44 protein-coding genes and 4 pseudogenes (1 of these 48 running past the window's edge) are annotated in these 57671 nt (G+C 71.7%); 23 read left to right on the top strand and 25 right to left on the bottom strand.

Going from position 1 to position 57671, the window contains the following annotated elements; all coding sequences use genetic code 11:
- The 3 genes from ACSIH6_RS03115 to ACSIH6_RS03105 all read right to left on the bottom strand — a co-directional run.
- Positions 1-131, bottom strand: the 5' end (the start) of a protein-coding gene (locus ACSIH6_RS03115) for an amino acid ABC transporter permease (protein ID WP_150250183.1). 544 nt of this gene lie to the left of the window's left edge; the window shows 131 of its 675 coding nt (coding positions 1-131); it begins with the start codon at positions 129-131; its stop codon lies beyond the left edge, outside the window.
- A 78-nt stretch (positions 132-209) separates the two neighbouring features.
- Positions 210-1061, bottom strand: coding sequence for a glutamate ABC transporter substrate-binding protein (locus tag ACSIH6_RS03110; RefSeq protein ID WP_435106355.1), 852 nt, complete (start codon positions 1059-1061; stop codon positions 210-212).
- Between the two features lie 44 nt (positions 1062-1105).
- A complete protein-coding gene (locus ACSIH6_RS03105) occupies positions 1106-1849 on the bottom strand; it encodes an amino acid ABC transporter ATP-binding protein (RefSeq protein ID WP_435106353.1) in 744 nt (247 codons plus the stop codon).
- A gap of 313 nt (positions 1850-2162) precedes the next feature.
- On the opposite strand from ACSIH6_RS03105, the gene miaB reads away from it, so the two are divergent.
- Positions 2163-3629 carry a tRNA (N6-isopentenyl adenosine(37)-C2)-methylthiotransferase MiaB gene (miaB, locus tag ACSIH6_RS03100; protein WP_435106539.1) on the top strand — a complete coding sequence of 489 codons (1467 nt, stop codon included), beginning with the start codon at positions 2163-2165 and terminating at the stop codon, positions 3627-3629.
- Between the two features lie 197 nt (positions 3630-3826).
- Here miaB and ACSIH6_RS03095 read toward each other — a convergent pair whose 3' ends face one another.
- The 3 genes from ACSIH6_RS03095 to miaA form a co-directional block, all read right to left on the bottom strand.
- A complete protein-coding gene (locus ACSIH6_RS03095) occupies positions 3827-5092 on the bottom strand; it encodes a cytochrome P450 family protein (protein ID WP_435106351.1) in 1266 nt (421 codons plus the stop codon).
- A 17-nt stretch (positions 5093-5109) separates the two neighbouring features.
- Positions 5110-5895: a TetR/AcrR family transcriptional regulator gene (locus ACSIH6_RS03090; RefSeq protein WP_435106349.1), complete on the bottom strand. Its 786-nt coding sequence runs from the start codon at positions 5893-5895 to the stop codon at positions 5110-5112.
- 274 nt (positions 5896-6169) lie between these two features.
- Positions 6170-7162 carry a tRNA (adenosine(37)-N6)-dimethylallyltransferase MiaA gene (miaA, locus tag ACSIH6_RS03085; protein WP_435106347.1) on the bottom strand — a complete coding sequence of 331 codons (993 nt, stop codon included), beginning with the start codon at positions 7160-7162 and terminating at the stop codon, positions 6170-6172.
- A gap of 120 nt (positions 7163-7282) precedes the next feature.
- Here miaA and ACSIH6_RS03080 point away from each other — a divergent pair.
- Positions 7283-8515 (top strand): annotated as a pseudogene (locus tag ACSIH6_RS03080) (RNA-guided endonuclease InsQ/TnpB family protein).
- A gap of 118 nt (positions 8516-8633) precedes the next feature.
- Positions 8634-9458 (top strand): diaminopimelate epimerase, encoded by an 825-nt coding sequence (dapF, locus tag ACSIH6_RS03075; protein WP_435106345.1) that lies wholly within the window; start codon positions 8634-8636, stop codon positions 9456-9458.
- Between the two features lie 116 nt (positions 9459-9574).
- On the opposite strand, the gene ACSIH6_RS03070 is transcribed toward dapF, so the two are convergent.
- The 4 genes from ACSIH6_RS03070 to aceB form a co-directional block, all read right to left on the bottom strand.
- Positions 9575-10897: a (Fe-S)-binding protein gene (locus tag ACSIH6_RS03070; RefSeq protein WP_435106343.1), complete on the bottom strand. Its 1323-nt coding sequence runs from the start codon at positions 10895-10897 to the stop codon at positions 9575-9577.
- A gap of 27 nt (positions 10898-10924) precedes the next feature.
- Complete coding sequence (locus ACSIH6_RS03065) at positions 10925-12124, bottom strand: FAD-binding oxidoreductase (protein ID WP_435106341.1); 1200 nt, start codon at positions 12122-12124, stop codon at positions 10925-10927.
- Between the two features lie 34 nt (positions 12125-12158).
- Positions 12159-13640: an FAD-linked oxidase C-terminal domain-containing protein gene (locus ACSIH6_RS03060; RefSeq protein WP_435106339.1), complete on the bottom strand. Its 1482-nt coding sequence runs from the start codon at positions 13638-13640 to the stop codon at positions 12159-12161.
- Between the two features lie 147 nt (positions 13641-13787).
- Entirely contained in the window at positions 13788-15392 is a 1605-nt protein-coding gene (gene aceB / locus ACSIH6_RS03055; RefSeq protein ID WP_435106337.1) for a malate synthase A, read from the bottom strand.
- Positions 15393-15585: 193 nt separating this feature from the next.
- Between aceB and ACSIH6_RS03050 the strand changes: the two genes are divergently transcribed.
- From ACSIH6_RS03050 to ACSIH6_RS03040, 3 genes are all read left to right on the top strand, one after another.
- Positions 15586-16857 carry an RNA-guided endonuclease InsQ/TnpB family protein gene (locus ACSIH6_RS03050; RefSeq protein ID WP_435106335.1) on the top strand — a complete coding sequence of 424 codons (1272 nt, stop codon included), beginning with the start codon at positions 15586-15588 and terminating at the stop codon, positions 16855-16857.
- Between the two features lie 281 nt (positions 16858-17138).
- Positions 17139-18677 (top strand): GTPase HflX, encoded by a 1539-nt coding sequence (gene hflX / locus ACSIH6_RS03045; RefSeq protein WP_435106333.1) that lies wholly within the window; start codon positions 17139-17141, stop codon positions 18675-18677.
- A gap of 450 nt (positions 18678-19127) precedes the next feature.
- Positions 19128-20336: an amidohydrolase family protein gene (locus tag ACSIH6_RS03040; protein WP_435106331.1), complete on the top strand. Its 1209-nt coding sequence runs from the start codon at positions 19128-19130 to the stop codon at positions 20334-20336.
- 78 nt (positions 20337-20414) lie between these two features.
- On the opposite strand, the gene holA is transcribed toward ACSIH6_RS03040, so the two are convergent.
- From holA to ACSIH6_RS03015, 5 genes are all read right to left on the bottom strand, one after another.
- Positions 20415-21377 (bottom strand): DNA polymerase III subunit delta, encoded by a 963-nt coding sequence (gene holA / locus ACSIH6_RS03035; RefSeq protein WP_435106329.1) that lies wholly within the window; start codon positions 21375-21377, stop codon positions 20415-20417.
- Between the two features lie 216 nt (positions 21378-21593).
- Positions 21594-23939, bottom strand: a complete 2346-nt coding sequence (locus ACSIH6_RS03030; protein ID WP_435106327.1) for a ComEC/Rec2 family competence protein — start codon at positions 23937-23939, stop codon at positions 21594-21596.
- 6 nt (positions 23940-23945) lie between these two features.
- Complete coding sequence (locus tag ACSIH6_RS03025) at positions 23946-25478, bottom strand: ComEA family DNA-binding protein (RefSeq protein ID WP_435106325.1); 1533 nt, start codon at positions 25476-25478, stop codon at positions 23946-23948.
- 169 nt (positions 25479-25647) lie between these two features.
- Positions 25648-25917: a 30S ribosomal protein S20 gene (gene rpsT / locus ACSIH6_RS03020; protein WP_017565523.1), complete on the bottom strand. Its 270-nt coding sequence runs from the start codon at positions 25915-25917 to the stop codon at positions 25648-25650.
- Positions 25918-26136: 219 nt separating this feature from the next.
- The gene (locus ACSIH6_RS03015; protein WP_435106323.1) at positions 26137-27111 is read right to left on the bottom strand and encodes a hypothetical protein; all 975 of its coding nucleotides are present in this window, start codon (positions 27109-27111) and stop codon (positions 26137-26139) included.
- A gap of 236 nt (positions 27112-27347) precedes the next feature.
- Here ACSIH6_RS03015 and ACSIH6_RS03010 point away from each other — a divergent pair, with 236 nt between their 5' ends.
- Together ACSIH6_RS03010 and lepA are read left to right on the top strand one after the other, a co-directional pair.
- Positions 27348-28622 carry an RNA-guided endonuclease InsQ/TnpB family protein gene (locus tag ACSIH6_RS03010; RefSeq protein ID WP_435106321.1) on the top strand — a complete coding sequence of 425 codons (1275 nt, stop codon included), beginning with the start codon at positions 27348-27350 and terminating at the stop codon, positions 28620-28622.
- Positions 28623-28851: 229 nt separating this feature from the next.
- On the top strand, positions 28852-30693 hold the full coding sequence (lepA, locus tag ACSIH6_RS03005; RefSeq protein ID WP_435106318.1) for a translation elongation factor 4: 1842 nt from the start codon (positions 28852-28854) through the stop codon (positions 30691-30693).
- Positions 30694-30796: 103 nt separating this feature from the next.
- Here the strand turns inward: lepA and ACSIH6_RS03000 are convergent, their stop codons facing one another.
- From ACSIH6_RS03000 to ACSIH6_RS02985, 4 genes are all read right to left on the bottom strand, one after another.
- On the bottom strand, positions 30797-31702 hold the full coding sequence (locus ACSIH6_RS03000; RefSeq protein ID WP_435106316.1) for a sugar ABC transporter permease: 906 nt from the start codon (positions 31700-31702) through the stop codon (positions 30797-30799).
- Positions 31702-33309: an ABC transporter permease subunit gene (locus tag ACSIH6_RS02995; RefSeq protein WP_435106314.1), complete on the bottom strand. Its 1608-nt coding sequence runs from the start codon at positions 33307-33309 to the stop codon at positions 31702-31704. The genes ACSIH6_RS03000 and ACSIH6_RS02995 overlap by 1 nt, the downstream gene beginning before the upstream one ends.
- A 2-nt stretch (positions 33310-33311) precedes the next feature.
- Complete coding sequence (locus ACSIH6_RS02990) at positions 33312-34556, bottom strand: sugar ABC transporter substrate-binding protein (RefSeq protein ID WP_435106312.1); 1245 nt, start codon at positions 34554-34556, stop codon at positions 33312-33314.
- 885 nt (positions 34557-35441) lie between these two features.
- Entirely contained in the window at positions 35442-37049 is a 1608-nt protein-coding gene (locus tag ACSIH6_RS02985; RefSeq protein WP_435106310.1) for a glycoside hydrolase family 13 protein, read from the bottom strand.
- A 96-nt stretch (positions 37050-37145) separates the two neighbouring features.
- Here ACSIH6_RS02985 and ACSIH6_RS02980 point away from each other — a divergent pair, with 96 nt between their 5' ends.
- Complete coding sequence (locus tag ACSIH6_RS02980) at positions 37146-38219, top strand: LacI family DNA-binding transcriptional regulator (protein WP_435106308.1); 1074 nt, start codon at positions 37146-37148, stop codon at positions 38217-38219.
- Between the two features lie 196 nt (positions 38220-38415).
- Positions 38416-39648, top strand: coding sequence for a radical SAM family heme chaperone HemW (hemW, locus tag ACSIH6_RS02975; protein ID WP_435106306.1), 1233 nt, complete (start codon positions 38416-38418; stop codon positions 39646-39648).
- 78 nt (positions 39649-39726) lie between these two features.
- Here hemW and ACSIH6_RS02970 read toward each other — a convergent pair whose 3' ends face one another.
- The 3 genes from ACSIH6_RS02970 to ACSIH6_RS02960 form a co-directional block, all read right to left on the bottom strand.
- Positions 39727-40362 carry a DUF4870 domain-containing protein gene (locus tag ACSIH6_RS02970; RefSeq protein ID WP_435106304.1) on the bottom strand — a complete coding sequence of 212 codons (636 nt, stop codon included), beginning with the start codon at positions 40360-40362 and terminating at the stop codon, positions 39727-39729.
- A 47-nt stretch (positions 40363-40409) separates the two neighbouring features.
- A complete protein-coding gene (locus tag ACSIH6_RS02965) occupies positions 40410-41798 on the bottom strand; it encodes a magnetosome magnetite crystal formation protein family (protein WP_435106302.1) in 1389 nt (462 codons plus the stop codon).
- A 163-nt stretch (positions 41799-41961) separates the two neighbouring features.
- On the bottom strand, positions 41962-42801 hold the full coding sequence (locus ACSIH6_RS02960; protein ID WP_435106300.1) for a DUF3097 domain-containing protein: 840 nt from the start codon (positions 42799-42801) through the stop codon (positions 41962-41964).
- 181 nt (positions 42802-42982) lie between these two features.
- Here ACSIH6_RS02960 and hrcA point away from each other — a divergent pair, with 181 nt between their 5' ends.
- From hrcA to ACSIH6_RS02945, 3 genes are read left to right on the top strand one after another with little or no spacing between them, the layout of a single operon-like run.
- The gene (hrcA, locus tag ACSIH6_RS02955; protein WP_435106298.1) at positions 42983-43996 is read left to right on the top strand and encodes a heat-inducible transcriptional repressor HrcA; all 1014 of its coding nucleotides are present in this window, start codon (positions 42983-42985) and stop codon (positions 43994-43996) included.
- 4 nt (positions 43997-44000) lie between these two features.
- Positions 44001-45143 (top strand): molecular chaperone DnaJ, encoded by a 1143-nt coding sequence (gene dnaJ / locus ACSIH6_RS02950; RefSeq protein WP_061078307.1) that lies wholly within the window; start codon positions 44001-44003, stop codon positions 45141-45143.
- Positions 45140-45877, top strand: coding sequence for a 16S rRNA (uracil(1498)-N(3))-methyltransferase (locus ACSIH6_RS02945; RefSeq protein WP_435106296.1), 738 nt, complete (start codon positions 45140-45142; stop codon positions 45875-45877). Before dnaJ ends, ACSIH6_RS02945 begins: the two co-directional genes overlap by 4 nt.
- 69 nt (positions 45878-45946) lie before the next feature.
- Here the strand turns inward: ACSIH6_RS02945 and ACSIH6_RS02940 are convergent, their stop codons facing one another.
- Both ACSIH6_RS02940 and ACSIH6_RS02935 read right to left on the bottom strand, forming a co-directional pair.
- A complete protein-coding gene (locus tag ACSIH6_RS02940; protein WP_435106294.1) occupies positions 45947-46708 on the bottom strand; it encodes a hypothetical protein in 762 nt (253 codons plus the stop codon).
- Positions 46705-47235 (bottom strand): SigE family RNA polymerase sigma factor, encoded by a 531-nt coding sequence (locus tag ACSIH6_RS02935; RefSeq protein WP_013151757.1) that lies wholly within the window; start codon positions 47233-47235, stop codon positions 46705-46707. Before ACSIH6_RS02935 ends, ACSIH6_RS02940 begins: the two co-directional genes overlap by 4 nt.
- 324 nt (positions 47236-47559) lie before the next feature.
- On the opposite strand from ACSIH6_RS02935, the gene ACSIH6_RS02930 reads away from it, so the two are divergent.
- From ACSIH6_RS02930 to era, 8 genes and pseudogenes are all read left to right on the top strand, one after another.
- Positions 47560-47910 (top strand): histidine triad nucleotide-binding protein, encoded by a 351-nt coding sequence (locus tag ACSIH6_RS02930; protein ID WP_435106292.1) that lies wholly within the window; start codon positions 47560-47562, stop codon positions 47908-47910.
- Between the two features lie 313 nt (positions 47911-48223).
- A pseudogene (locus ACSIH6_RS02925) lies at positions 48224-48922 on the top strand (PhoH family protein); the annotation flags it as partial.
- A pseudogene (locus ACSIH6_RS02920) lies at positions 48911-49735 on the top strand (LAGLIDADG family homing endonuclease); the annotation flags it as partial. The pseudogenes ACSIH6_RS02925 and ACSIH6_RS02920, both read left to right, overlap by 12 nt.
- 267 nt (positions 49736-50002) lie before the next feature.
- A pseudogene (locus ACSIH6_RS02915) lies at positions 50003-50422 on the top strand (PhoH family protein); the annotation flags it as partial.
- Between the two features lie 196 nt (positions 50423-50618).
- A complete protein-coding gene (gene ybeY, locus ACSIH6_RS02910) occupies positions 50619-51107 on the top strand; it encodes an rRNA maturation RNase YbeY (protein WP_017565541.1) in 489 nt (162 codons plus the stop codon).
- Positions 51104-52501 carry a hemolysin family protein gene (locus tag ACSIH6_RS02905; RefSeq protein ID WP_435106289.1) on the top strand — a complete coding sequence of 466 codons (1398 nt, stop codon included), beginning with the start codon at positions 51104-51106 and terminating at the stop codon, positions 52499-52501. The genes ybeY and ACSIH6_RS02905 overlap by 4 nt, the downstream gene beginning before the upstream one ends.
- Complete coding sequence (locus tag ACSIH6_RS02900) at positions 52498-52842, top strand: cytidine deaminase-like protein (protein ID WP_017565543.1); 345 nt, start codon at positions 52498-52500, stop codon at positions 52840-52842. The genes ACSIH6_RS02905 and ACSIH6_RS02900 overlap by 4 nt, the downstream gene beginning before the upstream one ends.
- A 9-nt stretch (positions 52843-52851) precedes the next feature.
- On the top strand, positions 52852-53820 hold the full coding sequence (gene era, locus ACSIH6_RS02895; RefSeq protein ID WP_435106286.1) for a GTPase Era: 969 nt from the start codon (positions 52852-52854) through the stop codon (positions 53818-53820).
- A 149-nt stretch (positions 53821-53969) separates the two neighbouring features.
- On the opposite strand, the gene ACSIH6_RS02890 is transcribed toward era, so the two are convergent.
- Positions 53970-54704 (bottom strand): IclR family transcriptional regulator, encoded by a 735-nt coding sequence (locus ACSIH6_RS02890; protein WP_061078315.1) that lies wholly within the window; start codon positions 54702-54704, stop codon positions 53970-53972.
- 285 nt (positions 54705-54989) lie between these two features.
- On the opposite strand from ACSIH6_RS02890, the gene ACSIH6_RS02885 reads away from it, so the two are divergent.
- Together ACSIH6_RS02885 and allB are read left to right on the top strand one after the other, a co-directional pair.
- Positions 54990-56294 carry a DUF6986 family protein gene (locus tag ACSIH6_RS02885; protein WP_435106284.1) on the top strand — a complete coding sequence of 435 codons (1305 nt, stop codon included), beginning with the start codon at positions 54990-54992 and terminating at the stop codon, positions 56292-56294.
- Between the two features lie 5 nt (positions 56295-56299).
- Positions 56300-57649: an allantoinase AllB gene (gene allB, locus ACSIH6_RS02880; protein ID WP_435106282.1), complete on the top strand. Its 1350-nt coding sequence runs from the start codon at positions 56300-56302 to the stop codon at positions 57647-57649.
- The last annotated feature ends 22 nt before the right edge of the window (positions 57650-57671 follow it).

Genomic DNA, 57671 nt, shown 5'->3' with positions numbered 1-57671 from the left:
ACGGGGGAGACCCGCATGGCCGTGAGCAGGATGCCCAGGACGAAGGAGAAGAGGGCGCTGAGGAGGGTGAGCCGGACGGTCCATGAGAAACCGTCGACAACCCTGTCGATATTGCTGAGAAAGGCTTCCATGGGTCCCAGCTGGTCAAGGGCCTCGCGGCGGTGCCGGGGCCGGCTCCGCCGCGAGGCGCACGGTCAAGGGAGGGGGACCTACTGGCAGGCGTCGACCTCGGGAGCGGCCTCCTCGTAGGCGAAGTCGGTCTCGCCGAAGGCGCTCTCCAGGGCCTCGGTCGTGTAGCCCTCATCCCACATCTTCTGGATGGCGGCGTTGACCTCCTCGCACCGCTCCGTGGAGCCGGCGGGCAGGCCCACGCCGTAGCGCTCCTCACCGAAGGGGTTGTTGACCACGCGGTAGGTGCCGGGGTCCTGCGCGGCGAAGCCCGCGAGGATGGTGTTGTCGGTGGTCACCGCGTCGACGGCGCCGTTGCCCAGCAGCGACAGGCACTCGGAGTAGTTGCCCGCCTCGCGCAGTTCGGCGTCGATGCCCATGTCGTCGACGATGTTGTTGGCCGAACGGGAGCCGGAGGCCGAGCACAGGACCTTGCCCGCGAGGTCCTCGGGGCCCTGGATGTCCTCGTTGTCGGCCTGGACCAGGATGTCCTGCTGGGCGACGTAGTACGGACCGGCGAAGTCGACGACCTCGCGGCGCTCGTCGGTGATCGAGTAGGTGGCGATCACCATGTCGACGGTGCCCTGCTGGAGGAAGGACTCGCGGTTGGCGGAGGCGGCCTCGGTCCACTCGATCTGCTCGGGCTCGTAGCCGAGCTCACCGGCGATGTAGGTGGCCACGTCCACGTCGAAGCCGACGGGGGCGTCGCCGTCCAGCAGGCCCAGGCCCGGCTGGTCGTACTTGACGCCGATGGTGATGGTCTCGCCGCCACCCTCGCCGCCGCCCTCCCCGCCACCGCCGCCGTCACCGACGTCGGCGGTGCCGCAGGCGCTGAGGGCGAAGGCCAGGGCCGCGGTGCCGCCCAGGATGGTGCTGATGCGACGAACTCGCATGTGGGGTACCTCTTCCTTGCTTCGTGCGAAGAACGCGGGGAAACCTAGTGGGTCAGGATCTTGGACAGGAAGTCCTGGGCGCGCTCGGACCGGGGGTTGGTGAAGAACTCGTCGGGGGTGTTCTCCTCCACGATCTGTCCGTCGGCCATGAAGACGACCCGGTTGGCCGCGCGGCGCGCGAAGCCCATCTCGTGGGTGACCACGACCATCGTCATGCCCTCGGCGGCGAGGTCGGTCATGACGTCGAGGACCTCCTGGACCATCTCCGGGTCCAGGGCCGAGGTGGGCTCGTCGAAGAGGATCACCTTGGGGTTCATCGCCAGGGCGCGGGCGATCGCCACGCGCTGCTGCTGACCCCCGGAGAGCTGCGCCGGGTACTTGTTGGCCTGGTTGCCGATCTGGACGCGCTCCAGCAGCTCCATGCCGCGGGCGTCGGCCTCGGCCTTGTTCATGCGCAGGACCCTGGTGGGGCCCAGGGTCACGTTCTGGAGCACGGTCTTGTGGGCGAACAGGTTGAACGACTGGAAGACCATGCCCACGTCGCTGCGGAGCCGGGCCAGGCCACGGCCCTCGTCGGGCAGCGGCTGTCCGTCCAGCGTGATGGTGCCGGCGTCGATCGTCTCCAGGCGGTTGATCGTGCGGCACAGCGTCGACTTGCCGGAACCGGACGGCCCGATGACGACTACCACCTCGCCGGAGTTAACCGTCAGATCGATGTCGCGGAGCACGTGCAGGTCGCCGAAGTGCTTGTTGACGTTCTCCAGCACGACGAGAGGAGTTGAGGTCATGTTCGGAACCTAATGGGTCCATGTTGCCGTGTCATCACGAAATCGCCGCCCGTCTGCGGAGTAGCAGACTTGTTACGGCGTGATCGGCGAAACTGTTATGGGTTTGGACGGTTAAGTGGCCGTTTGTCGCTCCCTGTCGCGATTCCGTTCTTCAGCGTCTCACATCGGCCGCTCCCGGCCACGCTCAGCCTTCCCGTCCGCGACGGAGTCCCGGGGAAAGCCCCAGGTGGGGTCGTCGGGCCCGTTCGACGGTCTCCGCGCGGTGCGCGGCACCGGATAGCCTGGTTCCGTGAGCCAGAGTCGTACCTACCAAGTGCGGACCTACGGCTGCCAGATGAACGTCCACGACTCCGAGCGCCTCTCCGGTCTGCTGGAGGACGCTGGGTACGCGCGCGCAGCCGAGGACACCACCGCAGACATCGTCGTCTTCAACACCTGTGCGGTCCGGGAGAACGCCGACAACCGCCTGTACGGCAACCTCGGGCACCTGCGCCCGGTCAAGGACGCCAATCCGGGGATGCAGATCGCCGTCGGGGGCTGCCTGGCGCAGAAGGACCGCGGCGAGATCGTGCGCCGCGCGCCCTGGGTCGACGTCGTGTTCGGCACCCACAACATCGGCTCCCTGCCCGCCCTGTTGGAGCGCTCCCGCGTCCAGCGGGAGGCGCAGGTGGAGATCGCCGAGTCCCTGGAGCACTTCCCCTCCACGCTGCCCAGCCGCCGCGAGTCCGCGTACGCGGCGTGGGTGTCGGTCTCCGTCGGCTGCAACAACACCTGCACCTTCTGCATCGTGCCCGCACTGCGCGGCAAGGAACAGGACCGCCGCCCCGGTGACGTGCTCGCCGAGGTGCGCGCCCTGGTCGACGAGGGCGTCAGCGAGATCACCCTGCTCGGCCAGAACGTCAACGCCTACGGCAGCGGCTTCGGCGACCGGCAGGCCTTCTCCAAGCTGCTGCGCGCCTGCGGCGAGATCGAGGGGCTGGAGCGGGTGCGCTTCACCTCCCCGCACCCGCGCGACTTCACCGACGACGTCATCGAGGCCATGGCCGAGACCCCCAACGTCATGCCGCAGCTGCACATGCCGCTCCAGTCGGGGTCGAGCCGGGTCCTCAAGGCCATGCGCCGCTCCTACCGCCAGGAACGCTTCCTCGGCATCGTGGAGAAGGTGCGCGCCGCGATGCCGCACGCCGCGATCACCACCGACATCATCGTGGGCTTCCCCGGCGAGACCGAGGAGGACTTCCAGGAGACGCTGCACGTGGTCCGCGAGGCGCGGTTCTCGATGGCGTTCACCTTCCAGTACTCCAAGCGCCCCGGGACCCCGGCCGCCACCATGGAGGACCAGGTCCCGCCGGAGGTGGTCAAGGACCGGTACCAGCGCCTGGTCGACCTCCAGGACCAGATCTCCTGGGAGGAGAACCAGAAGCTGGTCGGCCGTGAGGTCGAGCTGCTGGTCGCCGAGGGCGAGGGCAGGAAGGACGGCGAGCACCGCCGCCTGTCCGGACGCGCCCCCGACAACCGCCTGGTGCACTTCGCGGTCGGTGACAGCGACGACCCGCGCCCCGGCGACACGGTGACCGTGGAGGTCACCTACGCCGCCCCGCACCACCTGGTGGCCGACTCCGGTGTGCGCGCCCTGCGGCGCACCCGCGCGGGCGACGCCTGGGCGGCCCGCAACGGCCAGCCGGTCCAGGAGAGCAAGCCGGAGGTGCTCCTGGGCATGCCCCGGATCGGCGTTCCGGCCGAGGAGCCCGCCCCGGTGGGCGGCTGCTGCGAGATCTGACCCCGCACCGACAGCGGTCGCGGCCCCCGGCGCCTTCGTGCCGGGGGCCGCTGTCGTTCCGCGGCGCGGCCCTCGGCCGTCCCGCCTTCCGGGGGTCGGCCTCCGCGCGCCGCCGGGTCCGGTGAGGCCGCTGTGCCGCCGTCCGGGGCCCGACGGGGGTCGCGGAGACCGGGTGGACGGCCGCGCGGGTCGGGGCCTCAGAGCCGGACGGGCAGGCTGTCCATCCGCATCGCGCCCGGAACCTTCCCGGGCAGGGGCTCGCGCCCGGAGACCAGGGACAGGCCGGGGTAGGCGGTCAGCAGGGACCCGACCGCCACCTCACCCTCCTGGCGGGCCAGGGCCGCGCCCAGGCAGTAGTGGATGCCGTGGCCGAACCCCACGTGCGCCTCGCCGGGTCTGCCCTGGTGACGGGTGATGTCGAACCGGTGCGGGTCGGGGTGGACCCTCGGGTCGCGGTTGGCGCCAGCCAGGACCGCGATCGCCCGCTCGCCCGCGGCCAGGCTGCCGCACCTGAGCTCGACGTCCTCGGCCGCGTACCGCGCCTTGGCGATCACGGCGGTGCCCCCGTAGCGGAGCATCTCGTGCACGGCGGAGGGCAGCAGTCCGGGGTCCTGCCGGAGGATCTCCCACTGGACCGGGTGGTCGAGCAGGGCCCGCACCCCGTTGCCCAGCACGTGCGCGGTGGTCTCGTGCCCAGCGATGACGAGGGTGAACACCAGGGTGATCAGCTCGCTCTCGCTCAGGCGTCCGCCGTCCTCGTCGCGCGCCCTGACCAGGGCGCCGAGCAGGTCCTCGCTCGGCCGGGACCGGCGTTCGGCGAGCATCCCCTCGATGTGGCCGATCATCTCGCCGAGCGCGTCGTTCATCAGCTCGGGCCGGGTGGGGTCGAACCTGGACAGCTGGTCGCTCCACGCCCGCCAGGTCTCGCGGTCCTCCTCCGGAACGCCGACCAGGTCGCAGATGACCGCGATCGGCAGCGGGTAGGAGAAGTGCGGCATGAGGTCCACGACCCCGTCCCGGTCGGCGAGGTCGGGCAGCCGTGCCAGCAGGTCGTCGGTGACGCGCTGGACCGCGGGCCGCAGCTCGTTGACCCGGCGCACGGTGAAGGTGCGCGAGACCAGCTTGCGCAGCCGCGTGTGGTCGCCGCCGTCCTTGTCCAGGAGGGACTCGGTCAGGTAGGTGATCAGGTCGGGGCGGATGCCCAGCCCCCTCAGCGCGTCGGAGCGGGTGCTGGAGGTCCGGCCGCCCGACACGTTCGCGGGGTCCAGCACGAAGCGCCGGTCACTGAGGATGGTCCGCACGTCCTCGTCGTCGACGAAGAGGACGGCCTCCATCGTGTCCACGAAGAGGGCCGGTGCCGAGCCGCCCGCGGCCCGGACCCGGTCGATCACGGAGTGGGGGTCGGCGGTGAACTCGGGGGAGCGCAGGTCAATCAGGTCGTCGGACGGGGCTGCGGCTGTCATGGGCCCTCCTCTGGGGCTCAGGTGGAGCGTGTCGTCTGTTTCTGCCGGGTGATCTCCGCGTGCAGGCGCTCGTCCAGCGCGGAGAAGAGCGCCAGGGCCCTGTCCCGGGCCCGGCGGGTGTCCTCCGGGGAGGCGTCCCCCTCCAGGAGCAGTCGGATGCTCCTGGCCATGAGCTCGGCGCGCGTGCCGTGGTCGGGCACGTGCATGCCCTGTTCCTCCAGCACCGGGGGCGTGACCAGGTGGCCTATGACCAGGGAGTTGTAGGCGTACAGCTGCTCGTCGGGGGAGCGGTCGCCGTTGAGCAGGCCGTGTTCGCGCAGGATGTCCCAGTAGGTCTGTAGGGCCCTCTGCCGGTCCCGTACGGTGTCGCCGACCAGGGCTGCCGCGTCGCGGGAGAGGTTGCCCAGGGACTCGGTGCCGTTGGCGAACAGCGCGCGGATGGTCGGCGAGTCGAGGTGGAACAGGTAGAGCGCGCGGGCGACCTCGCTGGGCCGGACGTTCTCGGGCGAGGCGCGCATGGAGTCCAGGATCTGGCGCAGCATGCCGAGCTGCGCCCGCATGACCACCGTGAGGAGCAGAGCCTCCTTGGTGGAGAAGTGCAGGTAGACGGTCCCCTTGCCGATCCTGGCCCGCCGGGCGACGTCCTCGATGGTGATCTTGCGGTGTCCCCAGGCGACCATCAGTTCCTCCGCCGCGTCCAGGATGCGGTCGGCGCGCAGTTCGCGCTCGCTGGCGGTCGGGGGTGTGGATGGGGCCACGGTGTACTCCTGCGAGTCGAGGGCGTGCGAGGTACTGCTGACCACGCGTGTTGACGCCGATGACCATATCCACACCTCCCTTCCCTGACTGCGTGACCAGATTTCAAAACTGGTCACACAGTCAAAGTAGGTCACCCGGGAGGCCGGGGCAAGGGTTTTCGGGCGGGAAAGCGGGCCGGAGGCGCGGGAGAGCGGGAAGGAGCCGTGGACCTGGGGAAAGGAAGACGGGATGAGGTGTGGAGGACGGACGGCCGGGCCCTTCGCGGGCCCGGCCGTCACGTGGAGGCGGGTGTTCGGCGGACGCGGACCCGCCGCGGGGTCACCGCGCGGAGTGGGGCACCCAGGTCGACACGTCCACCAGTGCCTCGCCCGGCTCGTCCGAGGTTCCCGACAGGGCCCGCTCCACCTGGGTCAGGGCGCGTTCCACCAGGTCGGGGGAGTCGTGGGGGAGCCAGCGCACCCGCGGGTCGCGCCGGAACCACGACTCCTGGCGGCGGGCGAACCGACGTGTGGCCTGGGCGGTGTCCGCCTTGGCCTCCTCCTCGGACAGCGTGCCGTCCAGCTGGGCGAGCGCCTGCGCGTAACCGAGCGCACGCGAGGCGGTCCGGCCCTCGCGCAGCCCGAGTTTGTCCAGCTCGCGGACCTCCTCCAGCAGGCCCTGCTCCCACATGCGGTCCACGCGGGTGTCGATGCGCTCGTCCAGCTCGACACGGGGAGCGGTCAGGCCGATCTGCGTGCACGGGTAGAAGGAGGTGTGGTCCGGCAGGTTCGCCGTGAACGGCTCCCCGGTCAGCTCGATGACCTCCAGGGCGCGCACGATCCGCCGCCCGTTGCCCGGCAGGATGGCGCGGGCCGCCGCGGGGTCGGACTCGGCCAGGCGGGCGTGCAGGACGCCCGGGCCGACGTCGCCGAGCTCCGCCTCCAGGCGCGCGCGGACCGCGGGGTCGGTGCCCGGGAAGTTCAGGTGGTCCAGGACCGAGCGCACGTACAGGCCCGAACCGCCGACCAGGACGGGGAGAACATCGCGGTCGGCACACTGCTCGACGCGGTCGCGCGCCATGTCCTGGTAGCTGGCGACGTCCGCGGGTTCGCTGACCTCCCACACGTCGAGCAGGTGGTGGGGCACCCCGCGTCTCTCGGCGTCGGTGAGCTTGGCGGTGCCGATGTCCATGCCGCGGTAGAGCTGCATGGAGTCGGCGTTGATCACCTCGCCCCGGCGCCCCGTGCGCTCCTCCAGCCGCAGGGCCACCTCGACGGCCAGGTCCGACTTGCCCACAGCGGTCGGGCCGACGACCGCGATCACCTTGATCATCTGTTTGTTGGGCGTGGATACCCCGTCCTTCAGGGCGGGGAGGAAACGCCCTCTCCCTTCTCGTGGCTTTGTGTTGGATTCGGCTCACGCGATCGCGCAGCGGTCGCTACGGTGTGTGCCATGACCGGCACGAGCGTGAAGCGGGCGTTTCGGTACCGCTTCTACCCCACCGATGCGCAGGCGGCTGAGCTGTCGCGCACGTTCGGGTGCGTGCGCCTGGTCTACAACCGGCCCCTGGCTGAACACACCGCCGTCTGACAGCAGCGCCGGGAACGGGTGGGTTACTCCCAGACCTCGGCGATGCTCACCGCATGGAAGAGGACCGAGGAGCTGTCCTTCCTTGCCGAGGTCTCCTGCGTCCCGCTCCAGCAGACGCTGCGCCACCTGCACACGGCCTTCCGCAACTTTTTCGACAAGCGTGCGCGCTATCCGCGGTTCAAGTCGAAGAAGAAGTCGCGTGCCTCGGCGGAGTACACCCGGTCCGCGTTCCGCTACCGCGACGGGCAGCTCACTCTGGCCAAGATGGCCGATCCGCTCGACGTGGTGTGGTCGCGGCCCCTGCTCGAAGGAGCGCGGCCGTCCACGGTGACGGTGTCGTGTGACGCGGCCGGGCGCTGGTTCGTGTCGCTGCTGTGCGAGGACACCGTCGAGTCGGCTCCGGCCGCCCACGACGCGGTGGGTGTGGACATGGGTGTGACGTCGCTGGTGGCGTTGTCCACGGGGGAGAAGGTGGCCAACCCCCGCCACGAGCGACGCGACCGCGCCAGGCTGGCCAAGGCACAGCGGGCGCTGTCGCGTAAGGCCAAGGGCAGCGCGAACCGGGACAGGGCGCGGCGCAGGGTGGCGCGGGTGCACGCCCGCATCACCGACCGCAGGCGCGACTTTTTGCACAAGCTCACCTCTCGACTCGTCCGCGAGAACCAAGTGGTCGTGATCGAGGATTTGGCCGTGGGCAACCTGGTCAGGAACCGCAGACTCGCCCGGGCGATCTCGGATGCGGCCTGGCGTGAACTCCGGTCCATGTTGGAGTACAAGTGTGCCTGGTATGGGCGGGATCTGGTCGTGGTGGACCGGTTCCTCTCTTCCTCCAAGGCGTGCTCGACGCCCGGGTGCGGATACGTGCACGCGTCGCTGCCGCTGCACGTGCGGGAGTGGACGTGCCCCCAGTGCGGGACCACTCATGACCGTGATGTGAATGCGGCGAACAACCTCAGGGCCGCCGGGCTGGCGGCATCTGCCTGCGGAGCTGGTGTGAGACCTCAACGGGAGTCCTCCCGGACGGGGCGGCCGGCGACGAAACAGGAAGGCCACGGGGCGACCCGTGACGAGGCCCTGGCCTCGAACCACCGGTAGGTGGTTCCGGATTCTCCTGCCTTCAGGCAGGAGAGGAAGTCAATCCTCCAGCGTAGTCAGCCCCGGGCCCGGCCCGACCGCCGAGCGGGGACGGGGGCGGTGGCCGTCCGCGCCTAGGATGGTCGGCATGCGATTCGCCAAGGGCCACGGAACAGAGAACGACTTCGTGATCCTCCCCGACCCCGACGGGGAGCTCGACCTCACGGAGGAGGCCGTCCGCCTGCTGTGCGACCGTCGGGCCGGGATCGGCGGTGACGGCGTCCTTCGGGTGGTGCGCACGCGCGCCCTCGGTGAGGCCCTCGCCCCGGCCGCCCGCACGGCCGAGCGCTCCGAGTGGTTCATGGACTACCGCAACGCCGACGGGAGCGTCGCCGAGATGTGCGGCAACGGTGTGCGGGTGTTCGCCCGCTACCTGCTGCACGCGGGGCTCGTCGAGGGGGACCGCTTCGAGGTGGGCACCCGCGACGGAGCCAAGGAGGTCCAGGTGGGGGCCGACGGCGGCATCACCATAGACATGGGCCGCGTGGAGATGCAGGGAACCTCCTCCGCCAAGCTCGCCCGGCAGGTGGTGCACGGTGAGCAGATCTCCGTGGGCAACCCGCACCTGGCCTGCGAGGTGGCCGTGCCGGTCGTCGAGGTGGACCTGAGCGAGCTGCCGGTGCTGGACGTGGAGGCCTTCCCCGCCGGGGCGAACGTCGAGGTGTACCGCGAGGTGTCTCCGGGCGTGCTGGAGATGCGCGTGTACGAGCGGGGCTCCGGGGAGACCCGCTCCTGCGGGACCGGGATCGTCGCCGCCGCTGCCGCCGCCACCCCCCGTGGGGAGAGCGCGACCTGGAGGGTGCGGGTCCTCGGGGGCGAGTGCACCGTTTTCCTGGACGCGGACGGCGCGAGGCTGAGCGGCCCGGCCGTCATCGTGGCCGAGGGCGAGACGAGCCTGATCTGACCCCCGGGCGAGGTCGCGAGCTTCAGCCGGAGGGGTTGGGGCTGAGGTACGCGGGACCGTGCATCTTCAACCCCCGGGGCTGCCGTCAGCGCGACCACACCCTCAACCCCGAACGCTCAACGACGCCCCAGCAGCTGCCCGACGGTCAACCCTCGCAGTGAGGCGTCCAGCACCCGGGCGGTGTGGGTCACCGCGACCGGGGAACCCGCGCGTTCCATGGCGGACGCTATCTGGAGCGAGCACCCGGGGTTTCCCGACACCAGGACGTCGGCGCCGGTGGAGGCCACGTCCCGCCCCTTGCGGTCGCCGAGTTCCTGGGCGGCCTCGGGCTTGAGCAGGTTGTACACCCCCGCCGAGCCGCAGCAGATCTCGCTGTTGGGCAGGTCGGACACGCGCAGTTCCGGGATGCCCGCGAGCAGGGCGCGGGGCGGCCTGGTGACGCCCTGGCCGTGGGAGAGGTGGCACGCGTCGTGGTAGGCCACGTGCAGGGGGAGGGGGTGGCGCTCCGCGCGCGGCCCCAGCTCCACCAGGAACTCGGTGAGGTCCGCGACCCGCTCGGACAGGGCCCGCCCCCGGCGCACCCAGGCCCGGTCCGCGCCCGCCTCGGCCAGGGTGCGGTCGAAGTGCTTCATGCTGGACCCGCACCCGGCCGAGTTGACCACGATCCGGTCCACCCGCTCGCGTTCGAACACCTCGACCAGGCTCCGGGCGAGGTCGGCCGACTCCTCCATCCGCCCGGCGTGCCCGGACAGGGCCCCGCAGCAGCCCTGGGCGCGGGGGATCACCACGTCGCAGCCCTCCAGGGCCAGCACCCGCGCGGTCGCGGTGTTGACCTCGGGGAAGAACGCCCCCTGCACGCAGCCCACCAGCATGCCCACCCGGGTCCGCGCCCGTCCCACGGCGGGCACCAGCTCCGGCAGCGCGGGAGGCGGAGACGACAGCGGCGGCGAGATCCGCTCCATGGTGGCCAGAGTGGGGGACATCCGCTCCAGCAGCCCCGTGCGCCGCACCAGCGAGGAGACGCCGCTGGCCTGGTAGGCGCGCAGCGGTCCGCGCAGCAGCCCCAGCCTGCGCCGGTACGGGAACAGCGCGAAGATCGCCCCGCGCAGCGCCCGCTCGCCCGCGGGCCGCTCGTACTCCTTCTCCACCCGGTGCCGGGTGGTGTCGATGAGGGCGTCGTAGGCCACCCCCGACGGGCAGGCGGACACGCACGCCAGGCAGCCCAGGCAGTTGTCGAAGTGCCCGACCGCGGTCTCGGTCAGCACGTCCTCGGTGTGCGTCTGCGCCATCAGGTGGATCCGTCCGCGCGGCGAGTCCATCTCCTGGCCCCACAGCACGTTCGTGGGACAGGTGGGCAGGCAGAAACCGCAGTGGACGCAGTCGTTGAGCAGGTCGGAGAACAGCCGGTCACGCTCGTCCGCGGTCGGTAGGTCGGTCACGGGCCCTCCCAGGGTGTTCGCACGTGTTCAGATACCGCCCGCGAAGCGCCCGGGGGCCAGGCGGTGTCCGGGGTCGAGGGAGTCCTTGACCGCCCGCATCAGGGGCAGCCCGGGGACCTCCCCCCACAGGTCCACACCGGCGGCGTGGACGTGCGGTTCCGCGCGCAGCAGGGTCATCGTCCAGCCGGGCACCGAACGCACGTCGTCGAGCACGGCCGCCACCTCGGCGGCACCGGTGCCCGGCGGGAAGGACGCGTACAGCGCCCCCGCCCGGGCCGAGCCGCTGACGCCCGCGCCGGACAGCTCGTTCACCCGCACCGCGGCCCGGACACTCTCGGCGGGCGGCACGGACACCAGGGCGAGCGTGCCCTCGGCGGGCAGCACTCCCCAGCCCTCGGGCAGGGCGTCGGCCACCTCGGGTTCCGCGCCAGTGGCCGTGGCGATCTCGTCCATCCGCGCCCCGACGCCGCCCGGGGTTCCCTCCAGCACCACCCGCAGACTGCCCGAAGGCCAGTCCAGTTCGACCGCCGCGGGCGTCGCCGTGCACCGGCGCAGCGCCGTCAGCAGGTGTTCGGCGTGCGCCGCGGAGGCCGCCGGAAGGGTCAGCACGCGCAGGGCCCGGGGGAGCGGGTGCAGGCGGAAGGCCACCGAGGCGATCACGCCCAGGGTGCCCAGGCCGCCGGTGTGCAGCTTGGCCAGGTCGTATCCGGCCACGTTCTTGACCACCCGGCCGCCGCTGCGCGCCACCACGCCGTCGGCGCGCGCCACCGTCATCCCGATGACCAGGTCGCGCAGCGCACCGGTGAGCAGGCGGCGCGGACCGCTCACGCCCGTGGCCACCATCCCGCCCACGGTGCCGCCCGTGCGCACGGGGTCCGCCGACAGCCGCTGCCCGGCGGCGGCCAGCACGTCGTACAGCTCGGCCACGGGGGTTCCCGCGCCCACCTCCACCACCAGGTCGCCCGCGATGTGCTCGATCCACGACAGGTCGGCGGTGTCCACGAGCAGGTCCAGGCCACGCGGGAGGCCGCCCCAGTCCAGGGCCGTGCCCCCGCCGCGCGCGACGACGGCCAGCCCCTCCCGGGCGGCGGACGCCATGACCCGGCCCAGACCCTGGGTGTCGGCGGGACGCGCCACGCGCGCGGGGACGAGGCCGCCCACCGCGTCGGCGCCGGTCCCCTCGCGCAGTGCGCCGCCCCGGGCGTCCGGTCCCTCGACGAGTGTCACGTGTTCTCCCCCGTGCTCGCGGTCCGCCCGCGCCTCAGAACTGTTCGGCCTTTCCCGCCTCCACCAGCGGGTGCACCCCCGTGCGCACCCCGGGCCGCTCGCCGCACAGGCGCGGGGTGGGCAGCAGCTTGTCCGGGTTGGCGAGCCCGTCGGGATCCAGGGCCCGGCGGAACAGGTCGAAGGTGGCCAGGTCGTCGGGGCCGTACATGCGCGGCATCTTGCACGCCTTGTCCACGCCCACCCCGTGCTCGCCGGTGATGGAGCCGCCGTGCTCGATGCACAGGTCGAGGATGGCGCCGGAGACCTTCTCCGCCCGCTCCGCCGCGCCCGGCTCCGCGTCGTCGAAGAGCACGAGCGGGTGCAGGTTGCCGTCCCCGGCGTGGAAGACGTTGGCGACGCGGATGCCCGAGGCCGCCGACAGCTCGGTGATGCGCCGCAGCACCTCGGGCAGGGCCGTGCGCGGGACGACGCCGTCCTGGACGATGTAGGCGGGGCTGATCCGGCCGACGGCGGCGAAGGCCGACTTGCGGCCCTTCCAGATCCGGGCGCGCTCGTCGGCGTCGCTGGCGGCGCGGGTCTCGAAGGCGCCCGCCTCCGCGCACAGCCGGGTGACCTCGGCGAGCTGGGCCTCGACCTCCGCTGCGGGCCCGTCCAGCTCCACGATCAGCACGGCCGCGGCGCCTTCGGGGTAGTCGCAGGCCACAGCCCTCTCCGCGGCCTCGATGGCCAGCGCGTCCATCATCTCCACGGCCGAGGGCAGCACCCCGGCGGAGACGATGGAGCTGACCGCCCGGCCGCCCGCGTCCATCGAGGTGAACGCCGACAGCAGGGTGACGGTGCGTTCCGGGGACCGGGTGAGGCCCACGGTGATCCGGGTGGCCACGCCCAGGGTGCCCTCGGAACCGATGAAGGCCCCGACGAGGTCGTAGCCGTGCGCGCCGGGGTTCTTGCCGCCCAGGCTCACCTGCTCGCCGGAGGGGGTGACGATGTCCAGGCCGCGCACGTGGTTGACGGTGAAGCCGTACTTGAGGCAGTGGGCGCCGCCGGAGTTCTCGGCGACGTTGCCGCCCACGGAGCACACCTGTTGGCTGGAGGGGTCGGGCGCGTAGTAGTAGCCGTGGGGCGCGGCGGCGCGTGTGACGTCCAGGTTGGCCACACCGGGTTCGACGACCGCGCACTCGTTCTCGACGTCGATCTCCAGGATGCGGCGCATGCGCGAGGTGACCAGCAGGACGCCCTCGGCGTGGGGGAGCGCTCCCCCGGACAGGCCGGTGCCCGCGCCGCGCGGGACGAAGGGCACGCCGTTCTCGGCGCACAGGCGCACGACGGCGGCGACCTGGTCGGCGCTGGTGGGCAGCACCACGACGCCGGGGAGGGCGCGGTGGTGGGGCAGCCCGTCGCTCTCGTAGGTGCGGCGCTGGGCGGCGTCGGTGAGCACGCCGTCCTCTCCGCAGATCCGGCGCAGCCGCGGGACGAGCCCGGCCACGGCCGCCTGCGCCGCCTCGGTCTCGGACATGGGCGCCTCCCGGTTCCACCTGCGCGGACACGGACGGTCCCGCCCGCTTCCGGACGCGACCTCGCAAGGTGAACGTACGACTGCACCCCTCGCGCATGCAAGGGGTGCAGTGGAAGTTGTCTTCCGTCTTATGAAATTAGCGTCGGGCTACGGCATCCGCTCGTAGGCGGGCAGGGTCAGGAAGTCGACGTACTCGTCGGCCAGGGCCACCTCGGTGAACAGCTCGCCTGCCTGCTGGTACAGGTTCTCGTCGAAGTCAGCGCCCAACTGTTCGCGGATGGCGGCGAGCTCCTCGTCGATGACCCCCCTGACCAGCTCGGCGGTGACCTTGGGGCCGTTGTCGAGCGTGATGTCGTTGTGCAGCCACTGCCAGACCTGGGAGCGGGAGATCTCGGCGGTCGCGGCGTCCTCCATGAGGTTGTGGATGGCCACCGCGCCGTTGCCGCCCATCCACGTCGCCAGGTACTGCAGGGCGACGTTGACGTTGCCGCGCAGGCCCGCGAGGGTGACGCCGCCCGGGGTCCTGTCCACGGCCAGCAGGTCCTCGGCCGAGACCTCGACCTCGGGGCGCTGCTTGTCGATCTGGTTCGGGCGCTCGCCCAGGACGCCGTCGAAGACCTCCATGGCCACCGGGACCAGGCCCGGGTGGGCGACCCAGGAGCCGTCGAAGCCGTCGCCGGACTCGCGGGACTTGTCGTCGCGCACCTTGGCGAAGGCGGTCCTGTTGACCTCCTCGTCCCTGCGGGAGGGGATGAAGGCCGCCATGCCGCCGATGGCGTGGGCGCCGCGCCTGTGGCAGGTCTTGACCAGCAGCTCGGTGTAGGCGCGCATCATGGGGGCGGTCATCGTGACGGCGTTGCGCTCGGGCAGCAGGAACTTGCGGCCGCGGGTGCGGTGCGTCTTGATGATGCTGAACAGGTAGTCCCAGCGGCCCGCGTTGAGGCCCGCGGAGTGCTCGCGCAGCTCGTAGAGGATCTCCTCCATCTCGAACGCGGCCGGGATGGTCTCGATGAGGCAGGTCGCGCGGATGGTGCCGCGCGCGATGCCCAGGCGCTCCTGGGCCAGGACGAAGACGTCGTTCCACAGGCGCGCCTCGAGGTGGCTCTGCATCTTGGGCAGGTAGAAGTAGGGGCCCCTGCCCTTGTCGATCTGGCGCTGGGCGCAGTGGAAGAAGTAGAGCGCGAAGTCCAGCAGGCCGCCGCTGACGCGCTGGCCGTCCACGAGGACGTGCTTCTCGTCCAGGTGCCAGCCGCGCGGCCGCACGACGACGGTGGCGAGCTCGCCGTCCTCCTTCAGGGCGTAGGCCTTGCCCTGGGGGGAGGTGAAGTCGATGGTGCGGTCGAGGGCGTCGCGCAGGTTGAGCTGGCCCCCGATCATGTTCTCCCACAACGGGGTGTTGGCGTCCTCGAAGTCGGCGAGCCACACCTTGGCGCCGGAGTTGAGCGCGTTGATGGTCATCTTGCGGTCGGTGGGGCCGGTGATCTCCACGCGGCGGTCCGTGATGCCCGGGGCGGGAGGGGCGACCCGCCAGCTGTCGTCCTCGCGGATGTGCTTGGTCTCGGGGAGGAAGTCGAGGTCGGCCCCGGCCGAGATCTGCTCCTGCCTGGTCACGCGCGCGTCGAGGAGCTCCTGGCGGCGCTCCTCGAAGGTGCGGTGCAGTTCGGCGACGAGGGCGAGGGCGTCCTCTGTGAGGATCTCGTCGAACCGTTCGTGGAGGGGGCCGGTGATCTCGACCCCGTGCGTGGCGCCCATGGAAAACCTTCCGCAATACGAAATAAGCTTCTGGTATGTGGAAAACGAAGCTACCGTCCGGTTCGCGGACGGTCAACGTCGCGCGTGTCTCACCATGCCTCCCGGATTCCTCCCCGTCCTTCAGGACGGGCAGGCAGCTCGCACCTTCTTTTTTTGCCTTACTCATGCTCTCCCTTGGTGTAAGTTTTGCTGTATGCGGACGGCGTACAAGTGCCGGGCCTACCCGGACCCCGAACAAGCGGCCCAGCTGGGCCGCACGTTCGGCTGCGTGCGCCTGGTGTGGAACAAGACCCTCGCCGACCGCCACACCGCCTACCACCAGCACGGCGAGAACACCTCCTACAAGCAGACCGACCAGGCGCTGACCGGGTGGAAACGCACCCAGGAAACGGCGTTTCTGTCCGAGGTGTCCTCGGTGCCGTTGCAGCAGACCCTGCGCCACCAGCACAGCGCGTTCGCGAACTTCTTCACGGGCCGCGCCCGCTATCCCCGGTTCAAGAACCGGACAGGTCGGCAGTCGGCGCACTACACCCGCAGCGCGTTTCGCATCAAGGATGGACAGCTGTTCCTGGCCAAGCACCAGAGGCCGCTGAAGGTGGCCTGGTCCTGGCCCGAGACGAACCTGGCCGCCCTGGACCCGACCACGGTGGTCGTCTCCCGTGAGGCGGACGGCCGCTGGTATGTGACTTTCGCCGTGGACGGCCCGGACCCCGACCCCGTACCACAGACGGGGGCCGAGGTTGGCGTGGACCTTGGTGTGAAGGACTTCGCGATCCTGTCCACGGGCGAGAAGATCGCCAACCCCCGCCATCTGGAGCGCAAGGCCCGCAACCTCAAGCGTTACCAGCGGCGCATGGCCCGCACCCAGCGCGGGTCGAACAACCGCCGTAAGGCCAAGCGCAAAGTCGCGGCCGCGCACCGCAAGGTCCGCCACGCCCGCGCTGACTTCCTGCACAAGACCACGACCCGCCTGGTGCGCGAGCACGACCTGATCGCCATCGAGGACCTGAACGTGCGGGGCATGACCGCCTCCGCGAAAGGCACCGTCGAGCGACCCGGTCAGCGGGTCCGTCAAAAGGCCGGGCTGAACCGGTCGGTCCTGGACGCCGGCCTTGGTGAGTTCCGCCGTCAGCTGGAGTACAAGGCCGCGCGTGCGGGTCGAACCCTGGTGGTGGTCGACCGGTGGTATCCCTCCTCCAAGACCTGTTCTGCGTGCGGGTACCTGCTGGATCGGCTTTCCCTGGGCACCCGGGTATGGACGTGCCCTTCCTGTCGCACCCGGCATGATCGGGATCTCAACGCGGCCAAGAACACTCTTGCGGCTGGTCGAGTCGCAGCCAGGGAGAACCCTGGTGATGCCTGTGGAGCTGGTGTGAGTCGGCAAGGGTCCTCCCTTCCGCTGTCGGCGTCGAAGCAGGAAACCGGGCCCGTGAGGGTCGCCGCGCGAGCGGCACCAGGCTGTTAGGTTCGGTCGGGATCCCCCTCCTTCGAGGAGAGGGAAGAAGACAATGACCGGGGAGTTTCCCTGGATGGGAAGGTCGCAAAAACTTCTCCCGCGACTTCCGTGCCCGTCGTCGGGGCAGGTGCGGGGCGCGGCCCGGGTCCCGTGGAGTGTCGTGCCCGCCGTGCCCTGCGATAATTCAGATGCCCTCGCGGAGGCGAGATGCCACCATCGACAGGGCACCCGCCACCGCCCGGTCGCGGGAAGAATCGCGGCGGCGGCCACGTTGACCCACCTGGAGGGATATGAATACAGCTGACACCCGCGGAAGCGTCCACGACGGCCACGAGGCCGAGGACGCGTTCCGCGAGGCGATCACCGTCGGGGACGGGGTCGACGCATACGACGCGTCCCGCGAGGCTGGAGCCACCGGCGGAGACCGCTACGACGACCCGGACAACGTCCCCGACCAGGGTGAGATGGAACTCGCCGAGCGCCACGCGCTGCGCCGCGTTCCGGGACTGTCCACCGAACTCACCGACGTCACCGAGGTCGAGTACCGCTCCCTGAGACTGGAGCGCGTCATCCTCATCGGCGTGTGGACCAGCGGCTCCCAGACCGACGCGGACAACTCGCTCACCGAGCTCGCCGCCCTGTCCGAGACCGCGGGCGCGCTCGTGCTGGAGGGGGTCACCCAGCGCCGGTCCAAGCCCGACCCCGCCACCTACGTCGGCAAGGGCAAGGCCGCCGAACTGCGCGACATCGTGGAGGCCACCGGCGCCGACACCGTGATCTGCGACGGGGAGCTCACGCCCGGCCAGCTGCGCCAGCTGGAGGACGTGGTCAAGGTCAAGGTGATCGACCGCACGGCCCTGATCCTGGACATCTTCGCCCAGCACGCGCGCAGCAGCGAGGGCAAGGCCCAGGTCGAACTCGCCCAGCTCAGCTACCTGTTGCCGCGACTGCGCGGCTGGGGTGACGCCCTGTCCCGTCAGGCGGGCGGCTCCGGCGGCGGTGGCGCGGGCGGCGGCGTGGGCCTGCGCGGCCCGGGTGAGACCAAGATCGAGACCGACCGCCGGCGCATCAACGACAAGATGGCCAAGCTGCGCCGCCAGCTCGCCCACATGCGTACCGCACGCGACGTCAAGCGCGACGTCCGGCGTACCCGCGCGGTGCCGTCCGTGGCCATCGCCGGGTACACCAACGCGGGAAAGTCGAGCCTGCTCAACCGGCTGACCGGCGCCGGAGTCCTGGTCGAGAACGCCCTGTTCGCCACCCTGGACCCGACCGTGCGCCAGGCCCGCACACCCGACGGCCGCGGGTTCACGCTCAGCGACACCGTCGGCTTCGTCCGGCACCTGCCGCACCAGCTGGTGGAGGCCTTCCGCTCCACCCTGGAGGAGGTCGCCGACTCCGATCTGGTCCTGCACGTGGTCGACGGATCCCACCCCGACCCCGAGAGCCAGATCAACGCGGTCCGGCACGTCTTCGCCGACATCGACGCCGGTGACGTGCCCGAGCTCATCGTGGTCAACAAGGTGGACGCCGCCGACCCCGACGTGCTCAAGGTGATGCGCACCCGCTACCCGGACATGGTCGAGGTGTCGGCGCGCACCGGTGAGGGCGTCTCCGCCCTGGTGGAGGCGGTCGCCGCGGCGCTGCCCGAGCTGGCGCACGAGGTGCGGGCGCTCGTCCCGTACTCGCGGGGCGACCTCATCGCCCGGATCCACGAGGAGGGGCGCATCCTCAGCGAGGAGCACACCGCCGAGGGCACGGCGATCCACGCCTTCGTCCCGGCCCTGCTCGCGGGCAGACTCGACGAGTACACGCCCAGCACGGCCTGAGGCACGCGCGGTCCGCCGCGCACGGCCGGGGCGCCCCGACGGGGGCGCCCCGGCCTCGCCGTGTCCGGGGGCGCGGGCGCCGACGTAGCGCACGGGCGCGTTCCCGCTCGGACGACGCACGCGAACATCCAGCTCACCGCTGCCGTCCGTGGTACTGATCACTCTCCGTGCCCGCGGTTTTTGTTGGGAGACCGTCCTATTCGTCCTCCCGGGGAGGTGTACACGGAGTCCGCGGATGGACTACGGTTTTGGAGCACTGGCCGCCAGTGGCCGCTGTCCCGCGACAGCCGACCCCTGTGCCACTGTCACGGCACCGCGGCGGCCGCAGGCCGCCCCCCACCGGCTCTGTCGGACCGCTCCAGATACGAGGTCGCCATGTCCGCCCGTGTATCCCACGACCGTGTCCCGCAGTCGCACCGGCGGATCTGACCGGCGAGGGCGGACGACCCCATGACGGCGGTACTCCTCAGCAACATCGGCCGGCTGTGGACCGGGAGCGAACTGCTCACCAAGGCCGCGCTCCTGATGGACGACGACCGGGTGGCCTGGGTCGGGCCCGCCGCCGAGCTCCCCCAGTGCATCCCCGGCGTGGTGGACGACCTCACCGACGTCGACGACGTCGTCAACATCGGCGGCGGCATGATCACCCCCGGGCTGATCGACGCCCACTGCCATCCGGTGTACGCGGGGGACCGCTACGCCGAGGTCAACATGTGGGCCAAGGGCGCTTCCAAGGGGGACATCTTCGCGGCTGGGGGCGGTGTCTCCACCACCGTCACCATCACCCGGGGCACCGATCCCTGGACCCTGTGCAACGCGGTCCGCGAACGGCTCCGGCACTGGGTGCTGACCGGCAGCACCACCGTGGAGGCCAAGACCGGCTACCACCTGACCAGGGACGGCGAACTGGCCGACGTGCGCCTGCTGCGCTCCCTGGAGGAGGAGCCGGGCATGCCGCGCCTGCACGTCACCTTCTTCCCGGCGCACGGGGTGCCGCCCGAGTTCTTCGGCAGACCCAGGGAGTACGCGGCCACCGCCGCCTCCTGGCTCAACGACGCCGCGCTCGCCGGTGCCGACGGGGTGGACGTGTACTGCGACAACCAGCAGTTCACCACCGAGGACGCCCGCATGCTGCTGGGGGTGGGCCAGTCCGCGGGGCTGCGCACCACCCTGCACGCCTGCTCGCGCCCCCGGCACGGCGCCGTGCGCATGGCCGCCGAGATGGGCTGCTCCTCGGTGGACCTGCTGCACGAGACCGACGAGCAGGACGTCCTGGCGCTGGCCGCCACCCGCACGCCGGTGGTGGCCTGCCCGACGACCTCGCTGCACGAGCGCCGCACCCCGCCGGTGCGGGCGCTGCTCGACCACGGCGTGCCCATCGGACTGGGCACCGACCACAACCCCGGCCAGTCGGGCACGATGTCGATGCCGCTGGTGATCTCGCTGGCCATCTCCATGTTCGAGATGACCGTGCACGAGGCCCTGCACGCCGCCACGGTGGGCAGCGCACGCGCCCTGGGCCTGACCGACCGGGGCGTGCTCGCGCCCGGCAGCCTGGCCGACCTCGTCCAGTGGGACGCCGACCACGAGGGCGCCTTCGCCTGGTCGATGGGCCTCAACACCCTGCGGGTGTGGCAGGGCGGCAGGACCATCCGCTGAGGCGGTGCTCCTGCCGGGGACGGCGCCCGGCCCGCCCCGGCAGTCGGCCCGCGGGCGCGGTCCGTTCCGTCGCGCCGCTCAGCGTGTGCCGCGGGCCCGGGCGATCTCGATGACGGCCCGCTCCAGTGCGTACTCGGGATCGCGTCCGGCGCCCTTGATGAGCGCGTCGGTCTCGGCGACCACCGCCATGGCCCGGGTGACCCCCGCCGGGCTCCACCCCCGCGCCTGCTGACGCAGGGTCCGCAGCTTCCACGGCGGGACCTTGGCCCGCTTGGCCAGGTCCGCCTCGGACATGCCGCGCGGCGGCTGGGCGGCCACGGCGATGCCGCGCACCGCACCGGCCAGCGCGCTGTTGATGAGCACCGGGGCGGTACCCACCGCCAGCGACCAGCGCAACTGCTCCAGCGCCTCGGGCAGGCGCCCCTCCACGGCGCGGTCGGCCACGGTGAACCCCGAGGCCTCCGCCCTGCCGGAGTGGTACCGGGCCACCGCCGCGGCGTCCACCCGGCCCTCGGTGTCGGCGATCAGCTGGGTGCAGGCCGCCGCGATCTCGCGCAGCTCGCTGCCGACCGCGTCCACCAGCGCCTGCGCGGCGTCAGCGGTGATCTGGCGCCCCGCCTGGGAGAACTCGCCCTTGACGAAGGCCACCCGTTCGGCGGGCTTGCCCGGCCCCTTGCAGTCCACGCGGTGGGCGCCCGCCTTGACCGCGGCCTGGAGCAGGGCCTTGCCCTTGTTGCCGCCCGCGTGGGTGAGCACGAGGTTGACATCGTTGGCCGGGTCCCCGAGGTAGTCGGTGACGGTCGCCGCCAGGTCCTTGGTCAGGTCCTGGGACGAGCGCAGCACCACCACCCGCCGGTCGCCGAACAGCGAGGGCGAGGTCACCTCGACGAGTGTGGACATCCCCACCTGGGCGGGCACCAGGTCATGGACGTCCACGCCGGGGTCGGCCTCGCGGACCGCCGCGACGACGGCGGCGACGGCCCGGTCGACGAGGAGTTCCTCGTCCCCGACGATGATCGTGAGCAGGGCGGGTGCAGGCATACACAGAGGATGCCACGCCCCACCGACCAGCCGGGCGTCCCACCGGTCAGCCGGGCGTCCCACCGGTCAGCCGGGCGCCTACCGCGCGGTCCGCGGGCACGCTTTCGCCCGTCGCCCGCACCGCACGCGACCGGTGAGCCCCGTGCGCGGTGCCTCCTACGGCACCACCCCCTATCGCGCTGCCTTCCACCGCGCTCCCTTCTGCGGCGCCGCCTCCTACCGTGCGGGGTCGGGCCCGCGCACCACGGCCTGTCCGGGCCCGGAACCGCCGCCGTCCAACACGGCCACGTCCCCGTCCCGGTCGGTGCGCAGGTTCACCCGTGCCACCCGCTCCAGGATGTTCCACGTGAACGGCGCCGGATGCCCGTAGGTGTTGTCCGCGCCCACCGAGGTCACCGACACCACCGGGTCGGTGGCCTCCAGGAAGGCCGGTTCCTGGCCCCCCGCCCCGTGGTGGGGCACGGCCAGCACGGTCACCCGCAACAGGTCGGCGTCCGGTCCCTCCAGCAGCCTTCTCTGCGCCTCCTCCTCGATGTCACCGGTCAGCAGCACCGTCAGTGCCGCCCCGTCCGCCCGGAGCACCACCGAGGCGTCGTTCACCGAGCCGGTGAAGCCGGGCTCCGGCCACAGCACGCGCAGCAGCCACGGTCCCACCCGCAGCTGCTGGCCCCGTCCGGCCTCCAACAGCCGTACCCCGGCCCCGGCCAGCAGCCGCCCCGTGGGGCTCTCCCCGAACCCCGGCGGCGCCAACGCGGCCCCCACCCTCCGGTGCCGCAGCACCCCGGACGTCCCGTCCACGTGGTCGGCGTGGTCGTGACTCAGGACCAGCAGCGGGACCTCGCGCACCCCCAGCCGCCCCAGACAGTCGTCCACCCTGTCCGGGTCCTCGCCGGTGTCGGCGACCACCGCCGAGCCCGGGCCCGCCGACAGCACGAACGCGGTGCCCTGTCCCACGTCGCACGCCACCAGCGCCCAGCCCGTGGGCGGCCATCCGCCCGGCACGCACCGCGCGGCCAGGGCCAGCAGCAGCACGGCCGCCAGCACGGCGGCCACGACCCGGCGCAACCGCCCGTGCGTGAACACCAGCACCGCCAGCACGGCGGCCAGGACCAGCCCTCCCACCAGGTCCGACCGCCACGCCAGCGCGCCGTGCGGGACCCGCGCGCCCGCCCCCGCCACCGCCGCGATCCACGACACCCCCAGCCCGGGCAGGTGTGCGGCCACCGCCGCCGCACCCGGCCACACCACCGCCAGGGCCGCCACCGCCGACCCGGTCACCGTCACCGCCGCGACCACCGGGGCGGCCAGTACGTTCGCCGGAACCGCGGTCCACGACAGCTCACCCGAGAGCAGGACCAGCACGGGCGAGACCGCCACCTGCGCGGCCAAAGCCACCGCCAGCGCCTCCGCCACCGGACGCGGCAGGCGTTCCGACCACGCCCGGGTCCACGGCGGCACCAGCAGCAGGATGCCCGCGGTCGCCAGCACCGACAGCGCGAACCCGAAGGAGGCGGCCAGTCCCGGCGCGACGAACAGCACCCCGACCACCGTGACGGCCAGCGCGCCGAGCCCCGCGTGGGCGCGCCCTGTCGCCAGCGCGAGCAGGCCCAGCGACCCCATGAACGCCGCGCGCACCACGCTCGGCTCCGGGCGGCACACCAGGACGAACAACCAGATCACCGCCGCCCCGCCCGCCACCGAGCACCACGGGGGCGCCCGCAGCAGCCGGGTGACCGCCAGCACGAAGCCGGTCAGCACCGCCAGGTTGGCCCCCGAGACGGTCAGCAGGTGGGTCATCCCGGCGTCCCGGAAGTCCTCGGCGGTCTCCGGCGGCACCCCGGACGCGTCGCCGACGATCAGCGCCGGGAGGAGCCCGTCCTCGGGCCGGGGCAGCCCGGAGGAGGCCTCCCGCAGACGCTCCCGCACCAGACCGGCGAAGCTCTGTAGACCGCCGGACCGCCCCACCTCCTCCGGCGGCCCGCGCACCAGGACCAGGGCGGCGGTGAGGGAGTCGTCCTCTGCGCCGAGGAAGACTCCCCGCGCCCGGAAGGTCTGCCCGGGCAGCAGTTCGCGCCAGTCCGACCCCGAGGCCAGGACCACCACCGGAGCCGCGGACCCGCGTTCGGTCCCCTCGGACCGCACCCACGCGGTACGGGCGTCGATCACCCAGGCCGCCCTGCCCGGCCGGGGAGTCCCCGACCGCGGACGCGGATCGGCCGTCACCACCGCCTCGAACTCCGCCTCGTGCCCCTGCTCCGCCGCCTCCCTGGCCGCGCTCCGCTCCACCCGGTGCACCTGGACACCGGCCACCGCCGCCACCGTGGCCACGCAGGCCAGCGACGCCGCGGCGGTGAGCGCCACCGCCTCCAGCGGCGGACGCGCCGCCGCCAGGAGCACGACCGCCGCGCCGGCCCCCGCCGCCCCGGCCAGGGACCAGGCCGCCCACGGCGGGGCGGCGAGTGCCGCCAGCGCGGCCAGCCAGGCCGTCGCCGCGGGCGCCAGCAGGCGCAGGTCGGGCGGCCTGTCCAGCCCGTAGGCGTCCGTCCCCAGCCACGTCGCCACCGCCGCTCACCCCACCGTCACGTGGGGTTGGAGGTCGGCGAGGATCTTGTCGCCGATCCGGTCCACGTTGACCAGGTCGTCGACGCTCCGGAACGGCCCGTGCTCCTCGCGGTAGGAGACGATGTTGTCGGCGATCACCGTGCCGACCCCGGGCAGGGTCTCCAGTAAGGCCCGGTCCGCCCGGTTGATGTCCACCAGCCCCCCGGTCCCCTGCGGGCCGCTCCCGGGGACGCCCGTGCCCGCGGGTGCGGGGACGCCCACCAGGACCTGCTCGCCGTCGACCAGCGGACGGGCCAGGTTGAGCAGGTCGAGGTCGGCGTCGGGCAGCGCGCCGCCGGCCTCCTCCACCGCGTCGGCCACCCGCGACCCCGATGGCAGCGTGTACAGCCCGGGGTCGGACACCTCGCCGCCCACGTGCACCACGAGGTCCTCCTCCGGCGCGGCGGCCCCGGCCGCTCCGGCGCCCGCCTCCCCGGCTTCCGTCCCCGTCTCCCGCGCCGGGGTCCGCGCGCTGTCGCCCTCCACCGCCGTCGCGGGCACGGGAGCGGAATGCGTGACCATCTCGGGCGCGGACACCGTGGTCGGCCGGTGGTACAGCGCCAGCACCAGCACGACGGCCAGGGCGCCCAGCACGGCCAGGGCGACCACCGCCCGCCGGGACAGCGCCGCCCGGGTCGGCAACCGCCGGGCCAGCCGCTCCAGGAGCGATCCGGACGGCTCGGGGTCGAACTCCGAGTATCCCGACGGCGGGCGATCCGGGCGCCGGTGCCGTCCCCCGGCCGGGTCGGGCCACGCGTCCGGACCGGACGCGCCCTCCGGTACGCCAGCACGGCGGGCGGACACGGCGGCCCTCTCGTCCGCGTTCTCCCCGGTGTCCCGCTTGGCGGGCCCCGCGGCCTTTCCGCCCCGGCTCTCCCCGGAGGGCCGCGGCGCGGGCACCACGGCTTTCCCGTCCGGGTTCTCTTCCGAGGTTCGTGGTGCGGGCACGGTCGCCTTCCGGCTCCCCTCGACGGCCCGCGGTGCGGGCACCGTCGCCCTCCCGGCCCGGTTCTCCTCGGACGGACCCCGTGCTGACGAGGACCCGGCCGGGGAGGGGCGCGGGGGAGCGGTCACGCCGAGCAGGTCGTCGGGATGGCGCTCGGGCCAGTCCCGGCTCCGGCTCACGCGGTCACCGGAGGTTTTCCCGCCCCGGTGTCCCGGGTCCGGAGGCCAGGTCACGGTGTCCTCGGGGACGTCCGGCCGCCGGAGGCCGGTGGCCGGACCTTGGCGGGGCGCGGTTGCGGGGCGGCCGATGCGCTCCGGGCAGGGCGCACCGCCGGACGCCTCCGGCCGGTACGGGGTGTGCGTCCCGGTCACCGCGTACGGCGCGCTCGGGATCGGCGGGACACCGCGGTGCGGCGGCGCGGGTTCCGCATGCGAGCGGGGGATACGCGCGCGCAGGCGCCGGGCGGCGGGTGACGCGTCCAGGGTGAGCGCGCGGAGCCGGTCCTGCTGGTCGGTCGCGGGGGAGTGGCGCCGGGTGCGGCGCTGAGTAGTCATAAGACCACGTTAGGAAGCCGGAAGTGCTGTGTCAGCACCCGGTTTCAAGCTGTGGACAACTCTCGTCCCGACCTCTTCGACCTGCGCGGACGGCGGTGGGCGACGGAGATGGGCGCACGAAAAAACCCGGCCCGGTGCGTGCGCACCGAGCCGGGACGAGCCGTCAGTCTCAGGCGGACTGCACGGAGTGCAGGCGCTTGGCGATCGCGCTCTTGCGGTTCGCGGCCTGGTTCTGGTGGATGACGCCCTTGCTGGTGGCCTTGTCCAGCGCGCGAGCGGCGGCGCGCTGGGCGACGATGGCCTTCTCGACGTCCCCGGCCTCGGCAGCCTCACGGAACTTGCGGATGGCCGTCTTCAGCGAGGAGCGCACCGCCTGGTTGCGGACACGAGCCTTCTCGTTCTGCCGAATGCGCTTCTTCTGCGACTTGATGTTCGCCATGCGAAAACGTGCTCCAGTTGATCTTGGTCATCGCGCCGACCGAACCAGGCGGCCCAACTCGCGGGCAGCCGTTCCGCGAGAGGCCGGCGTGGGCGCCGACGCAGGGTGTGTGAGTCCACAGGGCCCGAAGCCAATGTGGAAGTCCGAGACACGGACTTCCAGTATGCCTCACCCACAGACCCGAAGAGACTTCAGGGGACCTCAGCCGAACTCAATCGCTCAGGACAGCAGCCATCCCGCCGTGTAGGCCGCCACGTCCTCCTCGGTCGCCTCGTCCCCCAGGTAGAAGGCCACCCCCAGGGTCATGCCCTCCGGAGGTTCGGCCTCGGTCATGCCCAGCCTGACGGCCGTCAGCGCGGTCGCCACCGACTCGTCCGACTCCTCCGGGGCCCACTCGCCACCGCCGTACGTGGGCAGCCCGAACCGCACCGCCACGTCCTCACGCGCGCGCAGGGCCGTCACCGCCTCGGTCACCTGCCGCACCATGAACCCGCCGTACAGCGCGTCGCCGGGCATCCCCGCGCCCACGCCCGGCAGCACCACCTCGTCGGCGTGCTCGGTCACCCGGTCCAGGTAGCCCTTGGACCAGTACTTCTCCCCGCGCTCCATGACGAACGAGGGCACCCGCCCGCCCGGCACCAGCTCCACGTGGTGGGCCTGCACCGACAGCACGGGTTCCTCGCCCAACTCCTCACGCACCATCGACATGAGCGTGGGGATCGACGGGTCGTTCACGGTCACCGGGCGGATCTCCAGGTGCACACCCGCGAACCCGTCCGCGGCCACCTCGGCCACCGCCGGGGCGAGCGCCGCGCGGGCCTGCTCGTCGAGCCGGTCCCGCAGCAGCGAGGACCCGTTCTCCACGTGCCGAAGCCACGCCAGCGCGCGCACGTCGGGGTACTCCCGCTCCAGCCAGGGCAGCAGGGAACCGGTGTCCTCCACCCGTTCGACCGCGCCCTCGGCGTCGATCTCGCCCGCGTACACGTACACCGTGTCCACCCCGCCGGTGTCGAGCACTCGCACCAGGGAGCCGGTGTCCTCCCAGGAGCCCACCCACGCCGCGTCCGCGCCCCGCGAGGCCGCCCACGGCGCCGGTTCACCCGAGAACTGGAAGGCCAGCAGGGCCCCCGCGCCCGCCACCACGATCGCGATCGCGGCCACACCCGCCAGCAACCGTGTCAACAGCCACTTCAACCGCCCGCTCCTCCCACGTCCCGGACCGCGCGCGGCCCGGCCTGCCCGTCGCCCGCCACCACCCTCAACGGCCGCGCCGCGCGCGCAGCCCTTCCCGTACGGCCCGTTCCCGGTCCCGGTTCGCCATGTCTCCCGGAGGATGCCTCGGCATTCAGGCCGGGGGGAATCCATGACACACGACCACCACATTTCCGCTTTGCCTTACTCATGCTCTCCCTTGGTGTAAGTTTTGTCGTATGCGGACGGCGTACAAGTGCCGGGCCTACCCGGACCCCGAACAAGCGGCCCAGCTGGGCCGCACGTTCGGCTGCGTGCGCCTGGTGTGGAACAAGACCCTCGCCGACCGCCACACCGCTTACCACCAGCACGGCGAGAACACCTCCTACAAACAGACCGACGCCGCGCTGACCCAGTGGAAGAAAACCCAGGAACTGGCGTTTCTGTCCGAGGTGTCCTCGGTTCCGTTGCAGCAGACCCTGCGCCACCAGCACAGCGCGTTCGCGAACTTCTTCGCCGGGCGGGCCAAGTACCCCCGGTTCAGGTCCCGCGACGGACGCCAGTCGGCGCACTACACCCGCAGCGCGTTTCGTCTCCGCGACGGTGAGTTGTTCCTGGCCAAGCACCAGAGGCCGCTGGAGGTGGCCTGGTCCTGGCCCGAGACGAACCTGGCCGCCCTGGACCCGACCACGGTGATCGTCTCGCGGGATGCGGACGGCCGCTGGTATGTGACCTTCGCCGTGGACACCGCGGACCCCGACCCCGTACCACAGACGGGGTCCGAGGTTGGCGTGGACCTTGGTGTGAAGGACTTCGCGATCCTGTCCACGGGCGAGAAGATTGCCAACCCCCGCCATCTGGAGCGCAAGGCCCGCAACCTCAAGCGTTACCAGCGGCGCATGGCCCGCACCCAGCGCGGCTCGGCCAACCGGCGTAAGGCCAAGCGCAGGGTCGCGGCCGCCTATCGCAAGGTCCGCCACGCCCGCGCTGACTTCCTGCACAAGACCACCACGCGTTTGGTGCGCGAGCACGACCTGATCGCGATCGAGGATCTGAACGTGCGGGGCCTGACCGTCTCCGCACGCGGTACCGTCGAGCGACCCGGTCAGCGGGTCCGTCAGAAGGCCGGGCTGAACTGGTCGGTTCTGGACGCTGGCTTTGGTGAGTTTCGCCGTCAGCTGGAGTACAAGGCCGAACGTTTCGGTCGAACCCTGGTGGTGGTGGATCGGTGGTATCCCTCCTCCAAGACCTGTTCTGCGTGCGGGTACCTGCTGGATCGGCTTTCCCTGGGCACCCGGGTATGGACGTGCCCTTCCTGTCGCACCCGGCATGATCGGGATCTCAACGCGGCCAAGAACACTCTTGCGGCTGGTCGAGTCGCAGCCCGGGAAGCAGTCTCGGGTGATGCCTGGGGAGCTGGTGTGAGTCGGCAAGGGTCCTCCCTTCCGCTGTCGGCTGCGAAGCAGGAAACCGGGCCCGTGAGGGTCGCCGCGCGAGCGGCACCAGGCTGTTAGGTTCGGTCGGGATCCCCCTCCTTCGAGGAGAGGGAGAAAGTCAAATAATCTGGACACCAGACCCGCGCCTGCGCCCGCGCCCCATACTGCCGCACGGCCCGCTGCCGTCACCGAGAGAGGGCACCCGGCCGCCGTGGGATGATGGACGACGCCGTCGGCTTCCGCCGCGGCGGGGCGACACCGCCGCGAGGCGCACACGACCCGGAACCCGACCTGTGAACGGAGCACGGTGGCACAGCCGAACTGGACCGATCCCGCGCTGATCCGCAACTTCTGCATCATCGCGCACATCGACCATGGCAAGTCGACGCTGGCCGACCGGATGCTCCAGATCACCGGTGTCGTCGAGGACCGCCAGATGCGCGCCCAGTACCTGGACCGCATGGACATCGAGCGCGAGCGCGGCATCACCATCAAGTCGCAGGCGGTGCGCATCCCCTTCACCGCCCTCGACGACCGGACCTACACGCTCGACCTCATCGACACCCCCGGGCACGTCGACTTCACCTACGAGGTCTCGCGCTCCCTGGCCGCCTGCGAGGGCGCCGTCCTGCTGGTGGACGCCGCGCAGGGCATCGAGGCGCAGACCCTGGCCAACCTGTACATGGCCCTGGAGAACGACCTCACCATCATCCCGGTGCTCAACAAGATCGACCTCCCGGCCGCGCAGCCGGAGAAGTACGCCGAGGAGCTGGCCGGGATCATCGGCTGCGAGCCCTCCGACGTGCTCAGGGTCAGCGCCAAGACGGGCGAGGGCGTCGAGGAGCTCCTCAACGAGATCGTCAACCAGATCCCGCAGCCCGTCGGCGACGCCGACGCCCCGGCCCGCGCGATGATCTTCGACTCGGTCTACGACACCTACCGCGGCGTGGTCACCTACGTCCGGGTGATCGACGGCAAGCTCAGCCCGCGCGAGCGCATCCAGATGATGTCCACCCGCGCCTCGCACGAGATCCTGGAGATCGGCGTCAGCTCGCCCGAGCCCACCAAGTCCGGGGGGCTGGGGGTGGGCGAGGTCGGCTACATCATCACCGGCGTCAAGGACGTGCGTCAGTCCAAGGTCGGTGACACCATCACCGCCCTGAACCGGCCCGCCACCGAGATGCTCGCGGGTTACCAGGAGCCCAAGCCCATGGTGTTCTCGGGCCTGTACCCGATCGAGGGCACCGACTACCCGGTGCTGCGCGACGCCCTGGAGAAGCTCCAGCTCAACGACGCCGCCCTGGCCTTCGAACCGGAGACCTCCGCCGCCCTGGGCTTCGGCTTCCGCTGCGGCTTCCTGGGCCTGCTGCACCTGGAGATCACCCGGGCTCGCCTGGAGCGCGAGTTCAACCTGGACCTCATCTCCACCGCGCCCAACGTCATCTACCGGGTGGACATGGAGGACGGCGACGAGCACGTGGTGACCAACCCCAGCGAGTTCCCGGTCGGCAAGATCGCCTCGATCTACGAGCCGATGGTCAAGGCCACCGTGCTCAGCCCCTCCGACCACATCGGTCAGATCATGGAGCTGTGCCAGGAGCGGCGCGGCGACCTCCAGGGCATGGACTACCTGTCCGAGGACCGCGTGGAGATGCGCTACACGCTGCCCATGGCCGAGATCGTCTTCGACTTCTTCGACCACCTCAAGTCCCGCACCAAGGGCTACGCGTCACTGGACTACGAGCCCACCGGAGAGAAGGCCTCCGACCTGGTCAAGGTCGACATCCTGCTCCAGGGCGAGGCGGTCGACGCCTTCTCCGCCATCGTGCACAAGGACAAGGCCTACGCCTACGGCGTGGAGATGACCAAGAAGCTGCGCGAGCTCATCCCCCGGCAGCAGTTCGAGGTGCCCATCCAGGCCGCCATCGGCGCCCGGGTGATCGCCCGTGAGAACATCCGCGCCATCCGCAAGGACGTGCTCTCCAAGTGCTACGGCGGCGACATCAGCCGCAAGCGCAAGCTGCTGGAGAAGCAGAAGGAGGGCAAGAAGCGGATGAAGATGGTCGGTCGGGTCGAGGTGCCCCAGGAGGCCTTCATCTCCGCGCTGTCCACCGACAGCGGCGGCGCCGACGACAAGAAGAAGAAGTAGTAGCCCTGCCCCCACGTGCTCGCGGGTGCGTAGAAGGCACGGACACGGAGGGGGCGCCCCCACCCCGGGGCGCCCCCTCCGCGTTCTCCTCAGCACCGTTTCCTCAGCCCTTGACCGCTCCCGCGGTCAGGCCCTCGGTGATGTAGCGCTGGAGGAACCAGAACACCGCCAGGGTGGGCAGGGACAGCATGATGGCGCCCACCGCGAACATCCCGAAGTTCGCGTTGCGCTGCGAGGCCACCAGCTGGTACAGCCCCAGACCCAGCGTCTTGGCGTCGGTGTCGCGCAGGAACACGCTCGCCATCAGGAACTCGTTGATGGTGGAGATGAACACCAGCAGGCCCACGATCGCCAGCACCGGCGTGACCAGCGGCAGCATGATCCGGAAGAACACCTGCGCGTGCGAGGCCCCGTCCATCTGCGCGGACTCGTCCAGCTCCTTCGGCACGGTGTCGAAGAAGCCCTTCATCAGCCACGTGTTGATGCTCAGCGCGCCGCCCAGGTAGACCAGCAGCAGCCCCCACCGGGTGTCGAAGCCGATCGCCGGGTAGTACTCGCCGATCGTGGAGAACATCAGGTAGATCGCCACGATCGCCAGGAACTGCGGGAACATCTGGATCACCAGGAGCCCGATCAGCCCCACCCGGCGGCCACGGAAGCGCATGCGGCTGAACGCGTACGCGGCCAGCGCCGACAGCAGCACCGTCACGGCGGCGTTGGTGAAGGCGAAGAACAGCGAGTTCGCGTACCAGGTCGTGAACGGGGTGTTGCTGAACAGGTCGACGGCGTTGTCCAGGCTGGCCCCGGTCGGCCACAGCTGCGCGCTGGACAGGGTGCCCAGCGGGTTGAGCGCCGCCGACACCACGAACAGCACCGGGAAGAGCGCGAACGCCACGACCAGCAGCATCACCACGTGGCGCCAGCCGTACCTGCGGGCCCACAGGCCCAGACGGACTCCGGTACCGCGCCGGTAGGGCGCGCGCACCGCGCCCGGGGTCCCGATCGCCATCAGTCCACCTCCTTGAGGGCCTTGCTCCTGCTGAGGCTGACCACCGACATCACCGACACGATCAGGAAGATCATCACCGACAGCGCCGCCGCGTACCCGTACTGGGCGGTGGCCTCGTTGAAGGCGAGCCGGTAGGTGTAGGTGATGAGCAGGTCGGTGGCCCCGGCCGTCGGGCTCTCCGGCGAGAAGGGACCGCCCTGGGTGATCAGCCACACCGCGTTGAAGTTGTTGAAGTTGAACGCGAACGTCGAGACCAGGATCGGCGTCATCGCCACCATCAGCAGCGGCAGGGTGACGTTGCGGAAGGCCTGCCAGGGGCCCGCGCCGTCGATCTGCGCCGCCTGGCCCAGCTCGCGCGGGACGGCCTGGAGGGCTCCCGTGGCCACCAGGAACATGTACGGGTAGCCCAACCAGACGTTGGCCAGGATCACCGCCGCACGGGCCGACCACGCGTCGCCCAGCCAGTCCACCTCCAGGCCGAGCACCCGGTTGAACAGGCCGAAGTCGGTGTTGAACATGTCCCGCCACAGCAGGAACATCGCCAGCGAGCTCATCGCGTACGGCAGGACCACAAGGATCCGGTACACGACCCTGCCGCGCAGCCCGGGCGCGTGCAGGGTGAGCGCGATCGCCAGGCCCACCACGAACACCAGGAAGGTGACGGAGGCGGCGAAGGCGATGTTCCACACCAGGATGCTGAAGAACGACGACGCGAAGGTCGGGTTGAACAGGAAGCGGGCGAAGTTGTCGAAGCCCACGCCGACCTGCCAGCCCTGGGCCAGCCGCTCCCCGTCCTCGTCGTAGAACGCGCCGCGCTCGTTGTCCGCGTGGTAGACGACGCCGGTCTCGGCGTCGGTGACGCAGTCGCACCCGGCGTCGTAGGCGCGGGTCGCGGTCCCCTCGAAGGCGGTCGACAGGCCGCTGGAGCGGATGCCCGTGCCGCTGCCGGTGGGCACCGCGAACTCCTGGAGCTCGTCGCTGCGCGCGTTGACCTGGGTGGGGGACAGGACCGTGTACCCGAAGGCCTCGGTGATCTTGCCCGAGGGCTCCACGGTCGCGCCGTCGAGCTCGGTGAGCCCCTCCTCGGTTCCGGCGTAGGCGTCGCCCTCGGGGTCGGTGAGCAGGAAGACCAGCTCACCGGTCTCGGGCGAGCCGGTGACCGCCACGGTCAGGGTGTACTCCTCGGCCCCGTCCGGGCTGCTCACCGAGTAGGCCTCGATGGAGGCGATGGCCTGTTCCTTGTCGCCCCGGTGGCCGTCGCTGAGGTTGGTCACCGAGGTGCTCATCGTGTAGAGCACCGGCAGGATCTGGAAGGCGGTCAGGAACAGCACGCCCGGGATCAGGTACTTGGCCGGGACGGTGCGCTTGGACAGGTAGATCCAGTAGACGAGGCCGATCACGGCCACGACCAGTCCGATGCCCCACCAGTTGCCCGCCACGTACAGGGGCAGGACCGCCCACACGCCCAGGGCGGTGAACAGGCCCAGCAGGGCGATCTTGACGAGCTGCCCGCCCAGTGACCCGCTGCCGGCGAACCGGCCACCCGGCAGGGGTGGGCGGGCGGGCGCCCCCGGTGAGGAGGCACCCGCTGTCTTCTCGGACGTCACCGCTATTCGCCGATCTGCGCGGCGATCGTGTCGTGGGCGGCCTCCATGGCCTCGCGCACGTCCTCACCGCCGATGATGGCGGCCTGGGCGATGCCCAGCGGCTCCCACGTCTCGCCCATCTCGGGGATGGAGGGCATCGGCATGCCCTCGGCCCCGGCCTCGGAGATCGCGGCGATGGTGGGGTCGTCGGCCGAGACGCTCTCCAGGGCCTCGGTCTGCACCGGCATGCGGGGGTCGGCCTCGTAGAGGCTGAGGACGAAGTCGGTGTCGGTGACGTAGTTGGTCACGAACTCCTGGGCCAGGGCGCTGTTGGCACTGCCCTCGGTGACGAAGAACGCCTGGTAGCCGATGTAGGGGCTGGCGGGCTCCTCGCCCTCGAAGCCGGGGATGGGGCTGATCTCGTAGTTGACGCCCGCCTCGTTGGCGTCGGCGACGTTCCACGGGCCCGCGACGAAGAAGGGGGCCTCACCCTCGTAGAACAGGGAGGCGTCGTTCTCAAGAGTGATGGAGCGGCGCAGCACGCCCTCCCCGGCCTCGCCGTACTCGGCGACCTTCTCCATGGCCTCGATGGACTCGTCGGTGCCCACGCCCAGGTCGGTCGGGTCCCAGTTGCCCTCCTCGTCCTGGCCGAAGAGGTAGCCGCCCGCGGAGGTGAACAGGGCGTTCATCCGGTAGGGGTCGCCCTCCTGACCCACGGCCATGGACAGGACCTCGCTGGTCTCACCGGAGTCCTTGAGCTCGGTGCCGACCTCGACCATCTCCTCGAAGGTCGCGGGGGCCTCCGGCGCCAGGTCGGTGTTGCGCATGAGGAAGATGTTCTCCTGGGAGTAGGGAACACCGAAGAGCTGGCCGTCGTAGTTGAGGGCCTGCAACGAGGTCTCGTCCAGACCGGAGGCGCGGTCCTGGGGCAGCTCGATGGGCTGCACGGCGCCGTTGCGCACCAGGTTGCCCGTCCAGTCGTGGGCGCCGATGAAGACGTCGGGGGCGTTTCCGGCCTGGTGGGCGTTGAGCACGTCGCCCTGGATGTCGCCGAAGGTCAGGCCCTGGACCTCGACCTCGATGCCGTTGGCCTCGGCGAACTCCTGGGCGGCCGCCGTGATGGCGTCGGCGCGCTCGGGGTCGGACCAGATGACGAGACTGCCCTCGGCGGCGGCCTCCCCGCCCTCGTCGGTGCCACCACTGCACGCGGTCGCCATCAGTGCGATCGCGGCGATACCTGTGACCGCTGGTGCGCTGCGGAATCTCATGCTGTCTTCCTTCCGGGAGGCCGTGCTGAGGAGGTCGCGCATGCGTTCCGGCCGTCGAGGGCATGCGTGGTGATGTGACGCTAGCAATAACTTGCAAGCTTTGAAAGACTTTGCGAATCTCCCGCATAAAGATGTGGAAACGCCGTGGAAACGGGTGCGTGACATCGTGCACTGGGTAGCCGCGCGGTGACCGTTCGCTGATCAATCCTGTGACGAGCAGCGATTTGGTAACACCATTGAACACGCCACTCGAACCCCGTTCGAATCCGGCCCGCCCGAGGGGGTGTCCCTCTCCAGACGACCTCAGCCACACACCCGTAGAGCTGACAGCGGCGCTCCGCCCCAGGGGGTGCCCCTTGTCAGGCGACCTCAGCCAGGCACCGGTAGGGCGTGCGGGTTCCCCGTCCGCCGCAGGGGGGTGGGTGGTCGTGGTGGGTTCTGGCTTCAAGGTTCAGTGCTGGGAGCGGAGACCGACTGAGGGCAAGTTCGCCTAGCGAACTTGGCGAAGGAGATCCCTTGACTTCGGTCTCCGCAGGTGTCTGGTGGGCGCCACTCAGGGGTTCGGGAGAGTGGCGGGTGGAGCGCCCACCGGGAGTGACCCCTCAGCCACCTGGGAAGGGGGGTCAACACGGTTCAGACCGGCGTCAGCCACGAAGCCCCGCACGTGACCGGGCGTCGTAGGGGGTCCGCACGTTGTAGAGCGTCCTTGCGTCAGCAACCACGCACCCGTAGAAGCCCGGGCAGACGCTGGAGACAGCGGGGTTGGCGTAGAGCATCCCTGCGCCAGCAAGGTAGTGCTGACCGGCGCCGCCCGGCGCAGCCCCACACCGGGCGGCACCGGACCCGCCTCCGGCACCGCCCGCGCGGGCTCAGCCACACCGCCACTCAGCCGCGCAACCACACCGCCGTCTCGGCGGGCAGCGTCAGGGTGCCCTCGGAGGACTCGCCGACCGCGATCGGCCCGCTGGCCACGAGCACCTCACCGCCGGCCGCGATCTCCACGGGCTCCCCGGTGAGGTTCACCGCGACGCGCACGCCCGGCTCGCGCTCGAAGTACAGCACCCCGCCGGGCGCGTCCAGCCAGGCCATCGAGCCGTCGCCGAGCGCGTCCAGCTCCCGGCGCAGGCGCAGCGCCGTCGTGTACAGCTCCAGCGTGGAGCCCTCCACCCCGTGCTGGGCGGCGCGCGACAGGGCGCCCCAGCCCTCGGGCATCGGCAGCCACGGAACACTGCCCTCGGGGCCGAACCCGTGCGGGGCCTCGTCGCCGCCCCACGGCAGCGGTACCCGGCAGCCGTCCCGGCCGCGGTCGGTGCGGCCCGAACGCTCCCAGGTCGGGTCCTGCAACGAGTCCTCGGGCAGGTCGGTGACCTCGGGCAGCCCCAGCTCCTCGCCCTGGTACAGGTACACCGAACCCGGCAGGCCCAGCATCAGCAGCGTCGCCGCGCGCGCACGGCGCAGCCCCTGCTCCCCGCCGCCGAAGCGGGTCACGTGACGGGTCACGTCGTGGTTGGACAGCACCCACGTGGTGGTCGCGCCCACCGCGGTGTTGGCTGCCAGGGACACGTCGATGACCTCGCGCAGACGCCCGGCGTCCCACGGCGCGGTCAGGTACTCGAAGTTGAACGCCTGGTGCAGCTCGTCCGGGCGCAGGTAGCGGGCCACCCGGTGGGCGTCCTCCACCCACGCCTCGGCCACCAGGGCGCGGTCACCCGGGTACTCGGCGGCGATCCGTGCCCAGCGGCGGTAGATCTCGTGCACGCCGTCCTGGTCGAAGTAGGGCAGCGAGGTGCTGCCGTCGAGCATGTCGGCCTTGGCGTCCTCCGCGATGTCGGGCATCGCCGGGTCCTTGACCATGCCGTGCGCGACGTCGATGCGGAACCCGTCCACTCCCCGGTCCAGCCAGAAGCGCAGCACGTCGTCGAACTCGTCGTGCACCTCCTGGTTGGTCCAGTCGAAGTCGGGCTGCTCGGGGTCGAACAGGTGCAGGTACCACTGTTCGGGGGTGCCGTCGGGCCGCTTGAGGCGGGTCCAGGCCGGGCCGCCGAAGATCGACTTCCAGTTGTTCGGCGGCTCCTCCCCGTCGGGTCCCCGGCCGTCCCGGAAGACGTACCGCGAGCGGGCGTGCTCGCCCGGTTCGGCGGCCGCGGCCTCCTTGAACCACCGGTGGGCGGACGAGGAGTGGTTGGGGACCACGTCGATGATCAGGCGGATGCCCATCCCGTGGGCGGTCTCCAGGAGGGCGTCGAAGTCCCCCAGGGTGCCGAAACGGGGGTCGACGTCGCGGTAGTCGGCGACGTCGTAGCCGCCGTCGGCGAGGGGGGAGACGTAGAACGGCGTCAGCCAGATCGCGTCCACACCGAGTTCGGCCAGGTGGGGGAGGCGCTCGCGGATGCCGGCGAGGTCGCCCTCACCGTCACCGTTGGAGTCGGCGAAGCTGCGGACGTAGATCTGGTAGATCGCCGCGTCACGCCACCAGTGCGACTGAGGCTCCATCAGCGGGGGTCCTTCCCTGTGACGAGTGCAAGTTCTTGCGCAAGATTACCGCCAATTTTCGGCCATGTGACGACGATCTCGACTAGAGTTGCGCCCATGGGTCCACGACTTGCCGACATCGCGCGGCACGCAGGCGTCAGCGAGGCCACCGTCTCGCGGGTGCTCAACGACAAGCCGGGCGTCGGCAGCGACACCCGCAAGGCCGTCCTGACGGCGCTGGACGTCCTCGGCTACGAGCGCCCCGCCCGGCTGCGGCAGCGCTCCGCGGGACTGGTCGGCATGGTCATACCCGAGCTGGAGAACCCCGTCTTCCCGATGTTCGCCCAGGCGGCCGAGGGAGCGCTCGCCCAGCGCGGATACACGCCCGTACTGTGCACCCAGACACCCGGCGGGATAACGGAGGACGAGTACGTGGAGCTGCTGCTGGAGCGCAACGTCTCCGGCATCCTCTTCGTCTCCGGGCGCCACGCCGACACCACCGCCCCCCACGAGCGCTACCACGCCCTGGTCTCGCGCAGACTCCCGATCGTGCTGGTCAACGGGTACGCCGACGCCATCCCCGCCGCCTTCATCTCCTGCGACGACCGGGAGGCCGGGCACCTGGCCGTCAACCACCTGGTCGCCCTCGGCCACACCCGCATCGGCTTCACCAGCGGCCCCGAGCGCTACGTCCCGGTCCGCCGCAAGCTCGACGGGTACCACCAGGCCCTGGCGCAGCACGGCCTGGACGGTGAGGACCTCGTGGAGCTGTCGCTGTTCGGCGTGGAGGGCGGCCACGCCGCCGCCACCCGGCTGATCGAGCGCGGCGTCACCGCCATGGTCTGCGGCTCGGACATGATGGCCCTGGGCGCCATCCGCGCCGCCCGCCAGCGCGGCCTGCGCGTCCCCCGGGACTTCTCGGTGGTGGGGTTCGACGACTCCCAGCTCATCGCCTTCACCGACCCCCCGCTGACCACCGTCCGACAGCCGGTCAACGCCATGGCGTTGGCCGCCGTGCGCGCCCTGTGCGACGAGATCGCCGGACACCCCGTCTCCCACACCGAGTACGTCTTCGACCCCGAGCTGGTCGTCCGCGGCTCCACCGCCATCGCCCCCGCCAGGAACCCCGCACCCGTCACCCAGATCGACGCCGCCCCCGCGCACACCCGGGCGGAGCGTCCCCGGGTCTGACCGCGCTCCCGGGGCTGACCACGCACCCGCTCCTCACAGCCCTCCCGCTCCAGTCCTCCCGCTCCAGCTCCCCGCACCCTCGATCCACCCGATCCACCCCCTGTCCCCGCCCCCGAACCCGGTATCCCCGTGCCCGAGCTCCCGCACGCCCGACGCGGGGACCAGGGCACACCGGCCGGTCGGCGACACTGGAGGCATGCCTTCCGTTGCCCTCGACGGCGATCCCGTACCGAGCACCGGGGAACTGCCCGGACAGTCCCTCGCCGAACTCGGCGGGCGGCCCCTCGGGTTCTACGTCCACGTGCCCTTCTGCGTCACCCGCTGCGGTTACTGCGACTTCAACACCTACACGGCCGAGGAGCTGGTCTCCCGCGACGGCACCGCCACGGCCTCCCGCGAGACCTACGCCGACCAGGCGATCGCGGAGGTCGCGCTGGCCGACCGGGTCCTGACGGGGGAGCGCCCGCCGGTCAGCACGCTGTTCGTCGGCGGCGGCACGCCCACCCTGTTGTCGGCCGAGGACCTGGGCCGCGTCGTCGCCGCCGTGCGCGAGCGCTTCGGGTTCACGCCCGACGCCGAGCTGACCACCGAGGCCAACCCCGAGACGGTCACGCCCGACTACCTCGCGCGGCTGCGCGAGGCCGGATTCACCCGCGTGTCCTTCGGCATGCAGAGCGCCCGCGAACACGTGCTGCGGGTGCTGGAGCGCGGCCACACGCCCGGCCGCCCCGAGCAGTGCGTGGAGTGGGCGCGGCGGGCCGGGTTCGAGCACGTCAACCTGGACCTGATCTACGGCACCCCCGGGGAGGGCGACGAGGACTGGCGGGCCTCCCTGGAGGCCGCGGTCTCCGCGGGGCCCGACCACGTCTCGGCCTACTCGCTCATCGTCGAGGAGGGCACCCGCCTGGCCGCCCGGGTGCGCCGGGGCGAACTCGCCGAGCCCGACGACGACACGATGGCCGACCGCTACCTCATGGCCGAGGAGATCCTCGCCGCGGCCGGGTTCAGCGCCTACGAGGTGTCCAACTGGGCGCGCACCGAGCAGGGCCGCAGCAGGCACAACCTCCTGTACTGGACCGGCGGCCACTGGTGGGGCGTGGGCCCGGGCGCGCACAGCCACGTGGGCGGCACGCGCTGGTGGAACGTCAAGCACCCGGCCGCCTACGCCGCCCGCCTGGCCGCCGGGGACAGCCCCGGCCTGGCCCGGGAGGTGCTCACCGAGGAGGAGCGCCGCTTCGAGCGCGTCCTGCTGGAGCTGCGCGTGGAGGGCGGGTGCCCGCTGGACCTGCTCGAACCGCACGGCCGCGACGCGGCCAAGCGGGCCGTCGCCGAGGGCCTGCTGGACGCGGACGCCCACGAGGCGGGCCGCGCGGCCCTCACCCTGCGCGGACGCCTGCTCGCCGACGCCGTGGTGCGCGACCTCACCTGAGCCGCTCCGGCCGGGTCCGGACACGGTGAGAGGGCCCGGCCGACGGCCGGGCCCCCTCGCGCTCGCCGACGCGCCGGACTACTTGATCCAGCTGACGTTGAACGGGTAGCGGTACCACTCGCCCCGGTTGGCGGCCACGCCGCCGATGATGCCGAGGACGACGGCGGCGACCCAGCAGACGAACCAGGTCAGGAAGCCGATGATGACGATCATCAGGACGCTGGAGATCAGGTAGCCGATCATGATCAGGAGCTGGAAGTTCAGCGCCTGTGCAGCCTGGTTGCGGACGAACGGCGACTCGTCCTTCTTCACCAGGAAGATGATCAGCGGCAGGATCCAGCCGAGGATGCCGCCGCCCACATGGGCGAACATCGCCATCTGGCGCTCTTCGGCACTGGGCTGTCCGGTCGTGGCCGAGGAGGGGCCGTAGGCGCCGTGCGGGGGCTGGCCGTAGCCGCCCTGCTGGTAGTGGGACTGGTAGCCGCCGGTCTGCTCGTACCCGGGCTGGCCCGGGTATCCGCCGGAGGGGTCCTGGTAACCGGGCTGCCCCGGGTAGCCGCCGGGCTGACCGGGCGGGGGCGGGTAACCGCCCTGCTGGTAGCCGGGCTGACCACCGGTGGGGTGACCGTGCTGGGAGGGGTAACCGCCGGAGTCCTGGCCGGGCTGCTGGCCCTGGCCGTAGGGGCCCTCGGGAGGGGTGTTGGGATAGGACATGTTGGGTTCCTTCGTGCGGATGCGCTCGGACTGCGTGCGGGAGCGGATCACTTCAACAGGCGGATGCTCACCGGGTAGCGGTACCACGTCCCCTTGTTGGCGCCGTTGGCGCCCATGACGCCGAACACGATAGCGACGACCCAGATCAGGGCGACCAGGAGGGATCCGATCCAGGACAGCTCTGGGAAGAAGATACCCAGGCCGATGAAGGCCACCCACGCGAAGACGTAGGGGATCAGCAGGGTGAGCTGGAAGTTGGCCGCCTCAGCCGCGTGGTGGCGGACGAACGGCGACTGGTTGCGCTTGGCGAAGTAGATGGCCAGCGGCGGGATCCAGCCCAGGCAGGCGATCACGAAGCCGGACAGGTGGGCGAGCATGGCCACGAGTGTGCTGTTGTCGCCGTCCGGGGCGCCCTGCTGGGGCTGGCCCTGGACGCCGGGCTGCCCGTACGCCGCGGGAGCGCCCGGATAGGGCTGCTGCTGACCCGGGGCGGGCTGGCCGTAGGCGCCCTGGTGGGGCTGGCCGTACTCCGGCGGGGATTGCTGGGGCTGGCCGTAGGGCTGCTGCTGGCCGTAGTCGGACGGCGGGGCGTAGCCGGGCTGGGCGCCGGAGGGCTGGCCGTATCCGGGCTGGGCGCCGGAAGGCTGCGCTCCCGGGGTCTGGCCGTAACCCTGCTGTCCCTGGTCGGGTTGCGGGGCGTACGGGGACTGCGCGCCCGAGGGCTGTCCGTAGGCGGGCTGCTGGCCGTAGGCCGCCTGCTGCCCGTACCCGGGCTGCTCGGGGGCTCCTTCGGGCGGGGCGAAACCGGGCTGCTGCTGACCCGGGGCGGGCTGGCCGTAGGCGCCCTGGTGGGGCTGGCCGTACTCCGGCGGGGATTGCTGGGGCTGGCCGTAGGGCTGCTGCTGGCCGTAGTCGGACGGCGGGGCGTATCCGGGCTGGGCGCCGGAGGGCTGTGCTCCCGGGGTCTGGCCGTAGCCCTGCTGTCCCTGGTCGGGTTGCGGGGCGTACGGGGACTGCGCGCCCGAGGGCTGTCCGTAGGCGGGCTGGCCCTGACCGTGCTGGTCCTGACCGGGCTGGGGAGCGTACGGCGACGGGGCGCCCGGGGGCGGTGCGAAGCCGGGCTGTGCTCCCGGGGCCTGGCCGTAGCCCTGCTGGCTCTGGTCTGGCTGCGGGGCGTACGGCGGCTGCGCCCCGGACGGCTGGCCGTATCCCGGCTGCGCTCCCGAGGGCTGCTGACCGTAGCCCTGCTGGCTCTGGTCTGGCTGCGGGGCGTACGGCGGCTGCGCCCCGGACGGCTGCCCGTAGGCGGGCTGCTGGCCGGGATCCGGCTGCTGGGGCTGCTGTCCGTACTCCTGCTGCCCGTCCTGCCCGTGGTCCGGCTGCTGTCCCCGGTGGGGATCCTCCGGGGGCGGGGGGTTCGTCGGGGTCTGGCTCATGCTCTTCCTTGGCTCCGCTGATGAGGGGGAGGTTCCTGTACTACCGTGCTGTACCGACGACCGCGCGGGCCGGAGGCGGGCGACCTCGGCGCCGAACACGGGGACCGACGCCTCGCCCAGGTCAAATCCTAGGTCCTGCCGCTCCTCCCGCGCGCAGTGCTCGCTAGGGAGCGTCCGGGTGCGGCCCGGTGACGAAGTCGATCAGCTCCTCCACCCGGCCGAGCAGGGCCGGCTCCAGATCAGCATAGGTACGCACCGATCCCAGGATCCGGCGCCACGCCTCGCCCGTCTCCAACCGCCAGCCCAGGGCGCTCACGACCCCCTCCTTCCAGGGGACGCCGCGCGGCACCTCCGGCCAGGCCCCGATCCCGACGGAACCCGGCCGCACCGCCTGCCAGACGTCGACGTAGGGGTGCCCGGCCACCAGCACGTGCTCGCCGCGCACCCGCTCGGCGATCCGCGTCTCCTTGGAGCCCGGCACCAGGTGGTCCACCAGGACGCCCAGCCTCCTGCCGGGCCCGGGTGCGAACTCCGCCACGATCGAGGGCAGGTCGTCGACCCCCTCCAGGAACTCGACGGCCACTCCCTCCACACGCAGGTCGTGGCCCCAGACCTTCTCCACCAGCTCGGCGTCGTGGACGCCCTCCACGTAGATCCGGCTCTCCCGGGCCGTGCGCGCCCGCGCGTCCGGCACCGCCACCGACCCGGAAGCGCTGCGCAGCGGTCCCCTCGGGACCGCGGCGGGGCGCACCAGGGTCACCGGCTCGCCGTCGACCAGGAACGCGGCCGGAGCGAGGTCGAACACGCGGCGGCGGCCGTGCCGGTCCTCCAGCGTCACGGTGGCCTTGTCCCAGGCCACCACCGCCCCGCAGAACGCCTCCTCGGCGTCCTCCACGACCAGTTCCCGTTCCAGGGGCACCTCGCGGACCGCCTTCTTCCTCGGGCGGCGCCAGTCCCCGGCGAGCACGTCGCGGCCGTAACGGCCGGTTCCCTTGGTAGCCACGGTCGTGCAGTCTACTGGTGGCGCGAGCCGGCGCCCCGTCGGCCGCGGCGCGCGCCGCGGGCCCCGCGGGAGCGGGGACGACGGGGCCGCGCCGGGGCGTCGCCGCCCACGGGTAACCGTCAGGGTTTGCGGCCGGGCATAGACTTAGCACTGAGGACCACGGAGTGCCAGGAGGTGGCGAGTGCTGGATGAGCGCAAGCTCGCGGTCCTGCGTGCCGTCGTCGAGGACTTCGTCAACACCAACGAGCCCGTGGGGTCCAAGGCCCTGGCCGACCGGCACCGGCTCGGCGTCTCTCCGGCGACCATCCGCAACGACATGGTCGCCCTCGAGGAGGACGGCTACATCGCGCAGCCGCACACCAGTGCCGGCCGCGTCCCCACGGACAAGGGGTACCGGCTCTTCGTCGACCGGCTCTCCTCGGTCAAGCCGCTCTCGACCGCGGAGCGGCGCGCCATCGAGTCCTTCCTCACCGGCGCCGTCGACCTCGACGAGATCGTCGCCCGGACCGTACGGCTCCTCGCGCAGCTCACCCGCCAGGTCGCGATCGTCCAGTACCCCTCGCTGACCCGCTCGTCGGTGCAGCACGTGGAACTGGTCCCCCTCGGGGGACAGCGGATCATGATGGTCGTGATCACCAACACGGGCCGGGTCGAGCAGCGCGTCATCGACGGCCTGGGAGAGGTCCACGAGGCCGCCGTCGACGACCTGCGCGCGATGTTGAACCGGGCCATCGCCGGACGCCACCTCGGCGACGTGCCCGACGCGGTGGAGGACCTGCCTCCGCAGGTGCCGCCCGAACACCGCCGGATGGCGGTGTCGGTCCTCTCCGTCCTGCTGGAGAGCCTCGTCGAACGGCACGAGGAGAAGATCGTCCTCGCGGGGACGGCCAACCTCGCCGCCGTCGACTTCGCCGCCAGCCTGAGGGAAGTCCTGGAGGCACTGGAAGAGAACATGGTCCTCATCCGTTTGCTGGGAGAGGCCAAGGACCCGTCGATGCTCACGGTGCGCATCGGCGCGGAGAACTTCCACGAGGGCCTGAGGTCCACCTCCATCGTGTCGGCGGACTACGGTGTGGGAAACCAGTCGCTCGCCAAGATCGGTGTGGTGGGACCCACCCGGATGGACTACCCGGGGACGATGGGAGCAGTACGCGCCGTGGCTCGCTATGTCGGACAGATTTTGGCAGGACAGTAACTCAGTGGCCAGAGACTATTACCAGGTTCTCGGAGTGCGTCGCGACGCGTCCAAGGACGAGATCAAGAAGGCCTACCGGCGGCTCGCGCGCGAACTCCACCCGGACATCAACCCGGACCCCGCAACCCAGGAGCGCTTCAAGGAGGTGACCCAGGCCTACGAGGTCCTCTCCGACGAGAACAAGCGCCGGATGTTCGACATGGGCCAGGACCCCTACGCGCCCGGCGGCGGTGGCGGGGCAGGGGGCTTCGGCGGCGCGGGCGGGTTCGCCTTCGACGACATCATGAACGCCTTCTTCGGCGGCGGCCAGCCCGGCGGGCGCGGCCCCCGGGAACGGGTCCGCCGCGGGCGCAGCATCAAGATCCGGGTCGAACTGGACCTGGTGGAGACCGCGTTCGGGGTCAGCAAGGAGATCACCTTCCCCACCGCCATCCTGTGCGAGACATGCCAGGGCGAGGGGACGGCGGCCGGTTCGCACCGCACCACCTGTGAGATGTGCCACGGGCAGGGCGAGGTGTCCCAGGTCACCCGGTCCTTCCTCGGACAGGTCATGACCTCCCGCCCCTGCCCCCAGTGCTCGGGCCAGGGCTCGGTCATCACCAACCCCTGCGGCGACTGCGCGGGCGAGGGCCGGGTGCGCGAGAAGGTCACCCGCACCGTCAAGATCCCCGCGGGCGTCGACGACGGCACCCGCATCCAGCTCGCCGGAGAGGGCGAGGTCGGCCCCAACGGCGGACCGCGCGGCGACATCATCCTGGAGATCATCCAGCGCCCGCACCCCACCTTCGAACGGCGCGGCGACGACCTGCACTGCACGGTGACCGTCCCCATGACGGCCGCCGCGCTGGGCGCCTCCTTCGCCTTCGACACCCTCGACGGCACCGAGAACATCGACCTGCGCCCGGGCACCAACTCCGGCCACGTCATCACCCTCCCGAACAAGGGCGTCAGCCACCTCGACGGCGGCGGCCGGGGCGACCTGCGCATCCGCGTCGACGTGGAGACCCCGAGCCGACTGGACGAGGAGCAGGAGGCCCTCCTGCGCAAGTTCGCCGAACTGCGTGGCGAGGACCAGACCCCGGGGCGCTTCAGCCCCGGACACGGCGGGTTCTTCTCCAAGATCCGCGACGCCTTCGGCGCCAAGTGACACCGCCGGTCTTCCTGGTCGAGGCCGCCGACCTGGCGGCCGACCGGGTGACGGTGGACGGCGCCGAGGGCCGTCACGCCGCCGTGGTGCGCCGCATCCGGGAGGGCGAGACCGTCGACCTCTCCGACGGACGCGGCCTGCGCGCCCGCTGCACGGTGACCGCCGTGGGCAGGGACCACATCGTCTGCGCGGTGGTGGAGCGCCGGGAGGAACCGGCGCCCCGCCCCCGCCTGACCGTGGTCCAGGCACTGCCCAAGGGCGACCGGGGCGAACTGGCCGTGGAGATGATGACCGAGGCCGGAGCCGACGCGGTCGTGCCCTGGGCGGCGGAGCGCTGCGTCACCCGCTGGAAGGGCGACCGCGCCGCCAAGGCACTGGCCAAGTGGCGCGCGACCGCCCGTGAGGCGGCCAAGCAGGCCCGGCGCGCGCGGCTGCCCGAGGTCGCCGACCTCGCCGACCGCGCCGCCGTGACCGAGTTGCTGGCCGGGGCGGACCTGGGCGTCGTGCTGCACGAGGACGGTGCCAGCCGCCTGTCACAGTTGGAGCTGCCCGCCCGGCAGGGCCCCGGCGTCGTCGTGGTGGTCGGCCCCGAGGGCGGCTTCTCCGACGGCGAACTGGAGGCGTTCGACGCCGCGGGCGCGGTCCGTGCGCTGCTGGGGCCGAGCGTGCTGCGCACCTCCACCGCCGGGGTCGCCGCCCTGTCGGTGCTCCAGGCCCGCACCGGCCGCTGGTAGGGCACACGGCTGGTAGAGCGCACGGTCGTTCGTGACTGCTGTTCGGGGACCGGCCCCGGGACGGGCGCGTCAGCTGCCGGGAGCCGTCTTGGCGTCGCTGTCGCCTCCGGTGGTGCCGGTGCCGCCCGTGCCGCTTCCGTCGCCGCCGGTGCCGCCGCCCTCGCCGCCGGTACCGTCACCGCCGCCGGAGGGCTCCTCCCCGCCGGTCCCGCTGTCGCCGCCGCCGTCCTCACCGGTGGGCCCGTCGCCCGCGCCGCTGCTCGGCTCGTCGCTGGGCTCGCACTCCTTCTCGGAAGCGGCCTTCTCGTCCTTGTCCTCCTCGGAGCCGGACGGGGCGGGGGAGGTGGACTCCTCGGGCGCCGGACACGTGGAGGTGGCCGTGACGCCCTCCTCGGAGGGAGCGGGCTCCTCCACGTCGTCCTCCGGGGTGGGGGAGGCGGCCGGGTCCCGCGGCGGCTCCTCCTCCTGCTGGGTGGTGCCGTCCACGGAGCCAGTGGAGGGATCGGGTACGGCCACACCGCCGCCCTCCCCCTCCTCCTCGGCGGGCGCGCCCTCGCGGTCGGCGCCCGCGGGGACGATCTCCAGCACGTGGTCGCGGACCTGGGGGCTGGAGATGACCACGGATCCGGCGATCAGGGCGGCTCCCGCCACCGCCACCGCCGGACGTAGCCAGGGCATGCCGAACCAGGCCGAACCGCGGTTGCGCTCGGTGCGCTCACGGATCAGGTTCAACGCCTCGGGAGAGGTCGTGACCGTGTCGGCCTCGGCCTTGAGCAGGTGGCGGAGCTGATTCTCGAACGGATCGTTCGTGGGGTTCGTGGGGCTGGTCATGTCGTCTGCTCCAGAACAGAGCGGAGCGCGGAGATACCGCGGGACGTGTGGCTCTTCACCGCGCCCCGGCTGATCCCCATGGCGTCCGCGATCTGTGCCTCGGACAGGTCGCCGTAGTACCGGAGCACGATGGCCTCTCGCTGACGGGTGGGTAGTTTGCGCAGGGCACGGATGACGGCTTCGCGCTCCAACAGGCTCAGCGCGCCGTGTTCGGCGCTGGGCGCGTCGGGCAGGGCCTTGGGCGCGTGCTTCTCCACGACCGCCCTGTGGCGGAGCACGGACCGCGCCTTGTTCACCACGGCCTGGCGCAGGTAGGACAGGGCCTTGTTCGGGTCGCGCAGGCGGCGCCACGCTCCGTGCATGGCGACGAACGAGTCCTGGACGACCTCTTCCGCGGTCGCGTGATCGCGGACGAGCAGGGCGGCGAGCCGAACGAGCGGACGGTAGTGCTCCCGGTAGAGCTCCGTCACGGCGTGGTCGGCGTCCCACTCCACCGAGAGCGGTGCCGTGGTGGCACCGGCAACCATGGTTTCTGTCGTCACATCAGTTCGACGCACACCCTTGTCGCGGGGTTTACGAAAGGGCATACCTCTTCTTTTCCAGGTAGACGTGCGTTTCGATCCGAACACGCGGGAATATGGCCGAGGCCGGACGGAGCCGACGACCTGGCGCGCACGGGTGGAAAGCCTATCGCGCCCGGGGCGCCGAGCGTCGCCGAACCCGCTCGCCCACGGCGCCGCGGGAGCCCTCCGCCGTTGGCCCGCCCAACGGGGACCTGCGGCATCATGGTCCCGGACGAACCCGAGACGGCGGCCGTTCCGGCGGCCGCGCAGACGGAAAAAAGGTGCGCGATGGCCCAGGAAGACTGTCTTTTCTGCAAGATCGTAAAGGGGGAGGTGCCCGCCGAGATCGTGCGCGAGAGCGAGCGCGCGGTCGCCTTCCGCGACATCAACCCCCAGGCGCCCACGCACGTGCTGATCATTCCGCGCGAGCACTACCCCACCGCCGCCGAGGCCGCCGCGGCGGACACCGGCCTGATCGACGAGATCGTCCGGGTGGCGCACGAGGTGGCCGCGGCCGAGGACATCGCCGACCAGGGCTACCGGCTCGTGTTCAACACCGGCAGCGGCGCCGGGCAGACGGTCTTCCACCTCCACGGGCACCTGCTCGGCGGCCGCGGGTTGAACTGGCCCCCCGGGTAGGCCGGGACCGGCCCCTCAGCCCGCGGGCGGGCGGAGGCCGCTCTCCGCGCCGCCGCCCCGTCCGCACCCCTCCGCGGGCGCCACTCCCGCACGTTTTCCACAGGCGGAAATAACGGATCGAGTCGGGCGGAGGCGCATTGGTAGACTCGTCGCTGTGGGCTTTGAGGGTTCGGTGTGGCCGTTGGGAACACCGGCGAGGAAGCTCCGACCTGGTGCCGTCCGCGGCGCCGGGACCGTCCACCAGGTGCGCCTCCCGCAGGGGTCGGGCAGGCGCCCGATCGAAGGGTAGGGACAGCGGCCGCACGGCCTCACCATGTCCGAGACAACGCACACGCACCCGCCACGGGACACCCAGGTCAAGGTCGTGGTGCCAGACGAGCACACGATGGTCAGCCTGCTGGGCTCCAGGGACGAACTCCTCAGGGCGTTGGAGCGGGCCTTCGACAGCGACATCCACGTGCGCGGCAACGAGTTCACCATCAGCGGCTCCCCGGAGGAGACCGCCGTCGTGGTCCGCCTCGTCGAGGAGCTGATCGAACTCGCCAAGAGCGGCACCCACGTCACCCCCGACACCATAGAACGCATGGTCCACATGCTGAGCTCGCCCGGCGCCGAGCGCCCCGCGGACGTGCTGACCACCAACATCCTGTCCAACCGCGGCAAGACCATCCGTCCCAAGACGCTCAACCAGAAGCGCTACGTCGACACCATCGACCAGCGCACGGTGGTGTTCGGCATCGGTCCCGCCGGTACCGGCAAGACGTACCTGGCCATGGCCAAGGCGGTCAAGGCGCTCCAGGACAAGGAAGTCAACCGGATCATCCTCACCCGCCCCGCGGTGGAGGCCGGAGAACGACTGGGCTTCCTGCCCGGCACCCTCTACGACAAGATCGACCCCTACCTGCGCCCGCTCTACGACGCCCTGCACGACATGCTCGACCCCGACTCCATCCCCAAGCTCATGGCGGCGGGGACCATCGAGGTCGCGCCGCTGGCGTACATGCGCGGTCGGGCGCAGCCGGTGCACACCAACGTTCTGACTCCGGAGGGGTTCCGACCGATCGGCGACCTCCAGGTCGGTGACCTGGTCGTCGGCTCCAACGGTGAACCGACACCGGTCCTGGGGGTCTACCCGCAGGGTCGCAAGGCGATCTACCGGGTCGCCACCCAGGACGGGGCCTCGACCCTGTGCTCGGAGGACCACCTGTGGTCCGTGCGCACCCGGGACGACACCAGGCGGGGCAAACCCCACCGGGTGCTCACGGCCAAGGAGATCCGCGAGAGCGGCCTCCGGCGGGCTCACTACCGCAAGTACGAGCTTCCGCTGCTCAGCCAGCCAGTGGAGTTCCCCGCGCGGGAGCTGCCGATGGATCCCTACGCCCTGGGACTGCTCCTGGGAGACGGGTGCCTCACGGGTTCGACGACGCCGAGCTTCTCCACCGAGGACCCCGAACTCGCCGAGGCCCTCGGGGAGCTCATCCCCGGGGTCCGGATCAACTGGAAGTCGGGGCCGGACTACGTCATCAACCGTGAGACGCAGCCCGGGGACGTCATCACCATCGCCAACCCGGTAACCGCGATCACGCGGGAACTCGGTCTGTGCGGAACCACCTCGGCGACGAAGTTCGTTCCGGACGTCTACCTGTACAACTCGGCCGAAGCTCGCCTCGCACTGCTCCAGGGCCTGTTGGACTCCGACGGGGGGCCGGTCTCCCAGAGCGGCCGCACCTGCCGGGTCCAGTACGTCACGACCTCCCCGATGCTGAGCGCGGCGGTGAGGTTCCTGGCGCAGTCGCTCGGCGGTGTCGCCTACGTCCGCACACGCGTCGCCGAGGGCAGGACCCCGGGACGGGCCAAGGACAGGGAGGTCGGCTACCGCCATGACGCCCATGTCCTGGACCTGCGGCTGCCGGAGGGGGTCGCACCCTTCCGGCTCGGACGCAAGATGGAGAGGTACCGGGTCAGCGGCGGTGGCCGTCCGATGCGCTTCATCGACTCCATCGAGCCCGCCGGGACCGAGGAGTGCGTCTGCATCCAGGTGGCGGCGGAGGACTCCCTCTACGTCACCGAGGACTTCCTGCTCACGCACAACACCCTGAACGACTCCTTCATCATCCTGGACGAGGCCCAGAACACCTCGCCCGAGCAGATGAAGATGTTCCTCACCAGGCTGGGGTTCGGCTCCAGGATCGTGGTTACCGGTGACGTGACCCAGGTCGACCTGCCCGGCGGGCAGACCAGCGGCCTGCGCACCATCGAGTCCATCCTGAGTGACATCGACGACATCGCCTTCTGCCGCCTGAGCAGTGAGGACGTCGTCCGGCACAAGCTGGTCGGCAAGATCGTGGACGCCTACGGGCGCTACGACGCCGCCCAGGGCGCCGCGCGGGACGACCGCAGGGGCCCCGCCGGAGGGAGCCGCCCACGCCGCGGATCCGCGCGGCGCGGCGCCTCCGACACCCCGGCCGCGCCGGAGCCGGAGAGCGCCGGTGGCGAGGAACAGGCAGACTGAGGCAGGGGAGTGTTCCACCGGAGGCCTCCGGGCCCGAAACGGTCCAGGGAACACGACCCGACGGCGTTCGAACCGGTGGGCCCGCGACAGGCGGGTCCACCGGTTCGGTTGCCGGGGGCGCGCCGGACCGGCGCGCCGCACCACCGGCCGGGCGCGCTGCCCGGCCCCGCGATTCCTAGGTAAGGCAGCCGCAACGATGAGTATCGACGTCGCCAACGAGTCCGGCGTCACCACCGTGGACGAGGAGAGGCTCTCCCGTCTGGCCCGCCACGTGCTCGACGCCATGCGCGTCCATCCGCTGGCCGAGCTGTCCGTCGTGCTCGTGGACGAGGAGCCGATGGCCGATCTGCACGTGCGGTGGATGGACGAACCGGGTCCCACCGACGTGCTCTCCTTCCCGATGGACGAACTGCGCCCCGGCGGCCCCGGCCGCACGAGCGAGCCGGGCGTCCTGGGGGACGTGATCATCTGTCCGCAGGTCGCCGAGCGCCAGGCCGAGAAGGCCGGGCACGGCACCGAGGCGGAGATCGACCTGCTGTGCACGCACGGCATCCTGCACCTGCTGGGCTACGACCACGCCGAGCCCGAGGAGCACAAGGAGATGTTCGGCCTCCAGGGCGAGATCCTCGCCGCCTGGCGCGAGCGCGAGGCGCCCGGGGCCGAAGGGGATGAGAGCACCCGATGACTCCGTTGGTCTGGCCCGACGTCGCCCCCCTGACCACAGGTGAGCCCGTGGAGTGGATCAGCGCGTTCGCGGTCGCCCTGGTACTGACCGCCGTCGCGGGCTTCCTGGTGGCCGCGGAGGTCGCCGTCACCCGTGTGATGTCCGTGGGCCTGCCCGAGGCGAGCCCCGGTGAGCGCGTGGCCAAGGCCGGGCGCCGCTGGGAGCGGGTGTCGGCCGATCCCACCCGCCACCTCAACGTGCTGCTGTTCCTGCGCGTGGTGTGCGAGGTGTGCGCGGTGCTGGCCGCCGCCGTGGGCATGGTGTTCCTGCTGGGGCTGGGCTGGCCCGCCCTCGGGTTGACCGCCGCGGCGATGGTCGTGGTGGAGTCGGTGCTGATCGCGATCGCGCCGCGCATCCTCGGCCGCCAGTTCTCCGGGGCCTTCGCGCGCGCCAGCGCGGCGATCGTCTACCCGGTCCAGGTGGTGGTGGGCCCCATCGCCCAGCTGTTCGTGGGGGCGGGCCGCGCGCTCACCCCGCGTGCCAAGGGCGACCGCGAGGGCCCCTTCAGCACCGAGGTGGAGCTGCGCCAGCTGGTGGACCTGGCCGAGCGGGGGGAGGTCATCGACCCCGAGGAGAGCCAGATGATCCACTCGGTGTTCAAGCTCGACGACACGCCCGTGCGCGAGGTGATGGTGCCCCGCCCCGACATCGTGTTCACCAGCCGTGACGCCGACGCCGACGCGGTGCTGACCCTGGCGCTGGCCAGCGGGTACTCGCGTATCCCGGTGACCGGTGAGGACGAGGACGACGTGGTCGGCATCGTCTACCTCAAGGACCTGGTGTACCAGCTGCGCGACCGCTGGGCGGCCGCCGCGGGCACCGACGACGAGGTGCCGCTCACCGCGGGCGACGTGATGCGTCAGGCGAACTACGTCCCCGACACCAAGCCCATCGACGAGCTGCTGCGCGAGATGCAGCAGCAGCGCAACCACGTCGCCGTGGCCATCGACGAGTACGGCGGCACGGCGGGCCTGGTCACCCTGGAGGACATCGTGGAGGAGATCGTCGGTGAGATCACCGACGAGTACGACCACGAGATCCCGCCGGTGGCCTGGCTCGACGCGGACCGGGTGCGGGTGACCGCCCGCCTGCCGCTGGGCGAGCTGGACGAGCTGTTCCCGGACCGCGACCTGGACGTGGCGGACGTGGAGACCGTCGGCGGACTCGTGGCGTTCGTCCTGGGCCGGGTGCCCGCGGGAGGGGACCGGGCCGAATACGCTGGTCTCCGACTCACCCTCGAGGGCAAGAACAGCCGCCGGAGCCGGATGACCACGGTCCTGGTGGAGCGCCTGCCCGCCGACGCCGCAGGGGCGCCGCAGGAGGGGAACGACGACGTGAGGAGCACGGAGCAGTGACGGAGACGACGGGGCTCGGCCCCGAGGACGGCAAGCTCATCACGCTCGCGCGGGCTTCCCGTGCCCGCAACGCGGCGGCGGAGGGCGCGGCGGTGCGCGACGAGACCGGGCGCACGTACGTGGCCACGACGGTGTCGCTGCCCTCGCTCCGACTGTCCGCGCTCCAGGCGGCCGTGGCCGCGGCCGTCTCGGGTGAGGCCGCCGCGCTGGAGGCCGCCGTGGTGGTCACCGAGGCCGCGGAGCTGACCGAGGACGACCGCGCGGTGGCGGACGACCTGAAGACCCAGGTGGTGGTGATCGCCGCCCCTGACGGGGTGCCCGCGAGCATCACCCGGCGCTGAGAAGGACGCATGAACGAGCTCGACCTGGAGAAGCTGCGCCTGCCGTTGCGGATGCCCTCCCACCCGGAAGGCTTCCGCAGCGGTTTCGCGTGCTTCGTGGGCCGCCCCAACGTGGGCAAGTCCACCCTGATGAACGCGCTGGTCGGGCAGAAGGTGGCGATCACCAGCAACCGGCCCCAGACCACGCGGCGCACGGTGCGCGGGATCGTGCACCGGCCCGACGCGCAGCTGATCATCGTGGACACGCCCGGCCTGCACAAGCCGCGCACCCTGCTGGGTGAGCGGTTGGACTCGCTGGTGCGGTCCACCCTGGTCGAGGTGGACGTGATCGCGTTCTGCCTGCCCGCCAACGAGCCCATCGGGCGGGGCGACACCTACATCGCCAAGGAGCTGGCGGAGCAGACCAACACCCCCGTGGTCGCCCTGGTGACCAAGACCGACCTGGTGGACCGGGACGCCGTGGGCCGTCACCTGATGGCGGTGAACGAGCTGGGTGACTGGGCCGACATCGTCCCCGTCTCGGCTCAGGGGAGTTTCCAGCTGGAGACCGTCACCGACGTGCTCTGCTCGCACCTGCCGGAGGGGCCGCCGCTGTACCCGGACGGCGACCTCACCGACGAGCCGGACGAGATGCTGGTGGCCGAACTGGTGCGCGAGGCGGCACTGGAGGGTGTGCGCGACGAGCTGCCGCACTCCATCGCGGTGGTCGTGGACGAGATGTACGAGCGCGAGAACACCCGCCCGGGCAAGGAGCTGGTGGACATCTACGCGTCGCTGTACGTGGAGCGCTCCAGCCAGAAGGCGATCGTGATCGGGTCCAAGGGCTCGCGTCTGCGCGACGTGGGTTCGCGGTCCCGCAAGCAGATCGAGGCCCTGCTGGGCCGCCGGGTGTTCCTGGACCTGCGGGTGCGGGTGGCCAAGGACTGGCAGCGCGACCCCAAGCAGCTGCGCAAGCTGGGCTTCGACCAGCCCACCTGACGGGTTGACCGGACGTGTTGCCGGTGTGGTGCATGGGGCCCTGACCTGCGTTGGTCCTGTACTTACAGCGGGGCTCGGGCGCCGACGCCGGCTATGGGTACAAGATCGACGCGAACAGGCCGGGCCGGGGATCTCCCTGGCCCGGTCTGTTACGTCTGGTTGTTGAGGTCGGTGGCCAGCAGGGTGGCGCAGCGCCGCACGATGGGGGCGGCGCGGTCCACGAACTCCCAGCTCACCCGGGCCTCGGGGCCCGACACCGACACCGCCATCCCCGAGGGCGCCCCCGCGACGGGGACCGCCACGCAGCGCACGCCGACCTCCTGCTCGCCGTCGTCCACGGCGAAGCCCTGCGAACGGACCCGGCGCAGCTCGGTGAGGAAGTCGTCGGGGTCGGTGATGGTGCGGTCGGTGGCGGCGGGCATGCCGGTGCGGCGGACCGTGGCCAGCACCTCCTCGTCGTCGAGCTGGGACAGCAGTGCCTTGCCCACGCCCGCCGAGTGCGGCAGCACGCGGCGCCCCACCTCGGTGAACATGCGCATGGAGTGCTGTGAGGGCACCTGTGCGACGTAGACGACCTTGTCGCCGTCGAGCATGGCGAGGTTGGCGGTCTCGCCCAGGTCCTCCACCAGCTGCGCCAGGTGCGGGCGTGCCCAGGTGCCCAGCATCTGCGAGGCCTTGTCGCCCAGCCCGATCAGCCGGGGGCCCAGCGCGTAGCGGCGGGAGGGCAGCTGGCGCACGTAACCGTTGCCGACCAGGGTGCGGATGATGCGGTGGATGGTCGGCAGCGGGAGCCCCGAGGATTCGGCTAGCTGGCTCAGCGAGGTCTCGCCGCCCGCCTCGGCCATGATCTCCAGCAGGGAGAAGGCGCGGTCGAGGGACTGCACGCCGCTGGGGCGTCCGCGTTTGCCCTGGTCTTCAGGGTGTAGAGAGGTCTGTGGGGCTGACAAGGATCGTGCTCCGATGCTGAGGGCCGTGGGTTCGGGGTCCTGCCTCCGCGGGGGGAGGACGGTTTCCGGCTCACTGTCTTCTATAGCACGTGGAACGGCGGCGTTCCGGTGGTCCGGGAACCTGCGTCCCGGGATCTTGGACACCCCGGGCTCTCTTGTTATTCCGGATAGCAAAAGTTACTATCCACGATAGGAAAAACTAGCCTGGGAGAGGACATACACGTGCAACAGGACCGGTCCGAGAACCGCCGCAGGGAACCCGATCTCGGTCTGGACGTACTCACCGCCGGACTGAACGCCCGCCTGGCCGACGCCGACGCCCGGCTCGTCCGCGACTACCCGGGTTCCTCCGGCGCCCGCCAGCCGGTGCACACCGTCTACGTCCCCGCGGACCGCGTCCGGACAGGCCTGGTCCGGGAGTGGGGCGAGGCCGCCCTGCGCAGCCTGGACGAGTACGCGCCCGACGCCGCGGCGCTGGCCGCCGCCACCGGTGTGGACGAGGACGCCGTGGCCGGGGTCCTGCCCCGCCTGCGCGACAAGCTCGCCCGCGAGCCGGTCGAGGACCTGCGCGTGGACCTGGAGGACGGCTACGGCGACCGGGGTGACGCGCAGGAGGACCGCGACACCGTCGACGCCGCCCGCGCCCTGTGCTCCGACCTGGGCGCCGGACAGGCCCCGCCCGTCCTCGGCGTCCGGATGAAGGGCATGGAGGCCGCCGGACGCGCCCGCGGCGCCCGCAGCCTCGCGCTGTTCCTGCACACCCTCCTGGAGGAGCTGGGCGGCCTGCCGGACGGGCTGGCGCTCACCCTGCCCAAGATCACCTCCGTGGAGCAGGTCGAGGCGATGGTCTGGCTCGCCGAGGAGCTGGAGCGGCGCCTGGAGCTGCCCGAGGGGCGGCTGCGGTTCGAGTTGCAGATCGAGACCCCGCAGTCGGTCCTGCTCCCCGACGGCACGGTGGCCGTCGCCCGCATGATCGGCGCCGGGCAGGGCCGGGTCAGCGCCCTGCACTACGGCACCTACGACTACAGCGCCGCCTGCGGGATCACCGCCGCCTACCAGAGCATGGCCCACCCGGTCGCCGACCACGCCAAGGCCGTCATGCAGGTGGCCGCCGCCGGAACGGGGGTGTGGCTCTCGGACGGTTCCACCAACGTGCTGCCCGTGGGCACGGCCGAGGAGGTGCACGCCGCCTGGCGCCTGCACGCCTCCCTGGTCCGCCGCTCCCTGGAACGCGGCTTCTACCAGGGCTGGGACCTGCACCCGCACCAGCTGCCCACCCGCTACCTGGCCACCTACGTCTTCTACCGCGAGGCCTTCGCACCCGCCGCCGCTCGCCTGCGCGCCTACCTCGGCGCCGTCGCCGGGGGCGTGCTGGACGAGCCCGCCACCGCCCAGGCGTTGGCCGCCGCCCTGGTGAGCGGGGTACGCTGCGGTGCGCTGGACGAGGCCGAGGTGGCCGACGCCGCCGGAACCGACACCCGTACACTCGTCGACCTGGCCAGCCGACGGGTGGGACAGGAGCAGTGACACAGATGACCCAGCACGATCTCGCCGTCCGCGCCCGCCGCGCCCTCACCCCCGAGGGGGAGAGGCCCGTCACCGTCGGGGTGCGCGACGGGCGCGTGGTCAACGTCCTGGAGGGGGAGTTCGCGCCGCTCATCGCCCGCCGCGAGATCACCCTGGCCGAGGAGGAGGTGCTGCTTCCCGGCCTGGTCGACACCCACGTGCACGTCAACGAGCCCGGGCGCACCGAGTGGGAGGGCTTCGCCACCGCCACGCGGGCCGCCGCCCTGGGCGGGATCACGACCCTGGTCGACATGCCGCTCAACAGCGTGCCGCCGACCACCACCGTCGCCGGGCTCGACGCCAAACAGGCCGCCGCCGAGGGCAAGCTCGCCGTGGACGTGGGCTTCTGGGGAGGGGCGGTCCCCGAGAACAGCCGCTCCGGCGCCACGAAGGAGCTCGCCGCGCTCTGGGAGCGCGGAGTGTTCGGGTTCAAGGCGTTCCTGTCCCCGTCGGGGGTGGAGGAGTTCGGTCACCTGTCCCCGGAGGAGCTGTACTCGGCCGCGGAGGCGATCGGGGAGTTCGGCGGCCGGCTCATCGTGCACGCCGAGGACCCCGGCGTCCTGGACGGGGCGCCGCCCGCGGCCGGACGCGACTACGCCGCCTTCCTGGCCTCGCGGCCCGACACCGCCGAGAACGAGGCGATCGCCCGGGTGATCGACGTGGCCAGGGCCACCGGCACCCACGCGCACGTGCTGCACCTGTCCAGTGCCTCCGCGCTGCCGCTGATCGCCCAGGCCAGGGCTGACGGGGTGCCGCTGACGGTGGAGACCTGCCCGCACTACCTCACGCTGGAGGCCGAGGGCGTGCCCGCCGGGGCCACCCAGTACAAGTGCTGCCCGCCCATCCGGGACGCGGCCAACCGCGACCTGCTGTGGCGCGCGCTCGCCGACGGGCTGATCGACTGCGTGGTCAGCGACCACTCGCCCAGCACCCCCGACCTCAAGGACCTGGACACCGGCGACTTCGGCACCGCGTGGGGCGGGGTGTCCGGGCTCCAGGTGGGCTTCTCCGCGGTGTGGACCGAGGCCCGCCGCCGCGGCGGGTCCCTGGCGGACGTGGTGCGGTGGATGTCGTCCGGGCCCGCGCGGGTGGCCGGACTGCGCGGCAAGGGCGCCATCGCTGAGGGCGCCGACGCCGACTTCGCCGTGGTCGCCCCGGAGGAGTCCTTCCGGGTGGACGTGCGCGCGCTGGAGCACCGCAACCCGGTGAGCCCCTACGACGGGGCCGAACTGCTCGGGCGGGTGCGCCGCACCCTCCTGCGCGGTCGGGACGTGGGGCCCGAGGACAGGTCCGGGCGGATGCTCGTTCGGGAGTAGGAACGGCGATCGGGGCGGCGGC

The sequence above is a fragment of the Nocardiopsis synnemataformans genome (assembly GCF_965343085.1).
Taxonomy (GTDB): Bacteria; Actinomycetota; Actinomycetes; order Streptosporangiales; family Streptosporangiaceae; genus Nocardiopsis; species Nocardiopsis alborubida.
Note: the sequence above shows the minus strand (reverse complement) of the source record. Positions and strands in the feature narration are given on the sequence as shown.

Excerpts from the sequence above, each read along its gene's own strand:
- ACSIH6_RS03105 (WP_435106353.1), bottom strand. The coding sequence starts at position 1,849 with ATGACCTCAACTCCTCTCGTCGTGCTGGAGAACGTCAACAAGCACTTC.
- aceB (WP_435106337.1), bottom strand. The coding sequence starts at position 15,392 with ATGGGCGCCACGCACGGGGTCGAGATCACCGGCCCCCTCCACGAACGG.
- ACSIH6_RS02970 (WP_435106304.1), bottom strand. The coding sequence starts at position 40,362 with ATGTCCTATCCCAACACCCCTCCCGAGGGCCCCTACGGCCAGGGCCAG.
- ACSIH6_RS02980 (WP_435106308.1), top strand. The coding sequence starts at position 37,146 with ATGGGTCCACGACTTGCCGACATCGCGCGGCACGCAGGCGTCAGCGAG.
- ACSIH6_RS03010 (WP_435106321.1), top strand. The coding sequence starts at position 27,348 with ATGCGGACGGCGTACAAGTGCCGGGCCTACCCGGACCCCGAACAAGCG.
- dapF (WP_435106345.1), top strand. The coding sequence starts at position 8,634 with ATGGTCGGCATGCGATTCGCCAAGGGCCACGGAACAGAGAACGACTTC.
- ACSIH6_RS02985 (WP_435106310.1), bottom strand. The coding sequence starts at position 37,049 with ATGGAGCCTCAGTCGCACTGGTGGCGTGACGCGGCGATCTACCAGATC.
- holA (WP_435106329.1), bottom strand. The coding sequence starts at position 21,377 with ATGCCTGCACCCGCCCTGCTCACGATCATCGTCGGGGACGAGGAACTC.
- miaA (WP_435106347.1), bottom strand. The coding sequence starts at position 7,162 with ATGATCAAGGTGATCGCGGTCGTCGGCCCGACCGCTGTGGGCAAGTCG.
- ACSIH6_RS02965 (WP_435106302.1), bottom strand. The coding sequence starts at position 41,798 with ATGAGCCAGACCCCGACGAACCCCCCGCCCCCGGAGGATCCCCACCGG.
- ACSIH6_RS02935 (WP_013151757.1), bottom strand. The coding sequence starts at position 47,235 with ATGGTTGCCGGTGCCACCACGGCACCGCTCTCGGTGGAGTGGGACGCC.
- ACSIH6_RS03060 (WP_435106339.1), bottom strand. The coding sequence starts at position 13,640 with ATGTCCGAGACCGAGGCGGCGCAGGCGGCCGTGGCCGGGCTCGTCCCG.
- ACSIH6_RS03050 (WP_435106335.1), top strand. The coding sequence starts at position 15,586 with ATGCGGACGGCGTACAAGTGCCGGGCCTACCCGGACCCCGAACAAGCG.
- ACSIH6_RS02930 (WP_435106292.1), top strand. The coding sequence starts at position 47,560 with ATGGCCCAGGAAGACTGTCTTTTCTGCAAGATCGTAAAGGGGGAGGTG.
- ACSIH6_RS02940 (WP_435106294.1), bottom strand. The coding sequence starts at position 46,708 with ATGACCAGCCCCACGAACCCCACGAACGATCCGTTCGAGAATCAGCTC.
- ACSIH6_RS03025 (WP_435106325.1), bottom strand. The coding sequence starts at position 25,478 with ATGACTACTCAGCGCCGCACCCGGCGCCACTCCCCCGCGACCGACCAG.
- allB (WP_435106282.1), top strand. The coding sequence starts at position 56,300 with ATGACCCAGCACGATCTCGCCGTCCGCGCCCGCCGCGCCCTCACCCCC.
- era (WP_435106286.1), top strand. The coding sequence starts at position 52,852 with ATGAACGAGCTCGACCTGGAGAAGCTGCGCCTGCCGTTGCGGATGCCC.
- hemW (WP_435106306.1), top strand. The coding sequence starts at position 38,416 with ATGCCTTCCGTTGCCCTCGACGGCGATCCCGTACCGAGCACCGGGGAA.
- ACSIH6_RS02905 (WP_435106289.1), top strand. The coding sequence starts at position 51,104 with ATGACTCCGTTGGTCTGGCCCGACGTCGCCCCCCTGACCACAGGTGAG.
- ACSIH6_RS03095 (WP_435106351.1), bottom strand. The coding sequence starts at position 5,092 with ATGACAGCCGCAGCCCCGTCCGACGACCTGATTGACCTGCGCTCCCCC.
- rpsT (WP_017565523.1), bottom strand. The coding sequence starts at position 25,917 with ATGGCGAACATCAAGTCGCAGAAGAAGCGCATTCGGCAGAACGAGAAG.
- ACSIH6_RS03000 (WP_435106316.1), bottom strand. The coding sequence starts at position 31,702 with ATGGCGATCGGGACCCCGGGCGCGGTGCGCGCGCCCTACCGGCGCGGT.
- hflX (WP_435106333.1), top strand. The coding sequence starts at position 17,139 with ATGAATACAGCTGACACCCGCGGAAGCGTCCACGACGGCCACGAGGCC.
- ACSIH6_RS02990 (WP_435106312.1), bottom strand. The coding sequence starts at position 34,556 with ATGAGATTCCGCAGCGCACCAGCGGTCACAGGTATCGCCGCGATCGCA.
- ybeY (WP_017565541.1), top strand. The coding sequence starts at position 50,619 with ATGAGTATCGACGTCGCCAACGAGTCCGGCGTCACCACCGTGGACGAG.
- ACSIH6_RS03110 (WP_435106355.1), bottom strand. The coding sequence starts at position 1,061 with ATGCGAGTTCGTCGCATCAGCACCATCCTGGGCGGCACCGCGGCCCTG.
- ACSIH6_RS03040 (WP_435106331.1), top strand. The coding sequence starts at position 19,128 with ATGACGGCGGTACTCCTCAGCAACATCGGCCGGCTGTGGACCGGGAGC.